Raw genomic sequence first — 57,025 nt, 5'->3', positions numbered from 1 at the left:
TGCCATCGAGACCGAATTCAACGGCGTGGCCGTAGATCCCTTCGGCAACACCCGCGCCGGCGTCTCCGGCGAAACCACCATCAGCCGCAAGGAATTCGGCCTTACGTGGAACGCCGTACTCGAAGCCGGTGGCGTGCTGGTCAGCGACAAGGTTGTCATCAACCTGGAACTCGCGTTCATCGCACCGGCCGCTGCATAGCCATAGCCACTCCTGGAGTGCCGAGCGGCGCCCGCACAGTTCACGCTGTGGGGGCGCCGTTTCGTATTCAGGGAAGTCACCCCGCAATTGTTCGGCAAACAGCCTGTATTTAGCTGCGAGTTGGCTCCGAATTTCCTATGCATCCTTCAACCTGCGGTCTAAAGTGATGCCATGAGTACCCCAGACGAAACACCACAGCCACAGCAGCCCGGCTCCCAGCCTCCGCAGCCAGGCAATGTTCCTCCTGCGGGCTACCAACCACCGCAGGGTTACCAGCCGCCCCAGGGTTACCAGCCGCCGTCGCAACAGGGCCAGTATTCGCAGCCCGCACCGCCGCCGCCCGGTACTGGGCAGCCAGCCCCCGGCCAGCCGGGACCGGGCCAACCCGGATTCCACTTCGAAATGCCCACCGACGGACCCCGGAACTTCAACGACGTCATGCCGCAAGGCGGTTTCTCGGGGATGTTCAAGACCCAGGGCCTGCCAACGGAACTGAAGGTGTCCTACTTCATCTGGGTGATCTCCGGACTCCTGGGCCTGTTGTTCGGGCTCATTGGATTCTTCGCAGTCATTGCTGCGTTCGCCTTCGCCCCGGCATTTGCTGCAATCGCCCTGGTACTGCTCCTCCTCGCCCTGGCCGTGGCCGCAGCGCAAGTGGTCCTGGCCATGAAAATGAAGGAAGGCAAGGAGTGGGCCCGCCTGGCGCTCACCATCGTGGCCGCCGTTTCCCTGCTGCTGGCCATCTTTGGCGCAGCCAACGGTGGCGGATCCGGCATGGGACTGGGCGGCAACTGGTTTGGTTTCCTTGTCAGCGCTGTCGCCGTAGTCCTGATGTGGCTGCCCAATTCGCAGCTGTGGTTCAAGGCAGTAAAGGGTCAGGCCTAGCGCTGACGCTACTGCCGCCGTCGTTCGGTGAACGACGGATTTGAAGGCAAAGGCCGCGGTGAATCCCTTTCGGATTCCCGCGGCCTTCATCATGAAGGCGTAAGCCAACATGATGATTTTTGCTGTGAGCCCGAAATACCTGCGTGTGATCGTCTACAGTGTCAGACCCGGGAGGTACGGTGGAAGCAGAACCACGCTGGGGGCAGGGTCATTTTGCTGATCCCGGCGGCCGCACCAGCAGTCGAACAAGCAAAGGAATGCCATGAGCAACCCTCCCTACCCGCCATCAAACCCGGGCGACTCCAACCAGCCCGAGCAGCCGGGCACCCAGCCCTCGGCGCCCCAGCCTCCTGCACCGCAATACGGCCAGCCCGCAGCACCGCAGTATGGCCAGCAGGCTCCCGCGGCACCGCAATACGGCCAGCAAGCTGCACCCCAGTATGGCCAGCAGGCTCCCTCCGCACCGCAATACGGCCAGCAGGCTGCACCCCAGTATGGCCAGAGCACCAATTGGCCGAGCCAGCAGCCCGGCCCCACTGGTCCTACGGCCGTTCCCCAGATGGTGAACTATGCCTTCTGGATGATCGTTGCCGCCGGCATCCTTTCTGCCATCAGCTCGCTGCTCTTGGCCACCACCGGCGCCGACGCCTTTATCAACGCCATGAATCAGCAAGCCGCCCAGCAGGGCACCGAGTTTCCTGCCGGGTCCATGGACGGCATGCGGGGCGCCATTGCAGTGGGTGCCGTGGTGGGTGCAATTGTTTCCTTGGGCCTTTACGCCCTGGTTGCTTTCCCCGTCCGCAAAGGTAAGAACTGGGCCAGGATCCTGGGAACGGTCTTCGCAGCGATCTCTGTCCTGGGCCTCACCGGCTTGTTCCAGTTCGGTGCCACGTACGGCATTATGCAGCTCGTGGTGATCTTGCTGGGCGTTGCCGCAATCGTCTTGCTGTACTTGCCGGCATCCGCTCCGTACTTCCGGAAGCCACAGCCGTTCGGCAACCCGTACCAGAACCCCTACGGTCGCTAAACACGCAATAAGAAGAATCACATGCGGGCGTGGACCCCGGCGAAGGCTAAATGGCCTGACCCGGAGTCTGCGCCCGTTGTGCGTGGTAAGCCAAAATCTGAAGCTCCGTGGCCATATCAACCTTGCGAAGGTTCACATGCGGCGGGACCTGCAAAAGCACAGGGGCAAAGCTCAGAATGCTCCGGATACCAGCTGCAATCACCCGGTCACATACCGCTTGGGCTACGGTGGCCGGCAGGGCGAGCACCACCATGTTCGTATGCGTGCGCTCCAGGACGCGCTCCAACTCCGCGGAGTCGCTGACGCGCAGCCACCCCACCTCGTTGCCGATCACCATGGGGTCGGCGTCAAAAATGGCGACAACGTCAAAGCCCCTGGATTCGAAACCGCCATAGCGCGCCAGGGCTTTTCCGAGGTTACCGGCACCTACAATCGCAACTTTCCAGTCGTGCGTCAGGCCCAGCGCGGCCGCGATATGCCGGCTAAGGTATTGGACCTCATAGCCCACCCCGCGCGTCCCGTAGGAACCAACGTAGGAAAGGTCCTTGCGGAGTGTGGACGAGCTAACGCCCGATGCCTCAGCCAGCGCTTCGGAAGAAACCCGTTCCACGCCTTCGGCCAAGAGAGAGTTGAGCGCGCGCAAATAGAGGGTCATCCGGGCCACAGCCGCGGGCGGGATCTGCTTGGCGGCAGGTTCATTGTCCTCGGTTGTCGCTTCCGGGGACGGTTCCAGCGCAGTCACGGTATTCTCCATTGCGTCGCTTTGTTGTTCCACTCTATGACCCCCGGCCGGACTCAACAAAAGCCATTACTTACGGGTAACCCCACCCTCAGCCTGCCAGGACTTTCTTCAGGGTGCGGGTCAACCGTTCCTCGTCGATCTTCCAAAAATCCCGTTGGATACCGTTCACCAGCACCACGGGAATCTCCTCGGCGAACCGCTCCTGCAGTTGCGGATCGTCGTCGATCCTTTGCTCTGTCCACTGCACACCCAGGCTTTTCGTGACACGCTCGACGGCGGCACGCGCCTCGGTGCAGAGGTGGCAGTCAGCTTTGGTGAGGAGAACGACGTCGGGAATAGCCATGGGATAACGGTAACCGGCCCCGTGCTCCCCCACATCCCACAGGATGACGCACAGAGTGCGCCCTCAGCGCGGGGCACCGGCAATTGACTAGACTCAAGGCATGCCCGAGGAGAAGAACGCCGCAGTTGCCGCATCTGCCCAAGCGCAGAAGCACACTGGCGAGGCTGCTTTCTTCGACGTCGACAACACGTTGATGAAGGGTGCCAGCCTCTTCCACGTGGCGCGAAAGATGTACGAACGCAAGGCCTTCACTTTGCCGCAGGCCGCTGGGTTCGCCTGGAAGCAGTTCAAGTTCGTGATGCGCGGCGAGAACATGGAGGACGTCCACGCAGTACGCGACTCCGCCCTCACCCTTGCTGCCGGGATCACTGTTGACGACATCAAGGCCTTGGGTGAAGAGGTCTATGACGAAATGATCGAGTCCCGGATCTGGCCCGGAACCAAGGCACTCGCCGAACAACACCTCAGAGTGGGACGCAAGGTGTGGCTGGTGACAGCAACCCCCATCGAGGTTGCCACCGTGATCTCCACCCGCTTGGGCTTGACCGGCGCACTGGGCACCGTGGGCGAGGTGGAGGATGGCATGTACACCGGGAAACTCGTGGGTGACATCCTGCACGGACCCGCCAAGGCGGTGGCAGTCCAACTCGTGGCCGATCGGGAAGGCCTGGACCTCGATCACTGCTGGGCCTACAGCGATTCCGCCAATGACATTCCCTTGCTCACCATGGTGGGACACCCCGTGGTGATCAACCCGGACGCAAAGCTCCGCAAGCACGCGCGCGAGAACAACTGGCCCGTGTACGACTTCCGGTCCGGCCGCCGTGCAGCAACGCTCGGCCTCAAGGCAGCCACAGTGGGCGGTGCGATCTACGGATTGTGGCGCGGCTTCTCACGATTCCGCGGCCCCCGCTACTGACCCTCTCTCACCAAACGCCCCGTTCCGGCCCACCCTCTCTCACCAAACGCCCCCACCCGGCCAACCCTCTCTCACCAAACACCCCGTTCCGGCCCACCCTCTCTCACCAAACACCCCGTTCCGGCCCACCCTCTCTCACCAAACGCCCCGTTCCGGCCAACCCTCTCTCACCAAAGGCGATAGGCTGCGGGCCTGTGGATAACTTCTGCACGCGAGGGCCGTCCTGGGCAACAATGCCCATATGCAAAAACCGTCGCCCCTTCCTGCCGTGCTGGCTTCTGCTCCCTTCACGATCGACGAGGCCAAGGCCGCTGGTTTCGAGCACGCGCAACTCAGGAATCAAGTCTCAATCGAAAGTGTCAGCCAAGGAATCTACCGCCCTGCCAGCTGGGATTTTGACTTGGCGGAAGCTGCGCGATCCCTCTCAGCTGCGAGTCCTGGCGCATGGATCTCGCACGTGACCGCCGCCAAATTACATGGCCTCTTCCTGCCTCCTTGGCTGGCCGACTCGAATGAACTCCACCTCAGCAAACCGAGGAACCTCCCGTCAGCGCGGCGACGAGGCATCATCGGACACACAGTGCTCGTGGACGAATCCGAAATCGAGTTCAATCAAGGCATCTGGATGAGCACTCGCCCCAGGACCTGGCTGGACTTGGCACGCCAGCTGCCGTTAAAAGAGCTGGTCTGTGTCGGCGACCAGATTATTCGCATGCCGCGGCAAGAATTCGAAGGACGCGAAACGCCATTCACTTCGCCGGAGGCACTTCGGAAGATGCTGGACCGGCACAAGAACCTGCAAGGCGTGGTCCGCGCACGCGAAGCACTTGAACTCATGAGGGTCGGTGCGGACTCGGCGCCGGAGACGATGCTTCGTCTGGCCATGCTCGACGCAGGCCTCGCCGCACCCGAGCTCCAGATTCGGCTCCGAGTTGACGACCCCTTCTCTCCGTCCGCGGACCTCGGCTTTCGCGTGCGGCGTTTGGCGATTCAGTACGACGGCGAACATCACCTTGGGGAGGAACAGTTCTTCAGCGATCGGCGCCGTGATAAAGCCTTCGCGGCGGCGGGCTGGACAGTTCTTATCTTCGGAAAGGACGATCTGGCAGACGGATTCACTAAGGCAATACTGAAAATCAAGAAGGCACTAAGGAACGGCTGGATTGACCCTGCCGTGGAGTCGGGTTTCGCACGCGAACAGTGAGAGAGCATCACCAAAAACCCAACGAACAGTGAGAGAGCATCACCAAAAACCCAACGAACAGTGAGAGAGCGTCGGAAGGATGCAAAAATGCCCGCCACCTCGAAAGGTAACGGGCATTCACGCTTGATGAAGTATCTCTACTTCTTATTGCGGCGCTGGTGGCGGGTCTTGCGAAGCAGCTTGCGGTGCTTCTTCTTGGCCATACGCTTGCGGCGCTTCTTAATAACTGAACCCACGAAAGTTCCTTACAAACTAGAAGTTCCTGTCTGTTGGAACACATCCGCGGAAGCAGACTGTACAACTGACAGATTCTTACATTGACGTAAAACGTTCCTTAACAGAGTACCGCTTCAAAGGGGCACCCCGTGACCACGGTCCGTCTGATGGGCCGCGGCAGTCTCAGGCAGTCTCGGATTGCCCGTCCACAACAGCACCCTTGAGGTACTGGGCGACGGCTTCTTCCGGAACCCGGAAGGAACGGCCGAACCTGACGGCGGGCATTTCCCCTGAGTGGACCAGGCGATACACGGTCATTTTGGAAACACGCAAGACGTCGGCCACTTCAGCCACCGTCATGAACCGCGCGTTCGAGAAGTTAGTCTCTGCGGACATTTCCCATATTCCTTTGCTCTCAGACAGTAGGACACCCCCAGAAGAACGGTGTGCCGATGCTGAGCCATCCAACAACCATGTGCTAGATACTCTAGAGGCTGATGGGGCCAATGTGAAAGCATTTCCGGAAAGTGGGATGCTACTCCCCGGTTGCCACGCGGCGCTTCCGGGCCGAGGCAGCGAGCTGTTCCAGCACCGAGGCCGTGACGTCCCATTCCATGCAGGCGTCAGTGACGCTCTGGCCGTAGACGAGCTCCTGCGTCCCCGCGAGCTGGGCTGCCACGTCCAGGTTCTGCGCGCCGCCCACCAGGAAGCTCTCCAGCATGACGCCGGCAATCGGTGAGGTCTCCCCCGCCTCAAGCTGTGCTCCGATTTCCAGCGCAACCTCTGCCTGGCGGTGGTGGCTCTTGCCGCTGTTGGCGTGGCTGGCGTCCACGATCAGGCGCGGGTTGAGCCCCTTGGCAGCGAGCTTGGCCGAGGCTGCGGCGACGTCCTCCTGGGAGTAATTGGGACCCTTGCGTCCGCCACGGAGAATGACGTGTGTGTCCGGGTTGCCGGAGGTCGCAACGAGAGCCGCCCGGCCGTCGTCGTCGATTCCCAGGAAGGCCTGCTCAGCGGCAGAGGCGCCGCAAGCATCGATGGCCACCTGGAGGTCGCCGTCGGTGCCGTTCTTGAAACCGATGGGCATGGACAGCCCGGAGGCGAGCTGGCGGTGGATCTGGCTTTCGGTGGTGCGGGCACCGATGGCGCCCCAGGAAACCAGGTCCGCCATGTACTGCGGGCTGATGGGCTCCAGGAATTCGGTGGCAGTAGGCAGACCCAGCGCGGTGACCTGCTTCAGGAAACCACGGGCAGCGCGGAGGCCGGCGGCAATGTCGTGGCTGCCGTCCAGGTGGGGATCGTTGATGAGGCCCTTCCAACCCACGGTGGTGCGGGGCTTCTCGAAGTAAGTCCGCATGACGATCAGCAGGTCTTCCTTGTGCTTCTCGGCCTGGCTGACCAAGCGGCGCGCGTATTCAAGGCCGGCCTTGGGGTCGTGGATGGAGCACGGCCCCACGATCACCAGCAGGCGATCGTCCACACCGTCCATGATGGCGCGGACCTGGTCGCGGCCGCGGTCGACGACGGCGGCGGACCGGGCGTCCAGCGGTAGCTCAGCGATGAGGTCCTGGGGCGCCGGAAGCGGCTCGAAGCGGGCCACCCGCAGGTTGGAGGTGGCGGGCTGCGCGGCTGCTGTGGTGTGAGCGGAGTTGAGAGATTCGGCGGGTTCTGCGGCGATGCTGGTCATTTCTGGGTCCTGTCCGGGATACGGAGCGGGCCCCTTTTCAGAACCCGCCGGATATGGCGAAGGGCAGAGAATAATCTCTGCCCTGTTGGCTCTGAAGGAAAGTTGGATGCGTGTCAGTTAGACGCGGGCCCCTCCAGAGCCAACGAAAAATACGCATACCAACGCTTAGTCATAGCCACACCATAACCGCGGTTCTTCACAGCGGGCAAATCCGGTCCATCAAGATGACAGCAGTTTGCGCAGGAACTGCAGTTGCTTGATCCAGTGGTGTTCCTGGCCGCCCTCGTGGTTGTTGAAGCGGTACACCTCGATGTCCTTCTCCGGCGCACCGCCGCCAACACCGTAATTGTTGTAACTGGCGAACACAGTGGACGGCGGGCAGATATCGTCCATCTGGGCTGCCGAGAACAGCGCCGGAACAGTTGCTGCGCGGCCCAGGTGGACACCATCGAAGTAGTTCATTACAGCCAGCATGGACTCGTATTTCTCACGGTGCCGGCCCAGGAATCCGGCGATCTCCGGGTAGGGGCCACGCGGGGTGATGTCGATGGCGCGCCGGAAGTCCTGCAGGAAGGGGACGTCGGGCAGCGCGGCGATGACGCCGTCGAGCCTCCCGGCCGTCAGCCCGGCTGCAGCAACGGTGATGCCGCCGCCCTGGCTCACGCCGGTGAGAACCACTGTGGAAGGGTGGACGGCGGGATGGCTCTGTGCCGCTTCCACCGCGCGGAAGGCGTCCACGTAGACCCGGCGGAAATAGTAGTTGTCCTGGTGGTCGGCGCCCCGGGTCATGAGGCCGGCGTAGTTGACGCCACCAGCCGAGGGATGCGGATCCGGGGTGTCGCCAGAGACGCCACCATAGCCCTGCCCACGGGTATCCATGATGAAGTGCGCGTAGCCGGCCTGCGCCCAGCGGGTGTTCTGGTTGACCAGGCCACGGCCACCGGAATAGCCGATGTACTCCACCACTACGGGGAGCTGCTGCCCGGCCTCAAGGTGCGCCGGCACGTGCAGCCAGCCTTTGATGCGGTCTCCCCCGAAGCCGGAAAAGGTGACGTCGAAGGTGTCGATCACTGACAGATAATTGTCCACCGGCTCGAAAACAGCGTTCAGCGGCAAGGCCCTGGCCTCGGTAATGGTGCGGTCCCAGAACGAGTCAAAGTCGGCCGGCGCAACAGCGCTGGAGGTGTAGTTGCGGAGCTGCACAAGAGGGAGGTCAAAGAGGGGCATGGGGACATCCTACGTCATGGTTTCGTGCGCCCCATCACAGGGCAGAGGTGGCTACAGCTGGCTGATGAAGAGGTTGCGGTATGCGGCTTTGAGTGGAGCCATCTGGCGGATTCCGAAGTACCCACCACCCAGAGGCCCGGCACTTGGGTCCGTCCAGTCAAACAGGGGCAATCCGTTGATGGAGAAGGCTACCAACGGGCCGTCCTTGAGCACCTCCATCCGGTAATAGCCATCCGCATCTTCGGCGGGAGGAAGCGGATCAGCCCCCTGCGCCACCAGCTCAAAGCCAGCGCTCTTACGCAGATTGCAGGTACGGAAAGCACGTTCTGAAGCGTATTTGTGCCGGAAGTAGGAGATATGGAGCGCATCGATATCTCCCGAGTGGTACTGCGGGTAGAAGCCGGTGCGGGGAGCCAAGGCAGACGAGAAAAGGTCCTCGCCTCCCCGCCCCCGGGCAGCGAAGAACACCATGGCCAGTCCGGGTTCCTCCAGCGGCATGAACTCCCAGGTGATCCGCACATGATCCGGGATTTCTTCCGGGCACCAGAGGGTCCAGTGTGCATGATCTCCGTGCTCCTCCGCGTCGAGGGAGCCCGACAGGACCAACGCACCGGTGCCCTCGCCACCCGAACCCGGACCGCCGTCGTCGTGCGTTCCATAGTGCACCGGCCCCTCGGCAATCCAGGAAGCGATATCCGACGGTCCCCGCAGGGGGTTGGAGTAGATCAAACGCGCACTCCCGCACTGATGGTGGCCGCCAGGCCATAACCAAGCGACTCGAGTTCCCCGGCCACGAAAGCGGCGATCCGCTGGGCGCCCCTTACATGGAAGTGCGTGTTGTCCTCGAGTCCCCCGGCCCAATGCGCGTGCTCGCCTGGAGCGAAGTGAAAGAAGAGTTCCTTGGAGCCCTCCTCCCCCATTTCCTGGTACAACGCACGGGTCCACTGGTTGAGGTCCAGGACGTCCAGTTCCAGTTCGGCGCCGAGTTCGCGCACGACGGCGGGATACTCGCCCAGCGTGGTGTCCAGCCGTCCGTTACTGAAGTGCCGGCGCTCCACCGACGTACACAGAACGGGAACACCACCCTTGGCACGGACCTCGGCCACCATACGGCGGAGGTTGCCGTCGTATCCCGTCCGCGCCGCGAGGTGTTCCCGCTTCTGGTCGTTGTGCCCAAACTGAATGAGGACGAGGTCTCCCTTCACCGTCTGGTTCAGCAGTTGATACCAGAGGCCCTCCTCGCGGAACGACTCCGTGGTGGCCCCGCCCTTGGCAAAATTGTGGACGGCGGCCCACCAGTACGTCTCGGGGGCCAGATGGGCGCCCCAGCCGCTCATCGGATGCTCGTAGCTGGGGCAGGCGGCAACTGTGGAGTCGCCCGCAAGGAGGATTTTCATGGTTGTCCTTTCATGGGAAAGCGGCGCCTAGCCCTTGACCGAGCCGATCAGCATTCCCTTGGCGAAGTGCTTCTGCAGGAAGGGGTAGAAGATCAGGATGGGCAGGGTTGCCACCACGATCACGGCGAACTTGATGCCTTGTTCCGGCGGGATGTACGTGGGGTCCACATTGCCGGTGCCGAGGAGGTCCGAGGCTGCCGTGACTTGGCGCAGGTACATCTGGAGGGTCCACATGTTGTTGTCGCTTAGGTAGAGCAGCGGGGACATGAAGTCGTTCCAGATACCTACCGCGTAGAAAAGGGCGAACGTGGCCAGCACCGGCTTGGACAGCGGAAGCAGGATCCGCCACAGGATCCCGATTTCCGTGGCGCCATCCATCTTGGCCGACTCTTCCAACTCGGCGGGAAGCTCCTGGAAGAAGTTCTTGATGATGATCAGGCTGAACGGATTGATGGCCGCCGGCAGAATCAAGGCCCAGTAGCTGTTCAGCAGCCCGAGGTCCTTGACCAGCAGGAACGTGGGAATCATGCCTCCGGAGAACACCATGGCAAAGACCACCAGGGACATGATGAGTTTCCGGCCGCGCAGGTTCTTCTTCGCCAACGGGTAGGCCATGGTGACGGTGAGGATGAGCTGCACCAGGGTGCCTACCAGTGTTACCAGCACAGTGGTGATCAGTGCCCGGGTAAAGGCAGGCGTGGAGAAGATGTACTCGTAGGCGCCCAGTGTGAATTGCTCGGGCCAAACGAAGAACGCGCGCCTGGTGATTTCAGCCTCGTTGGCAAAGGACCCGGCGATCACGTAGATGAACGGCAGCAGCGTAATGATGCCGATCAGGCTGAGGAAGACGTAGTTGGCGGCATCGAAGATGCGTCCGCCACGTGTGTTGTGGATCTTCATTTAGAACAGTCCGCTCTGGTTGAACCGCTTGGACAGCCAGTTGGTGCCGAAGATCAGCACGATGCCCACCAGAGACTTGAACAGTCCGACGGCGGTGCTGTAGCTGTAGGCGCCTTGCGTAATGCCCACGAAGTACACGTAGGTATCGAAGACGTCGGCCACACTGCGGTTAAGTGCGTTGGTCATGAGATAGATCTGCTCAAAGCCGGTGTTGAGCATCTGCCCGATGGCCAGGATGAGCATCACGATGATGGTGGACCGGATCCCGGGAAGGGTAATGTGCCAGACCCGGCGGAACCTGCCGGCGCCGTCGATGATCGCGGCCTCGTACTGGTCCTGGTCCACGGTGGCCAGGGCTGCGAGGAAGATGATGGTTCCCCAGCCGGTGTTCTTCCAGATTTCCTGGAGCACGATCAACGGCCGGAACCAGTTGGGATCGGACAGGATATCCACGTTGGTCCCAAAGAGCCCGTTGACGAACTGGAACAACGGTCCTATGTCCAAGGCGAAGAGCAGGAAACTCAACGACGCCACGATGGTCCAGGACAGGAAATGCGGGATGTAGACCAGCGTCTGGACGGTTCGTTTGAGCACTGAGAGGCGGACCTCGTTCAGCAGGAGCGCCAGGATGATGGTCAGCGGGAACGCGATCCCCAGGTTCAGGAAGGCCAGGATGAGCGTGTTGCCGAGCAGACGCGGGAAATCAGGGTTGGCGAAGAAGTCCGTGAAGTTGGTGACGCCCACCCAGGGACTGCCGTTGACGCCCAGGAACGGTACATAGTCCTTGAAGGCAATGGACACGCCGTACATTGGCCCGTACCGGAACACCGCGAAGTACAGGACTCCTGGCAACAACAGCAGATACAGCCACTTGTAGTGCGCGAAGTGGACAGCGAACCCGCGCCGCCGCGCCGGGGCGGGCGGCAGGGTGGCCGCCCGCTCCGAGGCTTTGGCTTCTACAACCGGGGCTGTCACTTCTTGTTGTCCTGCCAGAGGTTGTTGATTTCTTCCTTGACCTTGTCACCGCCGCTGGTGTTCCACAGCTTGATGGCGTCCTTCAGGCCCTGCTCGTCGGTCTGGCCGGCCAGGTACTTGATGCGGGCATCGGCCACGATGTTGTCCAGCTGCGCACCCTTGGCAACGTAGGTGGGCGAAACAAACGCGGCGGCCGGGTTGTACACGGCACTCTTGAGATCCTCCGCCATGACGGCGACGCGATCGTCAAACACCTTCTGTTCGTACTCGGAGGCCTGCTTGACGGGGTAATAGTTGTTGCCGGTGACGTTGGTTCCCAGCTGGGCGAAGCTCTTGATATCCGTGTTGACTACCTTGCCCTCAGGAGTCTCGGGCTTGATCGTGGCCGCGAGACCATCTTCCAGCGCGAAGTTCACGCCCTCGATGCCGTTGTTCAGGAGAACGGCCACGTCCTTACTGTTGAGCTTGTCCAGGAAGGTGAGCACGTTCTTCAGGTCGGCCTCAGTCTTGACGCTGGACTTGGGGATAGCCAGGAACCCGGAGTAGCCGTCCGTGGGGTGGGCGTGCAGCTCGCCATCTGGCCCCTTCAGGCTGCCTACGAAGCCCACTTTGTTCTCGAAGTCATTCGGGTTGGCTTGCTTGAAAAGGTTGATCAGCACGCTGACGCGGGAGTCGACGTCCACGATGATGCCGCCCTTGCCGTTGAAGAACGGCTCGTTCCACTTGGTTCCATCGAACGTCGCGAAGTCCGGGTTGATCAGTTTCTCGTCCACCATCTTCTTAACGAAGCGGTTGGCCTCAAGGAATTCTTCGGTCTCGAAGCTCGGAACCAGCTTGCCGTCCCGCTCGGTCCAGCGGTTTCCGGCGCCGAACCAGGTTTCGATCATGTCGTAAGGGCTGTTGGTGCCCAGTGCGCCCCATTTGGGGATGGTGATTCCGTACGTGTCGTTTTGCCCATTGCCGTCCGGGTCCTGCTCGGTGAAGGCCTTGGCTACTTTGTACAAGTCCTCAGTAGTCTCAGGTGCCTTCAGGCCGAGCTTGTCCAGCCAGTCCTGCCGGAACATCACAGCGGCACGGATCGGATTACGTCCGCGGTAAACGCCGTACACCTTGCCGTTGACGCTGGCGTTCTGCTGAACCTCGGGGAAGGTGGTGCTGAGGTTTGGGTAGTCCTTGAGCTTGTCCGTCAGGTCCCAGAAAGCACCGGCCTCGGCGTTCTTCACGAAGCCGGGCGTCTTACCCTGGACCACCAGGACGTGCGGGATCTCGGCGGACGCCAAGGTGATGTTCATCTTGTCTTCGTAGGAGGCATTGGGCGTCCAGGTGATGTTGATGTCTTTGCCCGTCAGCTCTTCGAGCTTCTTCTGCACTGCGCCATCGGCTGTTGGCGGCTGCGCCTCCAGGAACGGAGCCATGATCTTGACGGACGAAAGGTCCGACGCCGGCGCTTCGCCACCGCAGGCTGTGAGCGCCAGGGCAGCTGAAAGCACGACGGCGGCGGCCAGCGTTTGTTTTCTTCGGATCATTTTCTTACTACTCCACTTCTTCGGGGTTGATATCGCTGGACGGCTCAGCCGACGGGACCCCGGGGAACCTTTTCAGGGTCCAGAGGTGTTGTCCGCTGGCGTCTTGATACGTTTCATTAATGCTGACGACTGTGGTCTTGAGGACAGGTTCAGCGTGCCCCTGGACGTCAAGCGGGCGATGGAGCACTTGCCCTCCACCTGCGGCGGGACGAACGGGATTGACGTCAGACAAGGCTGGCCTCCTTGGCCAATGCGGGGGCGGGCTTGCTGGCAGCCGTCCCGGCGGCTTCCATGCCGGCCATGGCGTCATCGTTCGCAGTGAAGAAGCGATCACACAGCCATCCGGTGACATAAAGCCACGCCCCCACGCCGAAGAACGGGATCAGCCCCGGAATTGATCGACACACAAACAGCGCGGCCGCCGTGACGAAAAGAAGGATCACGGTTCCCGCCAGATGGCGCATGGCGAAGCGGGAGGACATCAGGAAGTACTGCACCAGGGAGAGCTCGTAGCGGGCAAACATCGGAAAGAGGTAGCAAAGGGTGCCCGCAACAAACAGGGCTGCCAGCAGGATTCCCGCCGAGGCGATCTGGGAGCCGAGGTCCCAGCCTGCCGAGAAGTAGCCCCAATTGAGCACCAGCGCCACTCCCACCGCCAGCAAGGGCAGCCCCAGGGCATTGCCCTTTCCGAAGTTCTTGAAGTACTCCCTGGCGAAGCGGCGCAGCAGGGGCGTGGCATTTCCCCGCACCTTGTCACGAACCAGGACGTGGGCCGCGACGGTGCTGGGACCAGCACCAAGGACCACTCCACCCAAGAGCGTGAAGACAAACCACAGCACGTTCAGGCAGGCAATCCACAGGAGCGTGTCAAAAAGCGTGTAGGCCCGGAAGCCGAATCCACCAGACGCCATGGAACCCCCTTTCTCCATCGTTGCAGAACAGGCCCAAGCAACCGCGGTGACGGGTTTGTTGTGATCTCTCAGAACAGCCTGCATCGCCAGTCACTTGGAGTTGGCCCGGGTGGGCCACGTCACAAAGTAAACGCTTTCCCGAAAACTTAGACGCTGGACGCATGTCGAGTCAAGACGGATCTTGAATCGTTACATTTGCCGGATGACCGCGCTACACTGGGCAGAGCCGGGATTGGGAAAGCGCTTGCTGGGTATAGCCTGAACCCGCCGGAACACTGACAGAGAACACCTCGACGACGGCGTCAACCGCCTTCGTTGCAGCGCCAGCAGAGGAGAGCCCATGGACACCCGCTCCACACGGTCCATCACCAATCCGACACCCCCCGGCGCTGCGCCCGCGCAGAGCGACCTGACGGCAGACTTGGCGGCGCCGGCCAGGATCGCCCTGGTGGGAGTCCACGGCTTCGGAGCCCACCATCTCCGCAACCTTGAACGACTTGGCGCAGAGGGCGCGGTGGAACTCGTCGCCGTCGCCGATCCCAATCCTCCGGCCGCCGGAGCCCTCCCGGACACCACGGCAGTTCACGCCAACCTCGACCAACTTCTGGCCGGCAACCACCACGTGGACGTCATCATCGTGGCCACCCCCATTCAGACCCACGCCCCGTTGGCGCTGTCCGTGCTTGCTGCCGAAGCCCATCTCTACCTGGAGAAGCCCCCGGTGGCGTCCATGAAGGACTTCCTCCGCCTCCAGGAAGCTGCGGGCGCCGCGGGACGCAGCGTCCAGGTCGGCTTCCAAAGCCTCGGCTCCCATGCCCTCGCCGCTTTGGCGAAATTGGCTAACGGAGAAGCCGCAGATGAGCTTCCCACCATCGGCACGCTCAAGGGCATCTCTGCCACAGGCCGCTGGGTCCGCGACCGCGCCTACTACAAACGCTCGCGCTGGGCCGGCAAGCGCAGCCTGGACGGAGTGGATGTGGTGGACGGTGTGGCAACCAACCCGCTGGCCCATGCGATCGCCACCGCACTTCGCATCGCCGGCGCCCGCCACGCTGAGGATCTTGCCTCGGTAGAGACGGACCTCTACCGTGCCAACGATATTGAGGCGGATGACACCTCCGTGATCCGCCTGCGCACCATCAACGGCCTGCCCATCACCTGTGCCCTCACGCTCTGCGCCACTGAGCCTGTGGAACCGTATGTCACCCTTCATGGCACGGAAGGGACGGCGGTGTTCCACTACACCGAAGACCGGGTCACCGTTGCCACCGAGGACGGGGAAACCACGCACACTTTCGGCCGTGACGACCTCACCGAGAACCTCCTCCAACACCTTTCCGGGGGCACGCCCCTGCTGAGCCCACTGAATCACAGCGGCGCTTTCATGCGCGTCCTCGAGGCAGTCCGCACTGCTGAAGCGCCGGCCCTGATTCCGACGGAATGTGTGGAATGGGTGGGAACGGGCGATCAAGCCCACGCTGTGATTCCCCACATCGAGGACATCCTGGAACGTGCCACCCGCGCCCACGCCACGTTCTCCGAGCTGGGACTCCCCTGGGCGCTGCCGAACACTACCGGTACCGAAGCACTCTTCTCCCCCGAGCCAGGTCTGGACTATCCCGCAACAACCCTGCGGAGCGGGAGCAAGCTGGAAACCAACCTGTCGCCGCGGCCCTATCTGCACCCCGTATCCACCCCGGCCGGAGTAGTGGTGACAGACCACCTGGCCTCGGACCACGTCTGGCATCTCGGCGCCGGGTTCGCCCTTCAGGACGTCAACGGCAGCAACTTCTGGGGCGGCCGCAGCTACCGCAGGACTGCCGGAAAGTACCTGGACCTGAAGGACCACGGACGAATCGAGGTTGCAGGCATCACCCGGGAAGAGGGCCGCACCACGCTTGACCTGGAGTGGTTCGGCGCCGACGGCAGCCTGGTCCTGCAGGAACGCCGCACCTTTACACGCACCGTCAGCAGTGCGCGCACGTGGCGTCTGGACATCCAGACCCGGCTCACCGCCGTCGTGGATGTCAGGCTGGGGAGCCCTGGTTCCCATGGTGCCGCCGGCAGCGGCTACGGCGGATTCTTCTGGCGGTTGCCTGTCAACGGCTCGCCCCGCGTCTTCTCCTCCACAGCCGAGGGTGAGCCTGCCGTGCACGGTTCCGTTTCGCCGTGGCTGGCCTGGACGGGAGAGTTCGACGGCGGTACCGCCACCTTGGTGTTCGGCTCACCGTCCGAGTCCGAAGATCCGTGGTTCGTGCGGTGCAGCGGCTACCCGGCAGTGGGATCCGCGTTGGCCTGGGATGCCGCGGTGGAGTTGGCCGCGGAGACGTCCCTCACCCGCAGCAACACGGTGTGGATCAGTGACGGAACGCTGGATCCGAAGGAGATCGAAGAGCTGGTGGCCGGGCGATGAGCACTGCGGCGGCGACGCCCCCCACCGCCAGGAACCCCACCGTCCAGGGCCTGCAGCAGTGCCTGACGGCACCGGCCAGGCCGTCTTTCGGCTGGTTGCTGGAGTCAGGTCCGGGCGCGAGCGCGGAGCACGCGTTCCAAAGCGCCTACCGCCTGAGCGTGCTGGACCGGGCTGGCAAGGTCCTGTGGGATTCGGGCCACGTTGTCACGGACCAGCAACACCACCTTCCCTACACAGGCCCGGAGTTATCCCCTGACAGCGATTATCAGTGGACAGTGCAGCTGACTGACGCCGCCGGAAACACCGGCGAACCCAGCGCACCGGCCCCCTTCAGCACGGGCCTGCCGGATCCGGGCGGGTGGAGTGCGGAGTGGATTCACCGGCAACAGGGTGGGCGCGCGCCGATAGCAGTGGTGGAGGGATGCCTGCGGGTGAGCGGTTCGCCGTACCTTCCGTGGCCGGTTTCATCCAGCGGCAGCACCGTCATCAGCGCCCGGTTCCGCCTGCGGCTTGGTACCGCCGGGATTCTCCTTCGCTGTGACGGCCCCGGAAGTGGCCTGCTCCTGGAGATCAAGCCGAACCGGTCTGCCCTCCTGCGTCCCGCTCCGGAGTGGGAGATCGGCACCATGTCGGCTCCGTTCACGGAACCCCTCGCCGGGACTCCGGCCTTTGAAGCAACCGCGGCGTCCCGCGCCGGAGCACTTCCCGACGACGGTTGGCAGGACCTGGTCATCGCCGACGACGGCCAACGCATCACGGTGAGCATCGACCACGACATCGCCCTGGACGCACTGGTCCCCGGCCACACCGCCAGGGGCATCGCGTTTCATCAAGGGCCACGCAGCCAGGCAGAGTACTCGTCCGTTCGGGTCCAGAGTGACGGGACAACCCTCCTGGACAGTGACTTCACCCAGCCCGGCGCCCTGACGGGCTGGACCACCACCACTCCCCTGCGCCAACCCGACGAGTGGACCCTGGCTAAAGCAACCATCAAGCTCACAGGCACCGTGGCACGGGCCCGGCTCTACGCCGCTGCGGGCCACCACGCGAGCTTCTCCATCAACGGCAATGCGTGCCTGGAGACCACCAACTTCGGCTACCCGGGAGAGCATTTCTACAACGCCGCCGACGTCACGGACGCCCTGCAGTCGAGCGAAACCGCCACCTTGACCGCCGTCGCGCATTGGTACGGTCCCGGTCAAGGCCGCGCCGCCGGCCGCCCAGGCCTGCTGGCCCAGCTGACAGTGGAGTACGACGACGGCACCCGGGACGTGTTCGGATCCGGACCCGGGTGGCTGGTGGCCGAAGGACCGTACCGGCAGGGCGGATACCGGAATGATGAGGGCGATCCGATCGAACATTTCGACGCGATGGCCTGGCCGGAACCACAGCAGTGGCATCCGGCACTCTCCCTCGGAGCCCACCCGGTCCCCGACTTCCCTGTCCTGCGGCCCAACGATGCGGGCGTCGCACGTCACTACGCGGCCGCCGTCGATCTCTTCACTGCGGATGACGGAACACCGGTAGCAGACTTCGGCGCAGTGCTCCCCGGGCGTCCCGTGGTGGAGTTCCTCCGTGGTGAGCGTGGGCGGACCGTGATGCTCCGGGCGGGCTACAACCTCCGTGCCGACGGCCGCGTGGATACTGGAAAGACGCCCAGCCAGAACACGGATATGTCGTTCCCCTACACCCAGGCAGACGGCCCGCAACGCTACGAGGCAGCCGTGCACCTTGGCTTCCGCTACCTGGAATTCCCGGGCATGGACTTGGCGGACCTCGGGGAGGTCGGCGCCACCGTGATCCACGCCGATCACCCGGAGGAGGGCAGTTTCCGCAGCTCGGACCAAACGCTGAACCGGGTGTTCACCCTCCTGCGGGACTCGGCCTTGTTGGGAGTCCAGGAACAGTTCGTGGACACCCCTACCCGCGAGAAGGGCCAGTTCCTGGGCGATGCCGTGAACATCTCCTACGCCACCATGGCGTTGTTCGGTGAGCGTCACTTCACGGCCAAGGCGCTGCGCGAGTTCGCAGGATCGGCGCGCCGCTACTGGGATTCACCACAAGAGCGTGGGCGCTACAACGCGGTCTATCCCAACGGCGATGGAAAGCGCGACATCCCTGATTTCTCGCTCATGATGCCCGAGTGGGTGGAGGAGTACCACCGGCTCAGTGGTGACGACGCCCTGGTGGCCGGGATCCTCCCCCAGCTCATGTACACGGCCGAATACGTCCTGCGCCACATCCCCGTGGATGGTCCCACGGCCGGTCTGGTCACGGACCTGGGCGGCGGTGGAGGCCCCTATCTTCACGGCATTGTGGACTGGCCTGCTCCGGGCCGCTTCGGGTATGACATGGACTGCGCGGCGCGGACCACAGTGAACGCCCAGTCATGGTCAGTGCTCGACGCCGTCGGCCGGTTGTGCGCGGCCACCGGCCTTGAGCGGGACGCGGCCAGGTTCGGTGAGGCCGCGGCATCGCTTGCCGCACAGATCAACGCCCGGCTGCGCGTGGACGGAGTCATGGTGGATGGTCTCTACACCGACGGCCGCCCGAGCCTCAATGCGTCCCAGCATGCCACCTCGTTCCCCCTGTCCATGGGTATCACGCCCGTTGAACACGCGGCGAAGGATGCCGAGCGGATCGCCGGGATGGGCATGCGCCAGGGTCCCATGACGGTGCATCGGCTGTTCCGGGCACTGCTGTCGCAGGGGCGGGTAGATGACGTCCTCACCTTGCTCACGGATTCCACCCAACCCGGGTGGGCCCGCCAGCTCGACGCCGGGGCTTCCTTCACGTGGGAAGCCTGGGAGCTCGATGAGGGCACGGACTACAGCCAGTCGCACGCATGGTCGGCATCGGTCATCCGGGAGATCCTTGAGTACCTCCTCGGCGTCCGCGTCACCGCAGTGGGTGCTTCCGCCGTCGTGATTCAACCGCCGGTGTGCCGGCTGGAACATGCCGAGGGCAGCGTGCCAACGCAGCGCGGAACTGTTTGGGTTTCCTGGCGCAACACCCCGGCGGGCATGGAACTGGAGTACACGGTGCCGGCAGGGGTCACAGCCCAAGTGATTCTCCCGCGAGATGACAGCTGACGCCACTGTTCCCCGGGGGAAGTGGCGTCAACTGTCATCTCGGTGGGAGTCAGCCCAGGGTGCTCTTGGCTTCGTCCATGGCTTTCTTGGCCGCGTCAGCCGGTGACATCCGGTTGAAATGGACTTCCATGGCGTAGCGCCCAAAAGCCTCTACTACCGAGCTTGAGCCTGCCGGCGGAACAGGAACAGCATCGCCCAGTTCCGAGGAGATCTCATCGATGAACTTGGCCGTGGCCGCGTCTTCGGGCGTCAGCTTGGGCAGGACTGCGGCCCGGACTTCGGAGTTGCCGGGAATGCCGCGGTCGGCCAGTGCAATCTCCCCTGCTTCAACACTGTTGGAGAGGAAGTCGATGAACTTCTGGACTTCGGCCGGGTGCTTGGTCCGGGAACTGGCAGACCAGAACTGGGAGGACTTGTAGAACTGCTCCGCGCCGGCCGCGGTGCCATCTGTGCTGGGCGGCCGGTGAATTTCCAAGGCCTGGCCCGAGGCCTTGGTGAGGGCGCCCAACTGATTGGACCAGTACCAGGCCAAGGCGAACCGGTTGGTGGCGAGCCCCTGCTGATCCACTGAGGCGGTGACGTCTTCAGTCATCACGGAGGCGGGCGGCACGGCCTTCGAATCGCGCAGCTCGGCCTGGTATTCGTACCAACCCTTCAAATCGCCCTCATCGAAGCCGAGTTTGCCATCGGACGTGAAGAGTACCTTGCCATGCTGGCGGAACCAGAGGTTCATGGGCGCATCGCCGCTGACGGCACCTGAGCCGTACACACCACTCTTACTCTTGTCCGTAATGGAGGCTGCGGTCTTGTTGTAGTCGTCCCAGGTCCAGGTCTTGTCGTCCGGAAGAGTGACGCCACTGGCCGCCACCAAAGCGGGGTTGGCCAGCACTACCTGCGCGTTCACGCCAGCGGTGACGGCGTATTGCTTGCCCTCCACCTTGCCGGCGTCGGCAACCGCTTGGTCAAATTTGCCCAGATCCACGTCCTTGAGCTCCAGCAGCGCACCGCGCCCGGCATATTCTCCCAAGTAAGCAGCGTCCATTTGGATGATGTCAGGGGCGTCTTGGGAGGCAACCTGGGTGGCCAGCTTGTCCCAATAACCGGACCAGTCGCCGTACTCGCCCTTAATCTTGATGTTCGGGTTTTTTGCTTCGAACGCATCAATAAGCTTTTGCGTCATTTTGTGGCGTACATCCGACCCCCACCAACTGAAGCGAAGGGTGACGGTTCCATCGGAGGCGGCTTGCTGGGATCCGCCGCCACAACCGGTCATGGTGATGGCGACGGCGGCCGCGGCTGCTGCGACTTTCGCCGCTAATTTTCTGCGTGCTCGAGGAGACATCAAACGTCCTTATCTGAGTCGTGCGCTACCGGGGAGAAAACGCTTTCTCAGAGTAAGTGTGCGCTACGTCACTCGTCAAGGGAGTTTTTGTTTGTTTGAGCTATCACTTTTAACAAAAGCGCTCATGACGCTTTGTGGACTCGATGGAGCGAAAACCTCCAGAGTCCCAATCCAATCACCACTGCAGACAACATTCCCAGGGCACCTGTGATCACCAAGCCAGCGCGCACCCCGAAGTCCTCCGTGAGCCACCCCGCCAGCAGGCCACCCACAGCGTGACCTCCCAGCAGCAACGGGAAGTACAGGGCCAGGACCCGCCCACGGACACTTGCACCGGCCTCGAGCTGTACAGCTGTTGCTGCACTGGTGAGGAACACCAAGGTCATGAATCCCACCACGATGAGCATCACCACAAACCACTCCTGCGTGGGCATCAGCGCCGCGAGCAGCTGCGTAAGGCCGAAGAGCCCTGCGCTGGCCACGATCCCCTTCCGGCCAAAACGCTTGATCCTGGTGGCCACCAACGCCCCGGCCAAAGCTCCCACCGCGCTGACCGTATTGAACAGGCCGAAACCGGCCGGCCCGCTATGCCACACCCCGTCCGCGAAGGCCGCCAGGACCACGGGGCCATTCATGCCAAAAGCACCCAACAAACCCGCAAGAAGCATGACCAACAGCAGAGGCGGCCGGGCACGGACAAAGCGGAATCCGGCCAGGATCTGGCCCCTTTTGGCTCCCGGTTCAGGCGCCGCCGGGGAATGATGCAACTCCCCCGGCCTCATGGACGCGATCATCACCAGGACCGCCACGCCTAAGCCAGCGTTGGCAGCGAAGGCTGCTGCAGGTCCGGCGTGGGCTATGACAACGCCGCCCAAGGCGGGGCCCGCCATGGCCCCCAACTGGCCGATTGCACTGTTCAAGCCAATAGCTGCCGGCAGACCGGCATCGCCCACCACCTCGTTGACGAATACTTGGCGTGCGGGCCCATCAATGGCGCTGGTGATGCCCAAAGCAATGCACGAGGCATAGACCACCCACACGTCAGTGCCGCCCATCGCATTCCAGACTGCCAGCCCGGCCGCCAGCAGCACAGCCACCGATTGGCACACCAGAAGGATGCGGCGCTTCGGGAAAAAATCCACCAGCACGCCACTGATGGGGCCCACCACCAACATGGGCAGGAACTGGAGTGCTACGGCGAGGCCTACAGCGGCCGGGCTGCCCGTCAGCTGGAGGACAAGCCAGTCCTGCGCCAACCTCTGCATCCACACCCCGCCGCTCCCCACCAAGGAGAGTGCGACGAAGATCCGGTAATTGTGGTGCCGCAGCGGATAATGCCAGGACTCGGTGGTGCGTGCACGGGGCGTTGTGGATTGTGGGCGCAGTGGGAACGGGCGCGGCGACACGGGGTGGTCTGCTCGATTCAGCGGGGTTTGGTTGGATTTTTATGGAGTTTTTTGTACACCAATGCCCTGAAGGAGGCTCCAGAAGGGCATGAGCTGTAGAAAAACTCTCAGCGGTGGGAGCGGATTTTGATGGCCGCAGCGGCCAGCACCAGGGTGCCGGGCACGATCACGAACAAGGCCTGCAACATCCAAACGAAAACAACTGCCATGAACACAGCCGCCAGCAACAGGAGCGAACCGCTCCAGTCGCGCAGCGAGTCAGCCTTGGCGCTGGCATATGCGGCAGCCCATTGTTGCGGGCCGGAAACGACGCCGGGTTGCTGGCCGGCGTCGCCGGTCCAGGTAACGTTCCCGCTCCAGTTGGCGGCGATCCGCAGGAACAGCACCGCGCCTGCCGCGGCTAGAACCAGCGTGGCGGGCAGGATCGCTGCCCGGCCGGGCAGTTGCCCCACCAGAGCGAGCAGCAGGTTAAGGACAATCACGACGGCGGCCGCCGCCGTCGTGATTCCAATCTTCCAGCTGCCGGGCAGCGCACGACGGAAATTCCCCCACAAGCTCCGTAGTGAATCATCCCTGCCGCTGAGGTGCCGTTCCAGGTGCGCGACGCCGGCCGCGTAGGCAGCCGGCGCCGTCACCAAGGGAAGGGAAAGGAGGAGCACGATGACTCCCGCCAGGATGGTCTCGGCGAAGAGGGCGAAGCGGTTGACCGGAATTCCGGGTTTCCCCGACGACTTGCCTGTGGCGTCCATAGTGCTCATTTCCGCTGTTCCCTAGCCCTTGAGGCCCTGCGTCGAAACACCTTCGACGATGTAGCGCTGGAAGACCAGGAAGAACACCAGTACGGGCAGGAGTGCCAGGACGGACATGGCGATCATGGCTCCGTAGTCCGAGGACTGGGTCTGGTCCACGAAAAGCCGCAGCGCCAGCGGCAGCGGGTATTTTTCCGGGGTGTTCAGGTAAAGAAGCGGGCCCAGGAAGTCGTTCCAGCTCCAAATGAAGGAGAAGATCGAGGTGGAGATCAGGGCCGGCTTCATGAGGGGCAGCATGATGGATCCGAAGATGCGAACGTGTCCTGCGCCGTCGATGCGGGCGGCTTCGTCCAGTTCGGCCGGAAGGCCTCGCATGAACTGGACCATCAGGAACACGAAGAACGCGTCAGCGGCCAGGAACTTGCCGATCAGCAACGGCACGTAGGTGTCCACGAGGCCCAGCTGCTGGAACACGATGTACTGCGGGATGATCACCACGTGGAAGGGCAGGAGCAAGGTGGCGATCATCATGCCGAAGAACAGTCCACGGCCCGGGAAGTTGATCCGGGCGAAGGCATAGGCCGAGATACTGGCTGAGAGGACGGTGCCCACCACGGCACCGACGGCCAGGATCAAGGAGTTGGTGAAGAACGTCAGCGTGGAGACCCCGCCAATCCCCTCCATGGCCGTGGCGAAGTTATCGAAGCTGAAGTTGTTGGACCACAGCGCGTTGTTGGCGCCGCCGATCTCGGAGTTGGGCTTGAAGGACGACGTGATCATCCATAGGGCCGGGTAGAGGACCATTGCCACCAGTGCCAAAGCGACAATGTGGAAGATGGTGCTCTTGATCCGCCTGGCCATAACGGATTCGGATTTCGGGTTGTACACCGGTGCCGGCGTTGTAGGCGTTGTTGGTTGGTTCTGGGTGGGGGTTGCCATGGTTGTCACTTTGCATCACCGCTGTAGTGGACCCAGGACTTGGAGGTCTTGAAGAAGATCAGCGTGATGATGCCGACCACGATCACCAGGAGCCAAGCCATTGCCGAGGCGTAACCCATCCGGAAATCGGAGAAACCGCGCAAGTACAGGTAGAGGGTGTAGAAGAGGGTGGATCCTGCCGGGCCGCCTTCACCGTTGGAGATGATGTAGGCCGAGGCGAAGATCTGGAAGGCGTGGATGGTTTCCATCAGCAGGTTGAAGAAGATCACCGGGGAGAGCATGGGCCAGGTGATGTTCATGAACTTCCGCACCGGGCCGGCACCGTCCATCGACGCCGCCTCATATAGGTCGGCCGGGATCTGCTTGAGGCCGGCCAGGAAAATAACCATCGGGGCACCGAACTGCCACACGGTCAACAGGATCATCATGCCCATGGTCATGTTCGGGTTGCCCACCCAGCCGCCAAGGTTGATCCCGAAGAAGGACAAGCCCTGGTCCACCGGGCCGGAATCGCCGAACATGGCCTTCCAGACGATCGCGATGGACACGGACGCGCCAATCAACGAGGGGGCGTAAAACGCGGACCGGTAGAAACCCTGGCCCTTGCGCTTGCTGTTGAGCAGCATCGCGATCGCCAACGCCGCCGCGAGCTTCAACGGGGTACCGAAGACCACGTACTGCATGGTCACCCCTACCGACTGCAGGAACCGTTCGTCCTGGAACAGCGAGACGTAGTTATCGAAACCGATCCATTTGGGGGCATCGAACAAGTTGTAGTTGGTGAAGGAGAGGTACAGCGAGGAAATCATCGGACCCACGGTCAGGGCGATGAATCCCAGCAGCCAGGGCAACAGGAACGTGTAGCCGGCGCGGGCATCCGCCCCCCGCCGCCGCGACTTACGCGGCTGCGAGGGAGCGGACGACGCTGCGCGCCTGCTCAAGGTTGGGCTTTGAGTCACAAGATCAGTCCGTCAGTCGGGAAGCGCGGATCAGACACAGACGGTCTGCTTAGGCGTTCTGCTTGATAAGGTCTTCGGCTTCCTTGAACCACACATCAACTGCGCCGTCCACGGTCAGCTTTCCGTAGTTCAGGTCCTGCGTGACCCGCTTGAACGTGGACTCCAGCGTGCCGAACCCAACGATGGGCGGCTCCGGGGCGTCCTTGAGGTACTTCTCAATGGACTTCTCATAATCGACCACGAGCTTGTCCGTGCCTTCGAACGTGGTGCCATCGCGCTGGGTCTTCGACGCCGGGACACCGCGGGAGGTCTTGAAGATCTGACCCACCTCGGGATCATTGACCATGAAGTCGATGAAGCGGGCAGCAGCATCCTTGTACTTGGTCTTGGCGCTGGCCACCATGAGCATGGAGGGCTTGAGGAACAGGCCCAGGTTGTCAGGATCGTCCGAGGGAACCGGGACGAGCTTGAGTTCCTTGGCGCCGGAGTCCGCAAGGTAGCCTGCCATGAAGTTGTCCCAGGTGACTTCCGTGGCCGTGACGTTGGAGCCGAACGGGGACTTGGGCAGCAACTGGGTGGCCTTGTCTTCGCCCACAATCGCGCCGGTGCCGCGCAGGTCCGCGGTGAGGTTCCACCACTTCTTCAGGTCATCCTTGGAGAAGCCAAGCTTGCCTTCATCGGTGAAGGCCTGGATGTTGTTCTGGCGCAGCCAAATGTTGAAGTTCCACCAAATACCGGTGTAGTCGGTGCCGCCGAACAGGGTGCCGTTACCCTTCTGGCCAACCTCGGTCAGGAAAGCGTTGAACTCTTTGTAGTTCCAGCTGCCGTCCGGCTCGGCGATGCCCAGGGCCGCGAGCTTGGCGGGGTCGTAATAGACAGCGAACGCGTTGGTGCTGGTGGGGATGCCGTAGGTCTTGCCGCGGATCTGGCCCGAGGGAAGGAGGGATTTCTCGAAGGCGTCAGTGTTGACCTTCACGGTGCCAAGATCCAGGAGCTGGTTCCGCTGGCCGTAATCGCGGAGGTAGGACAGGTCCCACTGCATGACATCCGGCAGGCCGCCGCCTGCAGCTTCGGTAGCGCGCTTCTGCCAGTACCCAGCGAAGTCGGAGAAGTTGCCGTTGACCTTGATGTCCGGGTTCTTGGACTCAAACAGGGCAATGGCTTTACGGGTGCGCTCGGCGCGGTCGTCGTTGCCCCACCAGGTGTAGGTAATGGTGACGGGATTGTCCGCGGAACCGGTCTGGGCCGGCGACGAGGATTGGCCACAAGCGGAGAGGAACGCGGCGGATGCAGTGCCGAGAGCCACCGTGGTGAGGAATTTCCTTCTATCGATCATGAGAGCCTCCTTGCTCAGTTGGTGCAAGCTTGGTGAGTTCTCTACAACGTGGCAGTGATCTCGCTTACACTCGTTCTGAATCGATACAATATCCCTAAACCGGAATCTGGGCAAGCGTTTTCCAAAGAACTGCTTCCCGATGGTTTTTCATCGATACGCTGCACTCATGCCTTCAGTACCATCCGCACCAGTCCGGCCAACCTGACGAAGGAGTCCCCTTGACCTCCACCGAAATCCCACGCAGTCGATCTGTCTGGAACAGCATCGACGGCCTCGCTTACGGCGGCGACTACAACCCTGAACAATGGCCCGAAGACATCCGGCTCGAGGACATCGAACTCATGAAGGAAGCCGGGGTCAACTTCCTGAGCGTCGGCATCTTCTCCTGGGGCCTCCTGGAACCCACTGAGGGAAACTACGATTTCGGCTGGCTGGACGATGTCATGGACAACCTGCACGAGGCCGGGATCAAGGTGGCGCTGGCGACCGCCACGGCCTCTCCCCCTGCCTGGCTGGCCCGCAAATACCCGGAAATCCTACCCGTCACAGCGGAAGGAACCAGACTTGAGCGGGGCTCACGACGCCACTACACGCCGTCGTCCTCTGTCTACCGCCGTTACGCCACCACCATGACGCGCGTCATCGCCGAACGGTACAAGGACCACCCGGCCCTGGCTCTTTGGCACGTGGACAACGAACTCGGCTGCCACGTTGGCGAGTTCCACGGAGAAGAAGACGCCGCCGCGTTCCGCGCATGGCTTGAACGCCGATACGGCTCCATCGAGGCACTCAATGAGTCCTGGGGAACGGCGTTCTGGTCCCAGCACTACGCATCGTTTGACGAGATCATCCCGCCAGGGGCGGCGCCCACCACCCTCAACCCCGGGCAACAACTGGACTTCGCCCGGTTCAACTCCTGGGCCTTCATCGACTACTACCGCGAGCTGCTGGCCGTGATCCGCGAAGTCACCCCTGGCATCCCGGCGACCACCAACTTCATGGTCTCCAGCGCCACCAAGACCCTGGACTACTTTGACTGGTCCAAGGACATGGACGTCATCGCCAACGACCATTACCTGGTGGCGGCGGACCCTGAACGCGGGATCGAGCTCGCCTTCAGCGCCGACCTCACCCGTGGCGTGGCGGGCGGAGAACCCTGGATCCTCATGGAACATTCGACGTCGGCGGTCAACTGGCAGCCGCACAACCAGCCCAAGATGCCCGGCGAAATGCTCCGCAACTCACTGACGCACGTGGCCCGCGGCGCCGATGCTGTGATGTTCTTCCAGTGGCGGCAAAGCAAGGCCGGCTCGGAGAAGTTCCACTCGGCCATGGTTCCCCACGGCGGCCGCGACACCCAGGTGTGGCGCAATGTGGTGGACCTCGGCGAGGCCTTGTCCGCGCTGGAAACCGTCAAGGGATCGAAGGTGGAATCCCGCGTTGCGATCGTGTTCGACTACGAGGCCTGGTGGGCCTCGGAACTGGATTCGCACCCGCATAATTCGCTGAAATACCTCGACACCATGCGGGCCTTCCACCGTTCACTGTACAAGCGCGGGATCACCGCGGACTTCGTCCACCCGTCCTCGGATTTGTCCGGTTATGACCTCATCCTGGTCTGCACCCTTTACGCCGTCACAGACGCGGCCGCCGCGTCAATCGCATCGGCCGCCCAAGGTGGCGCAACGGTTCTGATCAGCTACTTCAGCGGCATTGTTGACGAGCAGGACCACGTTCGCTTGGGCGGATATCCCGGCGCCTTCCGCGATTTGCTGGGTGTTCGCAGCGAGGAATTCCACCCGCTGTTCCCCGGCACCTCGGTAACGTTGAGCGATGGAACCGTGGGATCGGTGTGGAGCGAACACGTTTCCGCGGCAGAATCCACCGAAGTCCTGGCACGCTTTACCGATTACCCCCTGGACGGCGTCCCGGCACTGACCCGGCGCAGCGTCGGCGCGGGTTCGGCCTGGTACCTGGCCACCCTTCCGGATGCGGCCGGCATCGAGGCCCTGACCGCGCGGCTGGTGGAAGAAGCGCAGCTGATGGCCGTGACTGAGGCGAGTGACGGCGTCGAACTCACGCGGCGGCGCGCGGAGGACGGACGCACCTTCCTGTTCGCCATCAACCACAGCCGGGAGGACGCCGCGGTGAAGGCCGACGGCGCCGAGCTTCTGAGCGGTGCACGTTTCACCGGGGTGGTACCCGCCGGAGCCGTGGCCGTCATCGCCGAAGACTGACCCAAGCCACGGAGAGCACACGCAAAAAAACCGCGCCCCGGGTGATCCTGAAGGACCAACCCGGGGCGCGGTTCCCGTTACTGAAAAACTAACTGATCGCGGACTTCATTTCGTCTACGGCCTTCTTGCCCGCTTCCTCCGTGGAGAGCCTGTTGAACAGGACCTCGGAGGTGTAGCGCTTCACGATTTCCTGGATGGCACCGGCGCCCTTCGGCGGGGCTGCCGGGGCGTCGCCAAGCTCGCTCTTGATCTGGTCAATGAAGTCCACCACCTTCACGTCAGCCTTGGCGAGCTTGGGAGCGATGGCTTCACGGACCTCGGAGTTCGGGTAGACGCCGCGGTCTGCCAGGAGTGCCTCGCCGGCCTTGACGTTGTTGGTGAGGAAGTTGATGAACTTGGCAGTCTCTTCAGGGTGCTTGGTGCGCGAAGAAGCAGACCAGAACTGGGAGGCCTTGTACCAAAGCTTCGCGTCAGCAGCCTTGCCCGTCTTGGAGGGGAAGCGGAGGATCTGAAGTTCGCCGCCGGCAGCCTTTTCCAGGGCAGGGAGCTGGTTGGACCACCAGAAGGCCAGGCCGTTCTTGCCCGTAGCCAAGCCACTCTGGTCCAGCGGTGCTGCCTCGGCTTCAACAACCTCGGATGCGGACGGGACTGCCTTCTTCTCGCTCAGTTCCTTCAGGAAGCTCCACCACTCGGCGATGTCCGATGGCTCGAAGCCCAGCTTGCCGTCCTCGGTGTAGAGGGACTTGCCATTCTGGCGCAGCCACACTCCGAGGGATGCCTCATCGGTTCCGTAGGCGGCGGCGCCGTACGTACCCTTGGGCGACTTGGCAGTGACCTCGGCGGAGATGCGCTCAAAGTCTTCCCAGGTCCAGGTCTTGTCGTCGGGCAGGGCCACGCCAGCTGCCTGGAAGACGGCCGGGTTGGCCAGGATAGTGGCGGCGTTGATGCCTGCCGCGATGCCCGTCAGGCCCTTCTCGCCCTTGCCTGCGTCGAGGGCTGCCTCATCCAATTTGGAGGTATCAACGTCGTACTTGGAGAGGTCCAGGAGAGCGCCGCGCGTGGAGTACTCGGTGATGTACTTTTCGTCCATCTGGATGATGTCCGGGGCATCGTTGGCGGCAACCTGGGTGGCCAGCTTGTCCCAGTAGCCGCTCCAGTCGCCATACTCGGGCTTGATCTTGATGTTGGGGTTCTCGGCTTCGAACGCCGCGATGGCCGCTTGGGTTACCTGGGCCCGCTTGTCGCCACCCCACCAGGCGAAGCGAAGCTCCACCTTGCCATCGGCGCTCTTTGCGTCGGATCCTCCGCCGCCACCGCAGGCGGTGAGTGCGAGGACTGCGGCAGCTGTAGCTGCGACGAGGGCTGACGCCCGGAGCTTGCGCGTGGAGCGCTTGGCCTTGGAGCCCGGGGCGCCTGCCGTTGTTGGTGCGGGGGCGACTGCTTCACCCTTTGGATTTACCGGCACTGATGTCTCCGATCTTCATTGATCTTGATGCGATATGAGAAAGCGTTTTCTTGCTGATCATTATGGTACAAGTCACATTCTTGTATGACAAGATGCCAACTTGTACTACTTCTTGGACATGCCCGACGGCGGCGCTCACCGAAAAGGGGGCGGCAGGCGCCGCCCCCTTCTGGCGGAACGGCCGGCTTACTTGATGCCGGTGGTGGCGATGCCCTTGATGAGGAATCGCTGGCCGAACAGGAACACCAGGAAGACGGGGAGCAAGGACACGATGGACATGGCGAAGAGCGATCCCCAGCTCGTGGCGGACTGCGAGTCAACAAAGGCCCGCAGGGCTACCGGCACCGTGAACATGTCCGGATCCGTCAGGTAGATGAGAGCACCGAAGAAGTCGTTCCATGTCCAGATGAACGTGAAGATGGTGGTGGTGGCCAAGGCCGGGACCATCAGGGGCAGGATGACGCGGAGGAAGATCCTGGGGTGGCCGGCGCCGTCGATGCGGGCTGCTTCGTCGAGGTCCTTGGGGATACCGCGGATGAATTGGACCATGAGGAACACGAAGAACGCATCCGTGGCCAGGAGCTTGGGCACGATGAGCGGCCAGAAGGTGTTCACCCAGCCGATCTGCGAGAACAGGATGTACTGCGGCACGATCACCACATGGAAGGGGAGCATGATGGTCAACAGCATGATGCCGAAGAACAGCTTCTTGCCGCTGAACTGCAGGCGGGCGAAGGCGTACGCGGCCATGGAGCAGGAAACCAGGTTGCCGACAATGGAGCCCAGGACCACAATCGCTGAGTTGATCATGTAGTGCCCGAACGGGTGCGTCAGCGCTGACCAGCCATCGGTGTAGTTGCTCATTTCCAGGTTCTCCAGCCAGAGGCCGGGTTCGCGGAAGATGAGGTCGTTGGGGCGGAGTGAGGAAACCACCATCCACAGCAGCGGGTAGATCATCACGCCACCAACAAGGATCAATATGGCGTGCTTGATCAGGCCTTTGATGCGGGCGCTGCGGCTGAAGGCCAGGTTTCCCCGGGACTCACGGCGGCGCGGGCTCTTGCCGGACTTGGCGTCGGACGAGGTAGCGGCGGGGAGGGTCTGGAGTTTAGTCATCGTAGAACACCCAATACTTTGAAGCGATGAAGTTGATTGCAGTGAAGACACCGATGATGACCAGCAGCAACCAGGCCATCGCCGAGGCGTAGCCCATGTCGAACTGGCCGAAGCCCTTTTGGTACAGGTACAGGGTGAAGAACATGGTGGAGTCGGACGGGCCGCCATTGCCGCCGGAGACGATGAACGCCTGGGTGAACGACTGGAACGAGCCAATGATCTGCAGCACCAGGTTGAAGAAGATGATGGGGCTCAGCATCGGCAGCGTGATCCGCCAGAACTGCTGAAGGGTGGTTGCACCATCCACCTTGGCCGCCTCGTAGTACATCACCGGGATTTGGCGCAGGCCTGCCAGGAAGATGATCATGGGGCTGCCGAAAGTCCAGACGTGCAGCAGGATGATGGAGCCCAGGGCAGTGTTGGGGTCAGAAATCCATCCCGGTCCCTCGATGCCCACCATCGCCAGGACCTGGTTCACCAGGCCTGTGGTGCCGAAGATCTGCTTCCACAGGATGGCAACAGCAACGGAGCCACCCAGCAGGGAGGGCAAGTAGAAGATGGAGCGGTAGAACGGAAGGCCCCGAAGACCCTTATCCAGGACCAGCGCAATCACCAGGGCCACGGCCAACTGGAGCGGAACACCCACCAGAACGTACGTGAACGTGACGCGCAGGGAGTTGTGGAGGCGGGCATCGCCGAACATCCGGACAAAGTTGTCCAGGCCAACCCATTCCGGCGGCTGAAGGAGGTTGTAGTCCGTGAAGGACAGGTACAAGGACATCAGCATGGGGCCCACGGTGATGACGGCCAGGCCCAGCAGCCAGGGAAGAAGGAAGACGTAGGCGGCCTTGTTGTCGCGGCCGTTGGCCTTCTTCTCTTCCTTGGTCATGGGGCCCTTGCGGCGGGTCATCGTAGAGAGTTCGCCAATTGCGCTCATTGCTTCCCCCTCGCCGGAGCGCGAACGCCTTGCGGCGTCCCCGTGTGTGTAACAGCGGCCATGTGGTCTCCTTTGGTCATCGTGGCCATCCACGGAGTTCGAGTCTGATTGGTGCTTGCCGTCCGGGGCGCCGCCGTTCTTCTGGCGCTTCCCCGTGAAAGGCCGGGATTCGGGTCCCGGCTTTCAGCGGCTCCGTACCAAAGTAAACGTTTTCTTGACCCATGTACAGCCTTTTGCTAATTTTTGAGAAAGCGTTTTCTTGCGAAGCCGCCCACATCGATTTCCCCACGCTGAAGAAGCCCGGCGTGAGCTAACGCACACCCTCCCGCATCGATAAGGCAGGACACTATTGTTTCCCACCCACCCCACCTGCCATGACCGCGGCTGACGTGGCAGAAAGCCCCGCCCGCCCCAGTGCGCTGGGCGGCTATGAAGACTGGCCCGGCTACGCGGCACACCGCCACGTCGCTGATTCCCCGGGCGCCCAGCAGCTGGCCGACACACTGGGGGTTCCGTCCGTAACAACAGACCTTGGATACACAGTCCATTCAGAATCAAGGCACGACGACGTCATCACCTCCCGCCTTTCATGGCAGGTGGGATTCGGCCCAAGGACGTCCGCATGGTTCGTGCGGCCGGCCGGCGCCACGGGACCTCTCCCCGGGCTGCTCGCATTGCACTGCCACGGCGGCATCAAGGCTTACGGCGCGGAGCGGCTCGTCGCGGTGCCGCCCGGGGTGGATAACCACGATGACGGCTCCCGTCCGGATGGATTGAGCCTCACGGACGGCTTGGGCACTGTGCCGCTTGAAATGCGCGCCAAGCTCTACGGCGGCCGGGCACTGGCTACCTGGTTGGCCCAACAGGGATTCGCCGTCCTGGCGCATGACACCTTCATGTGGGGCAGCCGCCGCTTCCAGCTCGATCCCCTGCCCTTGCGTACGGCCACATCCGTCAATGGCCAGCGGGCAATCTGGCGGGAGGCCGGCGTCGAACCTTCCCCGGCGGAACTGTACGACGCAGCGGCCGGCGCCCACGAGGATACTGTGGCGAAAGCAGCAGCGTTGCTGGGAACCACCGTTGCGGGGACTGTTGCACACGACGATCTCGCCGCGCTGCACGTCCTCGGATCGCTGCCAGGGCTGGACCCGGAACGGATCGGTTGTCTCGGATTCTCCGGCGGTGGCGGCAGGGCCATGGTGCTCGCTGCCCTGAGTCCCATGATCCGGGGCTACGTGGTGACCTGCATGATGACTACCTTCGCATCGTTGCTGCCCGCGTATGTGGACGCGCATTCCTGGTTGCTGCACTCCCCCGGCCTGGCACGGCTGGGGGATTGGCCGGATCTGGCCGTCCGGTCCAGTGCGCAAGTACTGGTCCAGTACGCCCTTAACGATCAGCTTTTCCCGGAACAGGGAATGCGCGATGCCCACGCCTATCTGTCGAGGCAGCTGCCACGCGAGCGCTATACCGGCAGCTTCTGGCAGCAACCACACGTTTTCACCCCGGCCATGCAGGAACAGGCTGCCACCTTCCTGACCGCAGCCCTGCAACCCCGGCACCCCAGTTCGCCTACACCTGAGCCAGCTAGGACAGACTCATGACTCAACCCCTCACCTCCACGGCAGTGGAACACCCCGTACGCCTCACCCGCATCGCGCTGGTGGGCGTGCACGGCTTCGGCGAACGGCATCTGGAGAACCTGGATCGGCTCTCGGCCGAGGGTGCCCTGGAGCTGGTGGCCGTCGCCGATCCGCGGCCTCCTGCCGAGGGCACACTTGGGCCCCAGGTCCAGGTGTTTGCTTCCCTCTATGAGCTGCTGGATGCCGGGACCGCACCAGACGTCGTTATCGTCTCCACACCCATCCAAACCCATGCTCCCCTTGCCCTCGCAGCCCTCAAAGCCGGCGCCAACGTGTATCTGGAAAAGCCACCGGTGGCATCGATGGCGCAGTATGAGGCGGTCATGGCGGCCGCAGAAAGCGCTGGCCGCCTGGTGCAAATTGGGTTTCAGAGCCTTGGTTCCGATGCTCTCCCCGCCATCGAAGCACTGGTGGCGTCCGGCGGGATCGGCGAGGTCCGGGGCATCAGTGCCACAGGTCTGTGGCTTCGCACCAAAGGGTATTTCAAGCGGTCCCGGTGGGCCGGAAAACGGAACCTGAACGGCACCGATGTGGTGGACGGGGTGGCAACCAACGCGCTGGCGCACGCGGTTGCTACCGGGCTTCGGCTGGCCGGTGCAAGGACCGTGGCGGACGTCGAATCCGTGGACACCGACCTTTACCGGGCCAACGATACCGAGAGTGACGACACCTCCGTGGTACGGGTGCGGACCACGGACGGCACAGTCCTGACCTGCGCCCTGACGCTCTGCGCACCCGTGCAGTCCGCACCGGCAGTCACTATCTACGGCACGCTTGGCCAGCTCACCCTCTCCTACACGGAGGACCGTGTGGAGATCACCACTCCGGAGGGTGTCCGTACCCAGGCATTTGGGCGGAAAGACCTCCTGGAGAACCTCTTGGCAGCGCGCGGCGAGGAGGATCTCCTCAGTCCGCTCAGCGGCGCCGGCGCCTACGTGGCCGTCCTTGAAGCCATCCGGACAGCGGACGCGCCACAGCCCATCCACCCGGATTTCATCACGTGGGAGGGAGTCGGCGACGACGCCCACCCCGTGGTCCACGGCATCCAAACCCTCATCCAACGGGCAGCCCTGGGCCAAGCGACGTTCGCGGAACTGGGAGCCCCATGGACTGCGTCCAGCGGGCCAACCTTTGAGGTCAACGGCACCACCGTCGCTACCCTCCAGGATGGGTCCGGCGTCCGCGCAACGTCGTCCCCGCGCCCTTACCTCCACCCCATACGAACCCTGGCCGGCACGGTGGTCACTGACCACGTCCCGGAGGACCACGTGTGGCACCTCGGAGCAGGCGTGGCCCTCCAGGACGTGGACGGCATCAACTTTTGGGGTGGCCGGACCTACACCCGCGACGCCGGGGCCTACGTTTGGCGTCAAGACCACGGCCATATTGCCATCGAATCCGCAGAGCACTCGTCCGGGCGCAGGCGCGAACAGCTGAGCTGGATCGGTCCTGACGGATCACCCGTGCTCCGCGAACAACGCGAGTGGCGCTGGGCCGGCGTCGGAAATTCAGCGTGGAAGCTGACGCTGGACTTCACGTTGGAGTCCGCCACCGGGCGCACCGTGCTGTTGGGCAGCCCCGGCTCCAACGGACGGCCTCAGGGTGGTTACGGCGGCTTCTTCTGGCGGCTGCCAAGAGTAGCAGATGCCACCATCTGGACTCCGGACGCGCGTGGCGAGGACGCCGTGCACGGCAGCGTGGCGCCCTGGCTGGCGTGGTCGGGAACGTTCGACGCCGGTACTTCCGGCGCAGCGCACGTCACCGGCGACGGTGGGCTGGGCCACCCGGCAACACTCGTCTTCCTTGCTTCACCGCAGGCCCCGGACCCTTGGTTCGTGCGGCATGCGGGCTATCCCGGCGTCGGATGGTCGTTGGCCTGGGATGCCCCGGTGCCCGCCGAACCCGGACGCCCTGTCCACAGGTCGGTCACTGTGCTCGTCACGGATGGCTTCCTGGCAACACAAGACATTGAACAGCTCATCACTACTTTGGGGGACCAGGCATGACCACACCCACTCAATCCACTCCGGCCCTGGCGGCAAACAGTGCAGTCACCGCACGCACTGCACTCACCGCCATCACTGCACTCACGGCACCGGGCAACGCCGCCGACCGTGCAGTGAAGCGCCGCCGGGTCCTGGACATCCTCGACGAGGCTGGACGCGATTCGCTTCTCCTCACGTCCAACACGGCGCTCACGTGGTACCTGGATGGCAGCCGTGTCCACATCAGCCTGGCCGGCGACCCCATCGCTGCCCTCTTGGTGGACCGCACGGGGGACCACCTGGTCACGTTCAACAACGAGGCCGGGCGGATTGCCGCCGAGGAACTGCCGGAAGGCGTCAGCCTGGACACCGTGCCGTGGCATAGCCAGCTGCATGCTGCGGCGGCTGGTCTGGCGATCGACGGTGACCCGATGGTGGAAGCCGCAGTGAGCTCGGAACTGCGGGCCGCCCGCCAGCAACTCCTGCCCGCGGAAGCAGCCCGCTATGCCGCACTCTCCGCCGACGCAGCCGCCGCCATGACGGATGTCCTCACGGCTGTGACGCCGGAGACCACCGAGTTCCAGTTGGTATCGGACCTGGCCGCCAGGATTGTTGCTGTGGGTGCCGAACCGCTCGTCCTGCTCTGCAATGGTGCTGACCGCAGCGACTTCCGGCATCCTTTGGCCACCCACTCCCCCATCGGCCGGCGCGCCATGGCGGTTGTGTGCGCGCGCCGGAACGGTCTGGTCGCCAATGTGACCCGTTGGGTGGCTTTCGACGCCGGCTCTCCCCAGGAGCTCGACGCCGAGGCCCGCATCGCTGCGGTTGAGGCCGACATCTTCCGGGCCACGGTCCCGGGCGCCAAGCTGAACGAGGTCTTCACGGCGATCAAGTCGGCCTACGCGAGGCACGGATTCGGGGACGATCAGTGGACGCTCCACCACCAAGGCGGACCTGCAGGTTACGCAGGCCGCGATCCCCGGGTGACGGCCGAGGTCACGGACACCATTGTCCTCAACCAGCCCTTCACCTGGAACCCGTCCGGTCCCGGCGTAAAGATCGAGGACACGGTTCTGCTCACGGATTCCGGTGTGCGCGTCCTGACCGTGGACGAACGCTGGCCCACCACGGACGTTGACGGCCGCCGTCGTCCGCTGACACTGCGCCCGTAACCGCGGCAAGCAAACACGAAAGGGGCGGGGTCACCATCACGGTGACCCCGCCCCTTTCGTCTGCGACAGCCGGCGTTAGCCGAGCGTCAGCACGCCGTCCACACGCCGCGGGACGCCCAGCGGGTTGGCGTCGTGCAATGCCGGATGCAGCACACTTTCCGGGGCATCCTGGTAGGCCACCGGGCGTTGGAAGCGGCGTACCGCAGTGGCGCCAACGGAGGTGAACAGCGAGGTGGTGGCCGGGTAGGGGCCACCGTGCTGCTGGGCCCAGTTCACGGCAACACCCGTGGGCCAGCCATCGAACAGGACCCGGCCGGCCAAGGTGCTGAGCTGCTCCACCAACGCCGCAACATCTTCCCCGGGCTGCGCGTGGACAGTGCCAGTGAGGCTGCCTGGAACCTTTGCGAGGGCAGCGGACAGTTCCTCCTGGTTGGCGTACTCAATGAGCAGCGTGGTGGGGCCGAAGCACTCCTCCAACAGCTCATCGGGACGTTCCAGCACGTTGGCCGCACTGGTGGAGAACACCACGGGAGCGGCACCATCTGCCAGGCTGTCCTGCTGCACAGTGCCGCTGATGACGGCGACGCCCGGCTGGTCCGCGACGTGACGGAGTCCGTCCGGGTAGGCCTCAGCGATTCGCTCGGTGAGCATGGCGGCCGTGGGCTTGTCCTTGCTCGCCTCAGCGAGGTGCGACGCGAAGTCCGTCCCCTCCGGGATGAAGACCAACCCGGGCTTGGTGCAGAACTGGCCCGCACCCTGCGTGAAGGACCCTGCCAGGCCGGCAGCGAGCTGCTGTCCACGCTCGGCCAAGGCATCTGCCGTGATGACCACCGGGTTGAGGCTTCCCAGCTCGCCGTAGAACGGAATCGGTTCCGGGCGGGAGGACGCCAGATCGAACAGTGCGCGGCCGCCCGGGATGGAGCCAGTGAAACCCACGGCCTTGATGGCAGGATCCTGGACCAGTGCCGTGCCGGCCTCGCGTCCGCTGACCAACGCAAAGATCCCGTCAGGGGCTCCTGCCTTGGCCAGAGCTTCGATGACGATCTCAGCGGTCCGCTCGGAGAGGCGGAGGTGACCCGAGTGCGCCTTGACGATCACCGGGCAGCCGACGGCCAACGCGGACGCGGTGTCGCCGCCGGCCACGGAGAAAGCGAACGGGAAGTTCGACGCCGAGAACACGGCTACCGGGCCGATTGGACGCAGGATGCGGCGAAGGTCGGGCTTGGGCGGAGTAGCCGAGGGGTCAGCGTGATCAATCACGGCTTCGAGGTAGGAGCCCTCAGTGATGACATTGGCGAAAAGCCGCAGCTGCCCACTGGTCCTCGCAACCTCGCCGGTGAGCCGGGCAGTGCCAAGGCTGGTTTCCGAGTCCGCGATTGCCACCAGCTCAGTGACGTTGGCGTCCAGGGCATCGGCGACGGCGGTCAGCCACGCGGCGCGCTCGGCGTCGGAAGCTGCTGCGGCTGCTTTCGCCGCTGCAGTAGCTGCCGCTGTGACGGCGGTCAGGTCAAGAGTTGCTGTACTCAATGCGGTTTCCTTTACTCTCATGGGCGGAGTTCCCTGGGGCAGCCGTCTCTGGTGTGTGCGGCTGCCCGTTGAAGCCGAAGCCAAGCCCGGGAAGGCCTGACGAGGTGAGCCTGCTGTTGTGGATACGTACCGGGGAAGGTCCGGCCAGAATGCCGAGCTGCTGGAACGATGCATCCTCAACGTCTTCAACACTCACGGCTTCGGCCAGGGTGAGGGCCAGCTGTCCGGAGAGCTCCGGAAGCAGGTGCGGCGCCACCCTGGTGCTGTTGGCGCGGGCCAGCTCAACAATCCTGCGGAACGGGGTGATGCCGCCTACCCGGACGATGTTGGGCTGGATGATGTCCACGGCTTCAGCTTCGATGAAGTCGCGGAAGCGGTAGATCGTGTGGACGTTCTCGCCCAGTGCGATAGGGATGGGCGAGTGCTTGCGCAGGCGCCGGTAGGCCCAGAGGTCGTCGGCGCGGATCGGTTCTTCCAACCACTCCAGTCCGTACTCTCCCAACACATCCACGGCACGGAACGTATGGGCAATGTCCCATCGCTGGTTGGCGTCGATCATGAGCAGCCGGTCCGGGCCGATCACCTGGCGCACGGCGGCAACGCGTTCGGCGTCCTCCCGCAGCTCAGGTTTACCCACCTTGATCTTCACAGCGTTGTGCCCTGCGGCAACCCATCGCTGGGCTTGCTCCACCAACTGCTCCAGGGTGTAGTGCAGGTTGACGCCGGAGCCGTACACTTCCACGGATTCCTGGCGTTGACCCAGGAGTCCCGTGACGGACGTGCCCGCCTGGCTCGCCTTCAAGTCCCAAAGCGCAAGGTCAACACCAGCCATGGCGATGGTGGTCAGTCCTCCCCCGCCGGCCTCGTGCAGCCGCTTCCAGAGCTGGTCCCACACGATCTCCGGATTCGCCTCGAGTCCCAGGATGAACGGTGCGATGTCGTGGTCCAGCAAGGCTTTGACGGCTTGGGGGCCAATGGTGGGCGTCCACGAGAAACCGTGGCCGGTGCCGCCGTCGTCCGTGGTCAGTTCCGTGACGATCACATGGTTCTCAGGCGCCTCCGCACCCCAGCTGCGCAACAGCGGCACCGTGATCAGCCGGGTGGTGAGGCCCGTAATGCGGGCGGGCATCAGCTGCCGGCCAGCTCGTGGCCCTTGGCCAGGATGGACTTGAGCTCCAGCAGTTGTTCCTCGTTGGGGTCAACCAGCGGCGGACGGACCGGGCCCACAGGCAATCCGGCGAGCCGAAGACCTGCCTTGATGAGGGAGACACCGAAACCAGGAGTCTGGTCACGGAGACGAACCAGCGGCGCGTAGAAACCTTCAAGCAGGGCGTGGCGGCGCTCTTCGTCGCCGGACATGTACGCGTCGTAGTACGCCTTGGCGATTTCCGGAGCCATGGCGAACGCGGCAGAGGAGTACAGCGGGATGCCCAGGCCACGGTATGCACCCTGGGTCAGTTCGGCCGTCAGCAGGCCGTTGAACAGGGCGAAGTCGGTGCGTCCGCTGGCGTTGATGGCCGACACGATTTCCTGGGCCAGGCCGACGTCTCCGATTCCGTCCTTGAAGCCCACCACCTTCGGGTTGGCCGTGAGGCGGGTGATGGCGTCGGCCGTGAACTTGGCGGTACCGCGGTGGTACACGATCACGGGCAGGCTGCTCGCAGCAGCAATGGCCTCGACGTAGGCCACTACGCCGTCAGTTGGACCGGTAACCAGGTAGGGCGGGAGCACCAGGAGGGCATCCGCACCGGCTTCCTCGGCTACCTTGGCAGCGGCAATGGCGTGACCAAGCGGTCCGCCTGCACCGGAGACCACCGGAACAGCTCCGGCAACAGCCTCGACGGCGGCGGTCACCACAGTGCGGATCTCCTCCAGGGAGAGCGCATGGAACTCACCGGTGCCGCAGGCGGGGAACACGCCACCCGGGCCAAACGGCAGTCGGGAGGTGATGTGCTCCTTCAAGAGCGCCACATCTACGCTGCCGTCTTCGGCGAAGGGCGTGACGGGGAAGAACAGTACGCCGTCAAAGTTCATGGTGTCTCCTTGGTTGCTCCCGCCGGGACCAGGCCGGCGTGGATCTCGTCATTGAGTGCTGCTTGGGTGTTTGCTGCTTGTTCCGAGGCCGTGTCAGGCCCTTCGTAAGCGGGGGTAAGCTCGGTGCGCCACGTGCGCTTCGGCTCCCAGCCGAGGAGCTCACGGGCTTTGTCGATGGAGAATGCCGGGCTGGTGCCGGTCAGATGTTCGGTCAACGGACCGCTGCCTGGCAGGAAGCGCGGGAAGAGTTCTGCCAGCGGTGCCGTGGCCAAAGCATCCTTCGCTCCAACGAAGAACACCTCGCCATTGGGGATCGAGTCCATCTTGTTCAGGAGCACGTCCAGGAAATCGGCCACGTCCCGGGCGTCCACATAATTGAACTGGGCCGGAGCGGACAGGGCGGGATCATCCAGGCGTTCGCGGACCGTATGTCCCTGCTGCGTCAGTGCACCTTCCCATTCTTCCGGGGAGATGACGTAACACGGGCGGAATGCCGCGTACCTGATCTTCTCGCCCTGCGCGGCTGCGAACATCTGCACCGTCTGTTCGGCGATCAACTTGGACAGCGCATAGGCGTTCCACGGCTTGGGCGGCGTCTGCTCATCCAAAGGGAACGACGGCGGCAGCCACCCGGCCGGTGAGCCATAGCCCAGGGCGGTGGGGCTGCTTGCCGTCACGATCTTGAGTACGCCTGCGTCGGTGGCCGCACTGACCACTGCGTAGGCGAGCCGGGTGTTCGTGCTGAAGATGACGTCCTCGGGTGCGCTGAAAGGTACGGCAATAGCAGCGAGGTGGATGACGGCGTCGGGCGCTGTTTCCCGGATGAGCCGCTCCGCTTCCCCCGGCGCCAGCAGATCTGCGGTGTATTGCTCGGCTCCGGCCGGCAATTGCTCTGCCGGGATGGCATCCCGGTCAACCGAAATCACCGCGTGGCCGGCCTCCGCGAGGCCCGCCACGACGCTGCGGCCCAGTCGGCCGGAACCGCCGGTGACGAATATCCTGCTCATGGTCTTTTCCTTGCGTGGTTGGTGAACCGGTCAGGCCTGGCCGCGGCTGAGATCAGCGCCGAGGCCAAGTTCACTGATGCGGACGGGCAGGTCTGAGTCGAGGGATTGGTTGCCGGCGATGCCCACAGACACAGACCGGAGTCCATCGATGTAGCCGGACGGGCGGCCCAGCGGGTCGATGCCGGGGCCATTGAAGAGGTCCGAGAGCAGCAGGTTGTCGCCGCCACCGTGGCCACCTTCGCCGTTGATGATCGGGACCTCGTAGGCAGCTTCCCAGTGACGCTGGACAACAAGGCGTTCCCCGTTGCGGCGCACTGCGTCTTCTTCCTCGATGGGCGTCGCGCTCGGGTCAACCACTGTCTTCTTGTCGGTGCTGGATTCGACGGCGGCGCGCTCCACCACTTCGAGTTCAGCCCGGCCTTCGGTGCCGTTGACGGTGACGCGGTAGCCTTCCCACGGGCTGTGGGCGTTCAGGGAGTAGCTCAGAGTCGGTCCACCCTGGTAGTCCACCACCAGAGCGAGGTTGTCCTCGATGGTGATGCCCTCGGTGAAAACGTCCTGATCACGGATGTAACCGTCGAACTTCTCGTTGTCGTAGTACAGGGCCTTCAAACGCTCGTCCTCACGCATGTCCAGGCGGAACGGATCGTGTTCGAGGCCATCCACGGTGCCGCGCTCCGGACGGGCACCCAAGCCGCGCTCTGCAGCGTTCTTATCGCCGTAGAAGCGAAGGCCACCGGAGGCAAACACGCGCTCCGGAACATCGTTGATCCACCAGTTGACCAGGTCGAAGTGGTGCGAAGCCTTGTGGATGAGCAGGCCACCGGAGTTCTTCTTTTCGCGGTGCCAGCGGCGGAAGTAGTCGGCGCCGTGCACGGTATCCAGCACCCAGCTGAAGTCGATGGACGTGACCTTTCCGATCACGCCATTCTGGATGACTTCCTTGAGCGCGCTGTTGCGCGGCGAGTAGCGGTAGTTGAACGTCACCACCACGTTCCGGCCGGTTGTGGCTACGGCTTCGGTGATGCGGCGGCAGCCCTCAACGTCGATGGTGAGAGGCTTTTCAACCACGACGTCGGCACCCGCCTCAAGCGCCTCTACGATGTAGTCCGCGTGGGTGTAGTCGGGCGTCGTGACGATGACCCGCTCGATCCCATTGGACTGGATGAAGCTGGTGAGTTGGTCCGGCTCGAAGGATGCCACGGGCTCCGTTCCGCCCAGTTCCTTGATGAGTTCCTGGTAAAAATCCACACGTCCCTGATTGACGTCGGACAGGGCGATCAGTTCAGCGACGTCCGCGTGCTGCCCGTAAATTGCCCGGATGTACATCTCTGAGCGGCCGCCGGTTCCAATGAGGGCTATTCGGGTCCGCTGGGGGCCTTCGGTCCGGGCTGCGTGTGCGGCAGATGCGGTCTGGGTCTCGGCTGAGTCGACGTTGACCATGTTGGCCATGGGAGATGCCCCTTTCAAAAGGCAGGAGTGACCGCTTGACGGCCCGGCTTCGTGTGGGAAGAATCATGAGAAAGCGTTTTCTCAGAGCGTTATAAGCTTTGTATCAAGACTCTGGTGGTCACGTCAACCACTGCTCCAACGACGGAGCATCCGGGAGGCGAGCAATGGGAAGGGGCCGCATGGCACGCAGGAACACCAACAGGCGCGTTGGGATAGCCGACGTCGCGGAGAAAGCAGGCGTCTCGCACGCCACCGTATCCCGCGTCATGAACGGTAACGCCGCCGTGGATCCCGGGATCGCCGCACGCGTCCGGGCAGCCGCACTGGAACTTAAGTACCAACCCAACCCCGTGGGCCGTAGCCTTGCCCTGGGCAAGACAGACACCATTGGAATCGTGGTACCGGACCTGGCCAACCCCACCTTCCAGGCGATCCTCCGCGGGCTGAGCATCGCCGCCGCCCAGGACGGGTACCGCGTCCTCATTGCCGACTCCTCCGAAGTCACCAGCGAAGAAGCAATCCTGGCCGGCGAGGCCAGGAGGCGCTGCGACGGCGTGGTCCTTTGTGCGCCCCGCATGGGCGACGCCGAGCTCGAGGAACTGGCACCAACCCTGCATCCGCTGGTGCTCATCAACCGCACCACCATCGCCACCAACACTCCCAGCCTGAGCGTGGATTACGGGCAGGGCATCCAGGAGCTGGCCCACCATCTGGTATCGCTGGGGCACCGCCGCCTGGCTTTCCTCTCCGGCCCCGAGCACAGTGCCTCCAACCGCCAGCGCCTTGTCGGATTGGACCAGTTCCGGGCGGAACACCCTGAGATAGAGCTGCAGATGCTCCACGGCGGCTCCAACTTCGACTCCGGCCACGAATCCACCGAGGCCATCATCGCCAGTGGGGCTACAGGAATCCTGGCGTTCAACGACCTCGTTGCCATGGGCCTGCTCAGCGGCCTGCACGAGCGCGGGGTACGCGTGCCGGAGGACATCTCAGTGACCGGGTTCGACGACATCCCGTTCGCCAAATACACAACTCCCCCACTGACCACCGCGGCCGTGCCCATCAACGAGTTGGGAAGCCTGGCATGGCGGAGGATGCGCGAACAGATTCAGCAGGCCGGGGAGGCCACCACCCAGGCACAGGACGAATTCTCTCCCCGCGTGGAGATCCGCAAGAGCACGGCAGCCCCTGCCCTCTCCCCCGTGTAAACCAGCGATGCGGGGTGGTGACTGAGGGCCCATCCTGAAGATCATCTTGGGACCTCAGGACCCCGCGTTGCTCTACGGCAGGGGTGGCTGGGAGCCCACTCCGGCCTCTTTGTAGAAGCCTTGAATGTGGGCAGCAACAAGCTCAGCCGCCTTGCCGCCGTCGTTGTTGTTCACAGCGGTGAGAATGGCGCGGTGCTCGGCCCGGAGCCGGGCACAGGTTGCTTCCCAGTCGGGCAGATTCCCCGTCAGCTCGCCTGCGTAATTCTCGATTGCGCCCCTGAGCGAGGCCATCATGGCGCTGACCACCGAGTTGCCCGCGGCCTGCGCGAGCGCCACATGGAACCGGGCATCGAGGGCCAGGAAAGTGTCGATGTCCAGGGCCGCGTCCATCTGATCCAGCAACGCGGCAGCCTCCTCCAGCTCCGGCACACCCACGCGGGCCCGCTCGGCCGCCCACGATTCGAGCAGGACGCGGGTCTCCACAATGTCCGCCACCGGAAGATGCCGGGTGGCCACATGCAGCCGGAGGGTTGAACCCAGCGCAGACCCCGGCTCGGCGATGACCACTGTCCCCGCATCCTTCCCCGAGCCCACCCCGGCGCGGACTACTCCCATTGCCTCAAGAATCCTGACGGCTTCGCGCACGGATGTCCGGGAGACCTGCAATTGCTCAGCCATGGCACGCTCCCCCGGCAAGCGGCCACCCAGTGCGAGGTCTCCGTCAGACAACTGCTTCTCGATCCACTGCAGGACCAACTCGTGCGTACGCATACCGGAATACTAGTTGATGTGGTCCAACCACATGGATTACAGTGTGGTTAGACCACAGAGGCAGGACCACAGATTTCAAGGGAGAACCGCATGACCGACACCCTCGACCCCAAACTCACGGCCGCGCCCGCCAATGCCGGCAACGACCACAACGTGACGCGCCCCGAACAGCCGGCTCCCGCCGTCGGGCAGCGATCTGCCCTCCAGCCCCCGGCCCTCAAGCGCCGCGTTCCCAAGGTTTCCGATCTGGCGCCCCTGATGCAGTTCAAGAAGCCCGAATTCAGCAAGGCCGCCCGCCTGAAGCGGGCCAGCACCATCTGGGAACTGCGCGATATCGCCAAGCGCCGCACCCCGCAGGCACCCTTCGATTACACCGACGGCGCGGCCGAAGAAGAGATCACGCTGCGCCGGGCACGCCAGGCCTTCCAGGACATCGAATTCCGCCCGGGCATCCTGCGCGATGTTTCCACGATCGATCTCCGCACGGACATCCTCGGCAAGGAATCACGCCTGCCGTTTGGGATAGCACCCACTGGCTTCACCCGCATGATGCAGTCTGAAGGCGAGTACGCCGGCTCCCAGGCCGCAGAAGCCGCAGGCATTCCGTACACCCTTTCCACCATGGGCACAGCATCCATCGAGGACGTGGCAACCGCTGCTCCGAACGGCCGCAACTGGTTCCAGCTGTACCTGTGGACGGACCGCGACCGCTCGCTGGAACTCATCGAACGCGCCGCAAAAGCCGGCAACGATACCCTCATGGTCACCGTGGACACGGCAGTAGCCGGTGCGCGCCTGCGCGATGTGCGCAACGGCATGACCATCCCGCCGGCACTGACCCTGAAGACTGTGCTGGACGCGTCATACCGCCCGGCCTGGTGGTTCAACTTCCTCACGCACGAGCCCCTCACGTTCGCGTCGCTCTCGCGCTACACCGGCACCGTGGCGGACCTCATCAACTCGATGTTCGACCCCACCCTGACCTATCAGGACCTCGATTGGCTGCGGGAAACCTGGAAGGGCAAGCTGGTGGTCAAGGGCATCCAGACCGTCGAGGACGCCCGCAAGGTGGTGGATCACGGCGCCGACGGCATCATCCTGTCCAACCATGGCGGCCGCCAACTGGACCGCGCACCCATTCCGTTCCACCTGCTGCCGGAAGTTACTACGGCACTCAAGGCGGACAACAGCGACGCCGCCGTCATGCTGGACACGGGCATCATGAGCGGCGCCGACATTGTGGCAGCCCTTGCCCTGGGCGCCGACTTCGCACTGATCGGCCGCGCCTACCTCTACGGCCTGATGGCCGGCGGACGCGAGGGTGTGGACCGCACCATCCAGATCCTGGAGAAGGACATGACCCGGACCATGGCACTCCTCGGTGTGAGCAAGGTGGCGGACCTCAACCCGGATCACGTGCGGCTGCTCCAGCGCTAAAACAACCATGCAGGTAGCAGCAGAGGCCGTTGTGAAAGCTCGCAACGGCCTCTGCTGCTACCTCGCTGGTTTAAGGGTGCTAGATGAGGCCCTGGGCCAGCATCGCATCAGCTACCTTGACGAAGCCGCCAATGTTGGCGCCCACCACGTAGTTTCCGGGTGCGCCGTATTCCTCAGCCGTGGCTGCACAGCGATCGTGAATGCCCACCATGATCTCGGTGAGGCGCTGTTCGGTGTGCTCGAAGGACCATGAGTCCCGGCTGGCGTTCTGCTGCATCTCCAACGCGGAAGTAGCAACACCGCCCGCGTTCGCAGCCTTTCCCGGACCGAACAAAATCCCGGCTTCCTGGAACACGGACACGGCTGATCTCGTGGAGGGCATGTTGGCGCCTTCGGCCACGGCAATGAGGCCGTTGCTGACCAACTTGGCAGCGGCATCGCCGTCGAGTTCGTTCTGCGTGGCGCAGGGCAGCGCGACGGTGCCATTGACATCCCACACAGAACCTCCGGAGACGTGGCTGGCTCCGGAACGGCGGGCCGCATATTCAGTCAGGCGTGCGCGTTCCACTTCCTTGACTTGGCTCAACAGCCCGACGTCGATTCCCGCCTCATCCACGACGTAACCGGCGGAGTCGGAACAAGCCACCACGGTGGCGCCGAGGGACTGCGCCTTGGCGATGGCATGGATCGCAACATTGCCCGAGCCGGACACCACCACGCGCTGGCCATCGAACGACTGGCCCCGGGTCTTGAGCATCTCCTGGGCGAAGATCACCGTGCCGTAGCCGGTGGCCTCCGGCCGCACCAACGAGCCGCCCCACGAGATTCCCTTGCCCGTGAGGACCCCGGATTCGTAGCGGTTGGTGATGCGCTTGTACTGGCCGAAGAGGTAGCCGATTTCGCGGCCGCCAACGCCGATGTCTCCTGCGGGGACGTCCGTGTACTCGCCGATGTGGCGGTACAGCTCGGTCATGAAGGACTGGCAGAAACGCATGATTTCCGCGTCGGAACGTCCACGGGGGTCAAAGTCCGAGCCACCTTTGCCGCCACCGATCGGCATGCCGGTGAGGGCGTTCTTGAAGATCTGCTCAAAGCCCAGGAACTTGACGATGCCCAGGTACACGGACGGATGGAAGCGGAGCCCGCCCTTGTAGGGGCCCAACGCGGAGTTGAACTCCACCCGGAAGCCACGGTTGACGTGGACTCGTCCGGCGTCGTCGGTCCACGGGACGCGGAAGATGATCTGGCGCTCGGGTTCGCAGAGGCGCTCCAGGACTGCGCCCTCAAGGAACTCAGGGTGACGGTCATGAACGGGACCAAGGCTTTCGAAGACCTCAGTGACGGCCTGGTGGAATTCCTTCTCCCCCGGGTTACGCGCCAACACGGTGTCGCGGACAGCTTCGAGCCTTGAATCCATGCGTGTTCCTATCCTCAGTGCGCCGACCCGCGGCGAGACGATTAGTCCCGCTCATGGTTGCACCGAGGGACATAGGATCTCCATCCGGAGCCAATGTGACCCTTCCAGCGGAGTTAACACAACTGTAGAAAATCGTTGAAAACTCAAGGAAAGGCAAGGTTAACAAAAACTCACAATGTGAGGAGGATCACGTTAGCTTGGGGCTCGCTACCGTTTACGCCCGAACTTGGGGAGGTTTGGCAGGTTGGGAAGGTTCGCCAGGAGATCAGCAGCCTTGGTTGCGGCCCTGCCCACAGTGCGGCCAATCTGCTGCGGAACGGTGTCGTCCGACGAGAGGTCCACGGATACGGGCGTTTCGCTTGCGTGGACCTTGACGGCCTGGCTGATGGCGTCGGCGCGGGTAGGCACCTCGGGCGCACGGTCAGCGGCAACCGGCGCAACGGCAGGTACCTCAGCAGATGGCACACCAGCGGAAGGCGCGACGACGGTTGGCGCCGCGGGTCCGACGTCGAACGTTTCCAGCCAACTCGCGACGCCGGCGAGAGGCTTGGGATTGAGCGCGTAGAAGCGCTTTTGGCCCTGTGCGCGCATGCTGACCAGATCAGCCTCGCGGAGCACCTTAAGATGCTTGGAGATTGTGGGCTGGCTTGCAGCCAGTTCTTCCACCAATTCGCCTACTGCTTTATCCCCAGAGCGGAGGGAAACCAGGATGTCGCGCCTGGTTGCCTCAGCTATGACGGCAAATACGTCGTCAGTCACCATGCCTCCCACCCTAGCGACATATACGCCAAATGGCATCCCTGTTTCCTGCCGCGACAGCGTGCACTCGTTGACCCTGCAGGGGGCCGGTGCTACAACGGAGTCACGGTCCGTCCGGGCTCCCAGGCCCCGGCCGCCAAAAGCACGGGGTGCAGGGCTATGACTGACTTCTTCCGTCGGCATATTTTCAACATCATTGCCGCAGTCTTCCTGGCATTGTTCGTCCTGGTGTGGACCACCGTTCTGCTGCGCGTCGGGACGTGGGTGCCCACCGGCGTCGCGGTGGCACCTGAACTCAACGGCGCGTTGGTGACCGCAGCGGGAGTTCTCGCCACCTCGTTGAGTTCACTCACGGCGTCGGCCCTGGGCTTCACCATTGCCGAAGTCAAACGGGACAATGCCGAAGCCGGGAACGGCGGCCCCCTGGTGAACCCGGCAGCTGTTGCCAACCGGTTATCCGGCCGGGTGATCTTCGCCATCATGGTCTACATGACCATGGGCATGCTGGTCCTGGTGTTGTGGCTGTTCAAGGGCCAGGCGTCCACGGACCTCATTGGGGCGTTCGCATTGTCGCTGCTGGGTTGGCTGGTAGGGGCGGCGGGCGTCGTCTTCCAAACGGAGCGGACCACGCCCTGAGCAACCGGGGACTGCCGTCAGTCGAACCAGGGATCCAGTCCGTACAGCGGGAAGATCTCCTTGCGCGTTGCAATAACGGTACGGTCCACCTCGTCCGCAGGATCGTAGCCGACCTCCCACGAACGCCACCACACGTCTACGTCGTCGCCCATCGACTCCGGTGCCCACACGCCATACGTTTCCTTCACGTACGTCCGCCACGCTTCCGGAACAGGCGTGCGCAGCGGCACCGGGCGTTGAGTCACCATTCCGATCAAGTGGCTCCACGCCCGGGGAACCACGCCAGTGACGTCGTAACCACCACCCCCGGTGGCGATCCAGCGGTTGTCGCAGTAGCGGGCGGCCAGGCTTGCGACGGCGGAAGCTGCCTCACGCTGTCCGTCAACGCTGAGGTTGAGGTGCGTCAGGGGATCATCACGATGGGAATCGCAACCGTGCTGGCTGACAATCACTTCGGGCTGGAAAGCGCCCACGAGTTGCGGGACCACGGCGTGGAAGGCCCGCAGCCACGCCGCGTCACCTGTAAAGGCGGGAAGCGCAACGTTGACGGCAGTGCCCGGAGCGTCGGGGCCACCGGTTTCGTTGGCGAAGCCCGTCCCGGGGAACAGCGTGAGTCCTGTCTCGTGCAGGCTGATGGTCATGACCCTGGGATCGTTCCAGAAGATGCTCTGCGTCCCGTCGCCGTGATGCGCATCCACGTCGATGCTGACGATCCGCTGCACACCGCCGTCGAGCAGTCTTTGGATGGCCATGGCGACGTCGTTGTACACGCAAAAGCCGCTGGCACGCTCCCGAGCAGCGTGGTGCATGCCGCCGCTGAAGTTCACGGCGCGGACTGCCCGGCCGGACAGGATGGTGTCGGCCGCCAGCAGCGAACCACCGGCAAGGCGGGCACTGGCCTCATGCATGCCGGCAAACGCAGGATCGTCCTCAGTGCCCAGCCCACGGTCTTCTTCCGGATTGCCGGGGTCCTGGCTGACGCGGCGGACGGCCTCTACGTACCCGGCGCTGTGCACCGAAAGAAGTTCGACGTCGGTTGCCAGCCTGGGTGCCTCCACGGCCACATGCTGGTGCCCGAACAGCCCCAGGGACTCCGCCAGGCGCGCCGTCAGTTCCAGCCGTTGCGGGGCCATAGGGTGGCCCGGACCAAAGTTATAGGCAGTCATGGCTGGATCCCACACCACCGTCGTTGGCAGTGCGGACCGCGTAATGCTGGAAGCTGTTGTCCCAAGCCTGGAGTTCATCCAGAACAGGCTACCTGAGGCTGGACGGCGCTACCGCCCGGTTACGCCGCAGGAATAGTGGTTTACTACTCAGGAAAGCTTGTTTCAACCGAGGAAGAGCGCCATGTCTCAAAGCCAGTCGCGGTCCACCAGCCCGGCCAACTGGCAACCCAACCAGCAGGAGCGGGAAGGTCTCTGGATCTTCACCCGGGTGCGCGACTTCATTGACAACATTGCCAACACCTCACCTGCCCGCTTGGCGTTGACCGTGTTCGCAGTGGTGATCCTTGTATTTACGGGGTTACTGTCCTTGCCGGCCGCATCCTCGGAAGGTACCGTCACTCCACTCCACCAGGCCATGTTCACCGCTGTCTCCAGCGTCTGCGTCACGGGTCTGACAGTGGTATCCACGGCCACCCACTGGACCTTTTTTGGCCAGCTGGTCATCCTGGTGGGTATCTTCGTTGGCGGCCTCGGCACCCTGACACTCGCCTCGTTGCTGGCCCTCATGGTCAGCAAGCGGCTGGGTGTTCGTGGCAAACTCATCGCCCAGGAAGCCATGAACAACGCCGGACGCCTCGGCGAGGTGGGTACCCTGCTCCGGATCGTCATCGTCACATCAGTGGTCATTGAGGCGGCGTTGGCGTTGGCACTGATTCCGCGCTTCATGGTGCTCGGTGAGGACTTCTGGCAGTCCGTGTGGCACGGCGTTTTCTACTCGATTTCCGCTTTCAACAACGCTGGTTTCACGCCCCACTCCGATGGCATCGTCCCCTACGAAACCGACCTGTGGATCCTGATCCCGCTGATGCTGGGAGTGTTCCTGGGGAGTCTGGGCTTCCCGGTTGTGATGGTCCTCCAACAAAACGGGCTGAACTGGAAAAAGTGGAATCTCCACACCAAGCTCACCATCCAGGTCTCCTTCATCCTCCTCGCAGCAGGCACGGTGTTGTGGGCACTGATGGAGTGGGACAACGTGCGGACCATCGCGCATATGGACCTGGGCGACAAAATCACCCATTCGCTGTTTGCCTCCGTGATGACACGCTCGGGCGGCTTCAACCTGGTGGACCAGAACCATATGGAATCCACCACCATGCTCCTCACGGACGCCCTCATGTTCGCCGGCGGCGGCTCAGCTTCCACCGCCGGCGGCATCAAGGTAACCACCATCGCGGTCATGTTCCTGGCCATCATGGCCGAGGCCCGTGGTGACGCCGACGTGAAGGTCTATGGCCGCACCATCCCCCAAGGCACCATGCGCGTAGCCATCTCGGTGATCGTCGCAGGAGCCACTCTCGTGTCAGTGGCAGCGTTCCTGCTGCTGTCCATCAGCGGCGCCTCATTGGACCGGGTGCTTTTCGAATCCATCTCCGCCTTCGCCACCGTGGGACTGAGCACCAACCTCAGTGCCGAGCTGCCGCCGTCGGGCGTTTATGTTCTCACTGTCCTGATGTTCGCCGGCCGCGTCGGCACTGTCACCCTTGCTGCAGGCTTGGCCCTGCGCCAACGCAGCCAGCTGTACCACTACCCGGAAGAGAGGCCAATCATTGGCTAGTACCACGGGGGCCGCCAACCGCCCCGCCCACAACGCACCAGTGCTGGTTATTGGCCTTGGCCGGTTCGGTTCCGCGACCGCCGAGCAGTTGGTCAAGCAGGGCCGTGAAGTCCTGGCGATCGAACGCGACCGGACCCTCGTCCAGAAATGGGCGCCAGTGCTCACGCACGTGGTAGAGGCAGACGCCACCAACATCGACGCCTTGCGCCAGCTCGGTGCCCAGGAGTTCAGCTCCGCAGTAGTTGGCGTGGGAACGTCCATCGAATCCTCGGTGCTCATTACCGTAAACCTGGTGGACCTCGGCATCCAGCACCTGTGGGTCAAGGCCATCACGCCCTCGCACGGCAAAATCCTCACGCGGATCGGTGCCAACCACGTGATCTACCCCGAGGCCGATGCCGGCGTCCGTGCGGCCCACCTGGTGTCCGGCCGGATGCTGGACTTCATTGAATTCGACGACGACTACGCGATCGTCAAGATGTACCCGCCCAAGGAAACGGTGGGGTTCACGCTGGAAGAATCCAAGGTCCGCTCCAAGTACGGCGTGACGATCGTTGGCGTGAAAACCCCTGGCGAGGACTTCACCTATGCCAGGCCGGAAACCAAAGTGTCCGGACACGATATGTTGATCGTCTCCGGACACGTGGACTTGCTGGAGCGCTTCGCAGCGCGGCCGTAATCCCGCTGGGGTTTTTGTAAACTAACGCCCCTAAGAGCGGCTCTTAGGGGCGTTAGCTGTACGAAAACTCAGCCGAGCTGCTTGGTGATCTCCGCTGCGCGGGCGGCAGCTGCGCGGGCACCGTCCGCGATGATCTTGGGGATGCCACCATCGTCAAACGCGGCAATGGCGCGTTCAGTGGTGCCGTTGGGGCTTGTCACGGCGACGCGGAGGGCGGTGGGATCTGCTCCCGGTTCGGCCAACATGAAGCCGGCGCCCGCCACGGTTTCGCGGGCCAGCATCACGGACAGTTCAGCATCCAGGCCAAGCTCGACGCCGGCGGCGGCCATCGCTTCGGCCAGATAGAAGGCGTAAGCAGGGCCGGAGCCGCTGATCGCGGACAAGGCATCCACCTGTTCTTCAGGAATCTCCACCACCGTACCGGCGCCGGCCAGGGCCTTTTTGGCTTTTTCGAGCTGTTCAGGAGAGCAATGTGTTCCCGGGGAAACAGACACTACGCCGCGTCCCAGCCTGGCTGGGGTGTTCGGCATGGTGCGGATGACCGGCTGGCCTTCCGGGAGGGCTGCTTCAAGCTGGGCGATGGAAACCGCTGCGGCAACGCTGACAACAATGGTGTCCTTCGCAAGCGCCGGGCTGATCTCGCGGGCAAGATCCGTAATGCCCACCGGCTTGACGCCCAGGATGACTATGCCGGAGCCCTTGGTGGCCAGCTTGTTATTGTCCGGCTCCTCCTCGCCCGCGATCGCCATGACGTGGTGGCGTTGGGCCAGTTCGTCGGCGCGCTCTGCCCGGCGGACCGTGGCCACAATGTCGGACGGGTCTGTCCCGGCGGCAATCAGGCCACCCAGAATTGCTTCGTTCATGGATCCACAGCCAAGGAATGCGATTCGGTTGCTCATTGCTCCATCATTGCAGTTGGCCTCCGGCGGGGTCTAACGGATTCCGGATTCCCAGCTTGTTCCCAAGGTTATTGCAGGCAGCACCCATTCTTGGTCCGTAACTTAGTAGTTACCTCATTGAGGGTGCGAGTGATGAGGCGGGCATGGGGATGTCCGCCAGCAGCACCGGTGGCCGGGCGGGTTTTCCCCCATTTCCCGATTCGGCCGCCGGTGCTTTCGCTCTTAAGCCACAAAGCATTGCGGCCTTTAAAGCACAGCGGCCGCCACCCCTTTCAGGACGGCAGCCGCTGGATGAGGTTCGACGCCGCTAGTTCTCCACGCTTCGCACCAACGGAACGCTGAGGTGCTGGCGTGCAAACCGCAGGGTTTCGGCGAGCATCTCCTCGCGCTCCCCCGCTACCTTGGCTTTGCGGGTGGAAATCTCGGCCACAACAACACCATCGAAGCCGCTGGACGCCAAGTGCTGCAAGGCCTCCGCGCACTGCTGCGTCCCTGTGCCCGGCACCAGGTGCTCGTCCTTGCCCGATCCCGAGCCGTCGGTGAGGTGGACGTGCCGGAGCTTGTTCCCCAACGCCTTGATGGCTTCCAAACTGTTGGCACCTGCAGTGGCGGCGTGCGAGAAGTCCCACGTGACGTCGTCGTAATCCTGCCCCAAGGGATCCCAGTGCGGCAGGTAGGCCACTGCTTCCCGGCCACGGACCCGCCACGGGTACATGTTCTCCACGGCGATGCGTACTTGGTACGTCGATGCGATCTCGCGGACACCCTCCACAAAGTTCTCGGCATAGTTGGACTGCCAGCGGAACGGCGGATGCACCACCACGGTGTCACATCCCACGTCCACGGCCATCTGGCAGGATTTCTCGATCTTGTTCCACGCCGTACCCCATACCTGTTGCGTCAGCAGCAGTGTGGGCGCATGGATGGAGACGATCTCCTGGTGGTAGCGGTGGCTGAGCTGGATCAGCGCGTCCGGGTTCTGGCTCACCGCATTGTTGGTGACCATCACCTCCACGCCCTCATACCCCAGGTCCTGGGCCACAGCAAAGGCATCGTGGACACTCAGGGGGTAGACGGACGCGCTGGACAGCGCCACTGGAATCTGGCGGTCATTCACTTCAGGATCGACGTCGTTGCTCATCTCAGGAGGCCAGCCCGCCTGCCACGGGGGCTGGGATGGGTGTGGGGGACGGGGTGTTTACAGGGACCGGAAATTTATCAATCATGCCTTGCGCCTCGTGGCTGTCTTTCGAGTGGCTATCTTCCTTCGCAGCCTTCTTCTTCGACTTGTCCTTCTTGCGCTTGCCTACGTGGGGAGCAGGATCGAGGGCTTCTTCGAAGACCAGCTGGTCAAGTCGCCGCAGGATCAAGCCTTCACGGAGCGCCCACGGGCAGATCTCCATTTTGGGGAATTCAAAGAGCTCCAACGCAGCCTCGGCAACCAGTGCCCCGGCCAACAACTGGCGCGCCCGGGCATCTGAGACGCCAGGGAGGTACAGCCGGTCTTCCACCGTCATGGCCGAAATTCGCTGGGCCCACAAGCCCAGGTCAGCCGCGTGGAGCTCGCGTTTAACGTACGGTCCTGCACCGCTCGGCGCTGCCCCGGCAATCCGGGCCAAAGAACGGAAAGTCTTGGACGTGCCAGCCACCAGGTTGGCACGGCCCAGCTCGTGGAAGTTCCGAACCACTGGCTTCAGCGTGGAGCGGATGTAACGCCGCAACTCCTTGACGCTTTTGGCAGTGGGAGGGTCGTCATGGAGCCAGTCCCTGGTCAGGCGGCTGGCACCCAAAGGAACCGACGTCGCAAATTCCGGCAGTTCATCGGTACCGTAAGCCATTTCGAAGGAACCGCCGCCGATGTCCAGGTCCAGGATCGGTCCCGCTCCCCAGCCATACCAACGGCGGACGGCAAAGAAGGTCATGGAGGCTTCTTCGCTGCCCGTCAGTTCCTGGAGGGTCACCGTGGTTTCGTGCTTGACCCTGGCCAGGACTTCCGGACCGTTGGTCGCTTCGCGGATGGCCGAGGTACAAAATGCCAGGAGGTCCTCGGCCTTGTGACTTGCCGCAAACTCCCACGCTTCCAGGACAAACTCAATGAGTTCGTGCTGCCCGGCGTCGTTGATATTCCCGTCACCGTCAAGGTACTGCACCAGCGAGAGAGGCCGTTTGTGGGAAGCGAACGCCACCGGACGCGCGCCCGGATGAGCATCCACAAGCAGCAGATGGACGGTGTTGGAACCGATGTCTAGAACGCCAAGACGCATTCTGCCATTATTCACCGATTCGAAGCCCGTGAAGCAACTTGGCGGCGACGTTTCGCTGACTGGACGGTGGCTGGTGGCTTGCGTGAACCCTATTCGGCGGAATCCCCGGCTTCGTCAGCCCGCTTGAAGTCGCGGCGGATGTTGGCAATGCCTTCGGGATCGATTTCGAAGCCGAATTCACTCCCAGGGTTGATCACCATGCCCAGTTCGTCCCCGATGTTGCCCAGGATCGCAGACCCCATGGTGCCCAGGACGTGCGGGGCAGCGTCGAGGAAACGCTCGTCCACGCGGCTCGGGTGGCTGAAAACGGCAAGGACCGGCTGGCCATCGGCGTTTGACAGCACCAGCGGCTCAACAGAGGAATCCGGGCCGTCCACGGCTTCTGAGCTGACCAGGTAGACCTCGTTGTTCAGGAAAGCAAGGATGACATCCACCGGGTTCGCGTCCGGCTGTTCGGCCGAGGCAAGCTTTGCCTCGAGGTCGTTCAAGGGTTCGTTGTCCGGAGAAACGGTCTGTTCAGTCATGCTTCTACTCGACCACGATGAAGGCCGGGACGCAATTCGCCATTGCTGTCCCGGCCTTCACTGAAGCTACTTCCTGGCTGCGGCCTTCCTGGCCGGTGCCTTACGGGTGGTGGTCCGCTTGACCGGCCCCTTGGCCCGTTTCTCGGCCAAAAGCTCCACGGCCTGTTCCCGGGTCAGTTCCTCCAACGAGGTGGAACGGGGAACCGTGATGTTGGTGATGCCGTCCGTGATGTAGGGGCCGAAGCGGCCTTCCTTCACCACGATGTTCTTCTCCGAGACAGGGTCCGGACCGAACTCGGCCAACGGCGGAACCGCTGCCCGGGCTCCACGCTGCTTGGGCTGGGAGTAGATCTCCAGAGCCTGTTCCAGGGTGATGGTGAAAATTTCCTCTTCAGACCCAATGGAACGGGAGTCGGTGCCTTTCTTCAGGTACGGACCAAAGCGGCCGTTCTGCACCGTAATGGGATTGCCCTCGGCGTCCTCGCCCAGAACGCGCGGCAAGCTCATCAGCTGGAGTGCTTCATCCAAGGTGACCGAATCCACGGTCATGGACTTGAACAGGGAACCGGTGCGCGGCTTGGCCTTCACCGGCTTCTTGGGGGGCTTGGGCTTGCCGTTCTTGTAATACTCCACCGGCTGGTTGGCCAGCTGTTCCTCGGTCAACTCCGGAATGATCTCCGTGAC

General features: G+C 63.3%; 52 protein-coding genes (2 of these 52 only partly in view). 16 read left to right on the top strand and 36 right to left on the bottom strand.

All coding sequences use genetic code 11. The features are described from left to right. The 3 genes from BLW08_RS20150 to BLW08_RS20135 form a co-directional block, all read left to right on the top strand. Positions 1–199: the final stretch of a YceI family protein gene (locus BLW08_RS20150; protein WP_091327652.1), read on the top strand. Its footprint begins 353 nt before the window's first position; the window shows 199 of its 552 coding nt (coding positions 354–552); its start codon lies off the left edge, out of view; its stop codon occupies positions 197–199. A 171-nt stretch (positions 200–370) separates the two neighbouring features. Then, positions 371–1,084, top strand: a complete 714-nt coding sequence (locus BLW08_RS23975) for a hypothetical protein (RefSeq protein ID WP_175538778.1) — start codon at positions 371–373, stop codon at positions 1,082–1,084. 262 nt (positions 1,085–1,346) lie between these two features. After that, positions 1,347–2,111 carry a hypothetical protein gene (locus BLW08_RS20135; RefSeq protein WP_091327575.1) on the top strand — a complete coding sequence of 255 codons (765 nt, stop codon included), beginning with the start codon at positions 1,347–1,349 and terminating at the stop codon, positions 2,109–2,111. A 46-nt stretch (positions 2,112–2,157) separates the two neighbouring features. Here BLW08_RS20135 and BLW08_RS20130 read toward each other — a convergent pair whose 3' ends face one another. Beyond that, positions 2,158–2,853, bottom strand: coding sequence for a redox-sensing transcriptional repressor Rex (locus BLW08_RS20130; protein WP_175538777.1), 696 nt, complete (start codon positions 2,851–2,853; stop codon positions 2,158–2,160). 88 nt (positions 2,854–2,941) lie between these two features. Continuing rightward, on the bottom strand, positions 2,942–3,196 hold the full coding sequence (locus BLW08_RS20125) for a glutaredoxin family protein (protein ID WP_090816825.1): 255 nt from the start codon (positions 3,194–3,196) through the stop codon (positions 2,942–2,944). A gap of 100 nt (positions 3,197–3,296) precedes the next feature. Between BLW08_RS20125 and BLW08_RS20120 the strand changes: the two genes are divergently transcribed. Next, positions 3,297–4,115, top strand: coding sequence for an HAD family hydrolase (locus BLW08_RS20120; protein WP_090816822.1), 819 nt, complete (start codon positions 3,297–3,299; stop codon positions 4,113–4,115). A gap of 241 nt (positions 4,116–4,356) precedes the next feature. Then, complete coding sequence (locus BLW08_RS20115) at positions 4,357–5,319, top strand: DUF559 domain-containing protein (RefSeq protein WP_091327570.1); 963 nt, start codon at positions 4,357–4,359, stop codon at positions 5,317–5,319. A gap of 137 nt (positions 5,320–5,456) precedes the next feature. Here the strand turns inward: BLW08_RS20115 and BLW08_RS20110 are convergent, their stop codons facing one another. From BLW08_RS20110 to BLW08_RS20060, 11 genes are all read right to left on the bottom strand, one after another. Further along, the gene (locus BLW08_RS20110; RefSeq protein WP_003792170.1) at positions 5,457–5,555 is read right to left on the bottom strand and encodes a 30S ribosomal protein bS22; all 99 of its coding nucleotides are present in this window, start codon (positions 5,553–5,555) and stop codon (positions 5,457–5,459) included. Between the two features lie 163 nt (positions 5,556–5,718). Continuing rightward, on the bottom strand, positions 5,719–5,931 hold the full coding sequence (locus BLW08_RS20105) for a helix-turn-helix domain-containing protein (RefSeq protein WP_017199160.1): 213 nt from the start codon (positions 5,929–5,931) through the stop codon (positions 5,719–5,721). 139 nt (positions 5,932–6,070) lie between these two features. Then, complete coding sequence (locus BLW08_RS20100; protein WP_090816818.1) at positions 6,071–7,219, bottom strand: 3-deoxy-7-phosphoheptulonate synthase; 1,149 nt, start codon at positions 7,217–7,219, stop codon at positions 6,071–6,073. A gap of 219 nt (positions 7,220–7,438) precedes the next feature. After that, positions 7,439–8,446 (bottom strand): acetylxylan esterase, encoded by a 1,008-nt coding sequence (locus BLW08_RS20095; protein WP_091327567.1) that lies wholly within the window; start codon positions 8,444–8,446, stop codon positions 7,439–7,441. Between the two features lie 51 nt (positions 8,447–8,497). Next, positions 8,498–9,175: a DUF1961 family protein gene (locus tag BLW08_RS20090; RefSeq protein ID WP_090816813.1), complete on the bottom strand. Its 678-nt coding sequence runs from the start codon at positions 9,173–9,175 to the stop codon at positions 8,498–8,500. Beyond that, a complete protein-coding gene (locus BLW08_RS20085) occupies positions 9,172–9,843 on the bottom strand; it encodes a rhamnogalacturonan acetylesterase (RefSeq protein ID WP_091327564.1) in 672 nt (223 codons plus the stop codon). The genes BLW08_RS20090 and BLW08_RS20085 overlap by 4 nt, the downstream gene beginning before the upstream one ends. A gap of 27 nt (positions 9,844–9,870) precedes the next feature. Next, positions 9,871–10,743 (bottom strand): carbohydrate ABC transporter permease, encoded by an 873-nt coding sequence (locus tag BLW08_RS20080; protein WP_090816807.1) that lies wholly within the window; start codon positions 10,741–10,743, stop codon positions 9,871–9,873. After that, positions 10,744–11,718: an ABC transporter permease gene (locus tag BLW08_RS20075; RefSeq protein ID WP_090816805.1), complete on the bottom strand. Its 975-nt coding sequence runs from the start codon at positions 11,716–11,718 to the stop codon at positions 10,744–10,746. Next, the gene (locus BLW08_RS20070) at positions 11,715–13,244 is read right to left on the bottom strand and encodes an extracellular solute-binding protein (protein ID WP_091327559.1); all 1,530 of its coding nucleotides are present in this window, start codon (positions 13,242–13,244) and stop codon (positions 11,715–11,717) included. Before BLW08_RS20070 ends, BLW08_RS20075 begins: the two co-directional genes overlap by 4 nt. Before the next feature lie 7 nt (positions 13,245–13,251). Further along, the gene (locus BLW08_RS20065) at positions 13,252–13,476 is read right to left on the bottom strand and encodes a hypothetical protein (protein WP_091327556.1); all 225 of its coding nucleotides are present in this window, start codon (positions 13,474–13,476) and stop codon (positions 13,252–13,254) included. Beyond that, positions 13,469–14,155, bottom strand: coding sequence for a YesL family protein (locus tag BLW08_RS20060; protein WP_091327553.1), 687 nt, complete (start codon positions 14,153–14,155; stop codon positions 13,469–13,471). The genes BLW08_RS20065 and BLW08_RS20060 overlap by 8 nt, the downstream gene beginning before the upstream one ends. Positions 14,156–14,495: 340 nt before the next feature. On the opposite strand from BLW08_RS20060, the gene BLW08_RS20055 reads away from it, so the two are divergent. Further along, positions 14,496–16,568 (top strand): DUF6807 family protein, encoded by a 2,073-nt coding sequence (locus tag BLW08_RS20055; RefSeq protein WP_091327551.1) that lies wholly within the window; start codon positions 14,496–14,498, stop codon positions 16,566–16,568. After that, positions 16,565–19,660, top strand: a complete 3,096-nt coding sequence (locus tag BLW08_RS20050) for a family 78 glycoside hydrolase catalytic domain (RefSeq protein ID WP_091327547.1) — start codon at positions 16,565–16,567, stop codon at positions 19,658–19,660. The genes BLW08_RS20055 and BLW08_RS20050 overlap by 4 nt, the downstream gene beginning before the upstream one ends. A gap of 49 nt (positions 19,661–19,709) precedes the next feature. Here the strand turns inward: BLW08_RS20050 and BLW08_RS20045 are convergent, their stop codons facing one another. The 6 genes from BLW08_RS20045 to BLW08_RS20020 all read right to left on the bottom strand — a co-directional run bounded on the left by BLW08_RS20045 (position 19,710) and on the right by BLW08_RS20020 (position 26,391). After that, a complete protein-coding gene (locus BLW08_RS20045) occupies positions 19,710–21,002 on the bottom strand; it encodes an ABC transporter substrate-binding protein (protein WP_091327545.1) in 1,293 nt (430 codons plus the stop codon). Positions 21,003–21,124: 122 nt separating this feature from the next. Further along, positions 21,125–22,408 carry an MFS transporter gene (locus BLW08_RS20040; protein WP_091327542.1) on the bottom strand — a complete coding sequence of 428 codons (1,284 nt, stop codon included), beginning with the start codon at positions 22,406–22,408 and terminating at the stop codon, positions 21,125–21,127. A 107-nt stretch (positions 22,409–22,515) separates the two neighbouring features. Continuing rightward, positions 22,516–23,157 (bottom strand): Poxvirus protein I5, encoded by a 642-nt coding sequence (locus BLW08_RS20035; RefSeq protein WP_091327538.1) that lies wholly within the window; start codon positions 23,155–23,157, stop codon positions 22,516–22,518. A 21-nt stretch (positions 23,158–23,178) separates the two neighbouring features. Then, positions 23,179–24,096 carry a carbohydrate ABC transporter permease gene (locus tag BLW08_RS20030; RefSeq protein ID WP_091327649.1) on the bottom strand — a complete coding sequence of 306 codons (918 nt, stop codon included), beginning with the start codon at positions 24,094–24,096 and terminating at the stop codon, positions 23,179–23,181. Between the two features lie 5 nt (positions 24,097–24,101). Beyond that, entirely contained in the window at positions 24,102–25,055 is a 954-nt protein-coding gene (locus BLW08_RS20025; protein ID WP_091327536.1) for a carbohydrate ABC transporter permease, read from the bottom strand. 49 nt (positions 25,056–25,104) lie between these two features. Further along, on the bottom strand, positions 25,105–26,391 hold the full coding sequence (locus BLW08_RS20020; RefSeq protein ID WP_091327534.1) for an ABC transporter substrate-binding protein: 1,287 nt from the start codon (positions 26,389–26,391) through the stop codon (positions 25,105–25,107). A 218-nt stretch (positions 26,392–26,609) separates the two neighbouring features. Here BLW08_RS20020 and BLW08_RS20015 point away from each other — a divergent pair, with 218 nt between their 5' ends. Continuing rightward, positions 26,610–28,628: a beta-galactosidase gene (locus BLW08_RS20015; RefSeq protein WP_091327531.1), complete on the top strand. Its 2,019-nt coding sequence runs from the start codon at positions 26,610–26,612 to the stop codon at positions 28,626–28,628. 88 nt (positions 28,629–28,716) lie between these two features. Here BLW08_RS20015 and BLW08_RS20010 read toward each other — a convergent pair whose 3' ends face one another. From BLW08_RS20010 to BLW08_RS20000, 3 genes are all read right to left on the bottom strand, one after another. Further along, complete coding sequence (locus tag BLW08_RS20010) at positions 28,717–30,093, bottom strand: ABC transporter substrate-binding protein (protein ID WP_091327528.1); 1,377 nt, start codon at positions 30,091–30,093, stop codon at positions 28,717–28,719. A 186-nt stretch (positions 30,094–30,279) separates the two neighbouring features. Then, a complete protein-coding gene (locus BLW08_RS20005; RefSeq protein WP_090816765.1) occupies positions 30,280–31,209 on the bottom strand; it encodes a carbohydrate ABC transporter permease in 930 nt (309 codons plus the stop codon). After that, positions 31,202–32,146, bottom strand: a complete 945-nt coding sequence (locus tag BLW08_RS20000; RefSeq protein ID WP_091327525.1) for a carbohydrate ABC transporter permease — start codon at positions 32,144–32,146, stop codon at positions 31,202–31,204. Before BLW08_RS20000 ends, BLW08_RS20005 begins: the two co-directional genes overlap by 8 nt. A gap of 374 nt (positions 32,147–32,520) precedes the next feature. On the opposite strand from BLW08_RS20000, the gene BLW08_RS19995 reads away from it, so the two are divergent. The 3 genes from BLW08_RS19995 to BLW08_RS19985 are packed head-to-tail and all read left to right on the top strand — an operon-like array spanning position 32,521 to position 36,946. Continuing rightward, positions 32,521–33,750, top strand: coding sequence for a dienelactone hydrolase family protein (locus BLW08_RS19995; protein WP_175538776.1), 1,230 nt, complete (start codon positions 32,521–32,523; stop codon positions 33,748–33,750). Further along, positions 33,747–35,795, top strand: a complete 2,049-nt coding sequence (locus BLW08_RS19990) for a DUF6807 family protein (protein WP_091327523.1) — start codon at positions 33,747–33,749, stop codon at positions 35,793–35,795. Before BLW08_RS19995 ends, BLW08_RS19990 begins: the two co-directional genes overlap by 4 nt. Continuing rightward, positions 35,792–36,946 carry a M24 family metallopeptidase gene (locus tag BLW08_RS19985; protein WP_254779985.1) on the top strand — a complete coding sequence of 385 codons (1,155 nt, stop codon included), beginning with the start codon at positions 35,792–35,794 and terminating at the stop codon, positions 36,944–36,946. The genes BLW08_RS19990 and BLW08_RS19985 overlap by 4 nt, the downstream gene beginning before the upstream one ends. 75 nt (positions 36,947–37,021) lie before the next feature. Here the strand turns inward: BLW08_RS19985 and BLW08_RS19980 are convergent, their stop codons facing one another. Genes BLW08_RS19980 through BLW08_RS19960 form a run of 5 tightly spaced genes read right to left on the bottom strand, consistent with a single transcriptional unit; the run spans position 37,022 to position 42,957 of the window. Next, positions 37,022–38,473 carry an aldehyde dehydrogenase (NADP(+)) gene (locus BLW08_RS19980; protein ID WP_091327520.1) on the bottom strand — a complete coding sequence of 484 codons (1,452 nt, stop codon included), beginning with the start codon at positions 38,471–38,473 and terminating at the stop codon, positions 37,022–37,024. Further along, positions 38,454–39,602: a mandelate racemase/muconate lactonizing enzyme family protein gene (locus BLW08_RS19975; protein ID WP_091327519.1), complete on the bottom strand. Its 1,149-nt coding sequence runs from the start codon at positions 39,600–39,602 to the stop codon at positions 38,454–38,456. The genes BLW08_RS19980 and BLW08_RS19975 overlap by 20 nt, the downstream gene beginning before the upstream one ends. Beyond that, positions 39,602–40,507: a 5-dehydro-4-deoxyglucarate dehydratase gene (locus tag BLW08_RS19970; protein WP_090816751.1), complete on the bottom strand. Its 906-nt coding sequence runs from the start codon at positions 40,505–40,507 to the stop codon at positions 39,602–39,604. The genes BLW08_RS19975 and BLW08_RS19970 overlap by 1 nt, the downstream gene beginning before the upstream one ends. Beyond that, positions 40,504–41,514, bottom strand: a complete 1,011-nt coding sequence (locus BLW08_RS19965; protein WP_090816749.1) for an NAD-dependent epimerase/dehydratase family protein — start codon at positions 41,512–41,514, stop codon at positions 40,504–40,506. Before BLW08_RS19965 ends, BLW08_RS19970 begins: the two co-directional genes overlap by 4 nt. Positions 41,515–41,544: 30 nt before the next feature. Beyond that, positions 41,545–42,957 (bottom strand): Gfo/Idh/MocA family protein, encoded by a 1,413-nt coding sequence (locus BLW08_RS19960; protein ID WP_090819000.1) that lies wholly within the window; start codon positions 42,955–42,957, stop codon positions 41,545–41,547. Positions 42,958–43,145: 188 nt separating this feature from the next. Between BLW08_RS19960 and BLW08_RS19955 the strand changes: the two genes are divergently transcribed. Continuing rightward, positions 43,146–44,174 carry a LacI family DNA-binding transcriptional regulator gene (locus BLW08_RS19955; protein ID WP_090816747.1) on the top strand — a complete coding sequence of 343 codons (1,029 nt, stop codon included), beginning with the start codon at positions 43,146–43,148 and terminating at the stop codon, positions 44,172–44,174. 72 nt (positions 44,175–44,246) lie between these two features. On the opposite strand, the gene BLW08_RS19950 is transcribed toward BLW08_RS19955, so the two are convergent. After that, positions 44,247–44,945 (bottom strand): FadR/GntR family transcriptional regulator, encoded by a 699-nt coding sequence (locus BLW08_RS19950; RefSeq protein WP_090816744.1) that lies wholly within the window; start codon positions 44,943–44,945, stop codon positions 44,247–44,249. 90 nt (positions 44,946–45,035) lie between these two features. On the opposite strand from BLW08_RS19950, the gene BLW08_RS19945 reads away from it, so the two are divergent. Then, positions 45,036–46,382: an alpha-hydroxy acid oxidase gene (locus BLW08_RS19945; RefSeq protein WP_090816741.1), complete on the top strand. Its 1,347-nt coding sequence runs from the start codon at positions 45,036–45,038 to the stop codon at positions 46,380–46,382. Between the two features lie 79 nt (positions 46,383–46,461). Here the strand turns inward: BLW08_RS19945 and gdhA are convergent, their stop codons facing one another. Next, on the bottom strand, positions 46,462–47,799 hold the full coding sequence (gdhA, locus tag BLW08_RS19940) for an NADP-specific glutamate dehydrogenase (protein ID WP_090816738.1): 1,338 nt from the start codon (positions 47,797–47,799) through the stop codon (positions 46,462–46,464). A 207-nt stretch (positions 47,800–48,006) separates the two neighbouring features. Next, positions 48,007–48,561, bottom strand: coding sequence for an ArsR/SmtB family transcription factor (locus BLW08_RS19935; RefSeq protein WP_090818996.1), 555 nt, complete (start codon positions 48,559–48,561; stop codon positions 48,007–48,009). A 156-nt stretch (positions 48,562–48,717) separates the two neighbouring features. On the opposite strand from BLW08_RS19935, the gene BLW08_RS19930 reads away from it, so the two are divergent. Next, positions 48,718–49,194, top strand: a complete 477-nt coding sequence (locus BLW08_RS19930; RefSeq protein WP_090816735.1) for a hypothetical protein — start codon at positions 48,718–48,720, stop codon at positions 49,192–49,194. A gap of 17 nt (positions 49,195–49,211) precedes the next feature. Here BLW08_RS19930 and BLW08_RS19925 read toward each other — a convergent pair whose 3' ends face one another. Continuing rightward, complete coding sequence (locus BLW08_RS19925; RefSeq protein ID WP_090816732.1) at positions 49,212–50,438, bottom strand: acetoin utilization protein AcuC; 1,227 nt, start codon at positions 50,436–50,438, stop codon at positions 49,212–49,214. A 103-nt stretch (positions 50,439–50,541) separates the two neighbouring features. On the opposite strand from BLW08_RS19925, the gene BLW08_RS19920 reads away from it, so the two are divergent. Both BLW08_RS19920 and BLW08_RS19915 read left to right on the top strand, forming a co-directional pair. Then, positions 50,542–51,975 carry a TrkH family potassium uptake protein gene (locus tag BLW08_RS19920; RefSeq protein WP_091327514.1) on the top strand — a complete coding sequence of 478 codons (1,434 nt, stop codon included), beginning with the start codon at positions 50,542–50,544 and terminating at the stop codon, positions 51,973–51,975. Beyond that, complete coding sequence (locus BLW08_RS19915) at positions 51,968–52,654, top strand: potassium channel family protein (RefSeq protein ID WP_026541351.1); 687 nt, start codon at positions 51,968–51,970, stop codon at positions 52,652–52,654. The genes BLW08_RS19920 and BLW08_RS19915 overlap by 8 nt, the downstream gene beginning before the upstream one ends. Before the next feature lie 68 nt (positions 52,655–52,722). On the opposite strand, the gene proC is transcribed toward BLW08_RS19915, so the two are convergent. From proC to topA, 5 genes are all read right to left on the bottom strand, one after another. Next, positions 52,723–53,553 (bottom strand): pyrroline-5-carboxylate reductase, encoded by an 831-nt coding sequence (proC, locus tag BLW08_RS19910; protein WP_090816726.1) that lies wholly within the window; start codon positions 53,551–53,553, stop codon positions 52,723–52,725. Positions 53,554–53,860: 307 nt separating this feature from the next. Then, complete coding sequence (locus BLW08_RS19905; RefSeq protein WP_090816723.1) at positions 53,861–54,694, bottom strand: sugar phosphate isomerase/epimerase family protein; 834 nt, start codon at positions 54,692–54,694, stop codon at positions 53,861–53,863. Position 54,695: 1 nt separating this feature from the next. Then, a complete protein-coding gene (locus BLW08_RS19900) occupies positions 54,696–55,817 on the bottom strand; it encodes a Ppx/GppA phosphatase family protein (protein ID WP_091327511.1) in 1,122 nt (373 codons plus the stop codon). Positions 55,818–55,906: 89 nt separating this feature from the next. Then, positions 55,907–56,341: an SseB family protein gene (locus tag BLW08_RS19895; RefSeq protein ID WP_091327509.1), complete on the bottom strand. Its 435-nt coding sequence runs from the start codon at positions 56,339–56,341 to the stop codon at positions 55,907–55,909. 66 nt (positions 56,342–56,407) lie between these two features. Next, on the bottom strand, positions 56,408–57,025 hold the end of the coding sequence (gene topA / locus BLW08_RS19890) for a type I DNA topoisomerase (RefSeq protein WP_090816717.1). It continues 2,106 nt past the right edge of the window; the window shows 618 of its 2,724 coding nt (coding positions 2,107–2,724); its start codon lies off the right edge, out of view — the gene reads right to left on this strand; its stop codon occupies positions 56,408–56,410.

Source organism: Arthrobacter sp. cf158 (assembly GCF_900106835.1).
Lineage (GTDB): Bacteria > Actinomycetota > Actinomycetes > Actinomycetales > Micrococcaceae > Arthrobacter.
This window is presented reverse-complemented; position numbering and strand designations above follow the sequence as displayed.

Excerpts from the sequence above, each read along its gene's own strand:
- proC (WP_090816726.1), bottom strand. The coding sequence starts at position 53,553 with ATGAGCAACCGAATCGCATTCCTTGGCTGTGGATCCATGAACGAAGCA.
- BLW08_RS19965 (WP_090816749.1), bottom strand. The coding sequence starts at position 41,514 with ATGAGCAGGATATTCGTCACCGGCGGTTCCGGCCGACTGGGCCGCAGC.
- BLW08_RS20050 (WP_091327547.1), top strand. The coding sequence starts at position 16,565 with ATGAGCACTGCGGCGGCGACGCCCCCCACCGCCAGGAACCCCACCGTC.
- BLW08_RS20020 (WP_091327534.1), bottom strand. The coding sequence starts at position 26,391 with ATGATCGATAGAAGGAAATTCCTCACCACGGTGGCTCTCGGCACTGCA.
- BLW08_RS19960 (WP_090819000.1), bottom strand. The coding sequence starts at position 42,957 with ATGGTCAACGTCGACTCAGCCGAGACCCAGACCGCATCTGCCGCACAC.
- BLW08_RS19995 (WP_175538776.1), top strand. The coding sequence starts at position 32,521 with ATGACCGCGGCTGACGTGGCAGAAAGCCCCGCCCGCCCCAGTGCGCTG.
- BLW08_RS20045 (WP_091327545.1), bottom strand. The coding sequence starts at position 21,002 with ATGTCTCCTCGAGCACGCAGAAAATTAGCGGCGAAAGTCGCAGCAGCC.
- BLW08_RS20055 (WP_091327551.1), top strand. The coding sequence starts at position 14,496 with ATGGACACCCGCTCCACACGGTCCATCACCAATCCGACACCCCCCGGC.
- BLW08_RS20035 (WP_091327538.1), bottom strand. The coding sequence starts at position 23,157 with ATGGACGCCACAGGCAAGTCGTCGGGGAAACCCGGAATTCCGGTCAAC.
- BLW08_RS20105 (WP_017199160.1), bottom strand. The coding sequence starts at position 5,931 with ATGTCCGCAGAGACTAACTTCTCGAACGCGCGGTTCATGACGGTGGCT.
- BLW08_RS20005 (WP_090816765.1), bottom strand. The coding sequence starts at position 31,209 with ATGACTAAACTCCAGACCCTCCCCGCCGCTACCTCGTCCGACGCCAAG.
- BLW08_RS20120 (WP_090816822.1), top strand. The coding sequence starts at position 3,297 with ATGCCCGAGGAGAAGAACGCCGCAGTTGCCGCATCTGCCCAAGCGCAG.
- BLW08_RS20070 (WP_091327559.1), bottom strand. The coding sequence starts at position 13,244 with ATGATCCGAAGAAAACAAACGCTGGCCGCCGCCGTCGTGCTTTCAGCT.
- BLW08_RS19950 (WP_090816744.1), bottom strand. The coding sequence starts at position 44,945 with ATGCGTACGCACGAGTTGGTCCTGCAGTGGATCGAGAAGCAGTTGTCT.
- BLW08_RS19970 (WP_090816751.1), bottom strand. The coding sequence starts at position 40,507 with ATGAACTTTGACGGCGTACTGTTCTTCCCCGTCACGCCCTTCGCCGAA.
- BLW08_RS19895 (WP_091327509.1), bottom strand. The coding sequence starts at position 56,341 with ATGACTGAACAGACCGTTTCTCCGGACAACGAACCCTTGAACGACCTC.
- BLW08_RS20030 (WP_091327649.1), bottom strand. The coding sequence starts at position 24,096 with ATGGCAACCCCCACCCAGAACCAACCAACAACGCCTACAACGCCGGCA.
- BLW08_RS20085 (WP_091327564.1), bottom strand. The coding sequence starts at position 9,843 with ATGAAAATCCTCCTTGCGGGCGACTCCACAGTTGCCGCCTGCCCCAGC.
- BLW08_RS19900 (WP_091327511.1), bottom strand. The coding sequence starts at position 55,817 with ATGCGTCTTGGCGTTCTAGACATCGGTTCCAACACCGTCCATCTGCTG.
- BLW08_RS20100 (WP_090816818.1), bottom strand. The coding sequence starts at position 7,219 with ATGACCAGCATCGCCGCAGAACCCGCCGAATCTCTCAACTCCGCTCAC.
- BLW08_RS19975 (WP_091327519.1), bottom strand. The coding sequence starts at position 39,602 with ATGCCCGCCCGCATTACGGGCCTCACCACCCGGCTGATCACGGTGCCG.
- BLW08_RS20115 (WP_091327570.1), top strand. The coding sequence starts at position 4,357 with ATGCAAAAACCGTCGCCCCTTCCTGCCGTGCTGGCTTCTGCTCCCTTC.
- BLW08_RS19985 (WP_254779985.1), top strand. The coding sequence starts at position 35,792 with ATGACCACACCCACTCAATCCACTCCGGCCCTGGCGGCAAACAGTGCA.
- BLW08_RS19955 (WP_090816747.1), top strand. The coding sequence starts at position 43,146 with ATGGCACGCAGGAACACCAACAGGCGCGTTGGGATAGCCGACGTCGCG.
- BLW08_RS20080 (WP_090816807.1), bottom strand. The coding sequence starts at position 10,743 with ATGAAGATCCACAACACACGTGGCGGACGCATCTTCGATGCCGCCAAC.
- BLW08_RS20060 (WP_091327553.1), bottom strand. The coding sequence starts at position 14,155 with ATGGCGTCTGGTGGATTCGGCTTCCGGGCCTACACGCTTTTTGACACG.
- BLW08_RS20135 (WP_091327575.1), top strand. The coding sequence starts at position 1,347 with ATGAGCAACCCTCCCTACCCGCCATCAAACCCGGGCGACTCCAACCAG.
- BLW08_RS23975 (WP_175538778.1), top strand. The coding sequence starts at position 371 with ATGAGTACCCCAGACGAAACACCACAGCCACAGCAGCCCGGCTCCCAG.
- BLW08_RS20095 (WP_091327567.1), bottom strand. The coding sequence starts at position 8,446 with ATGCCCCTCTTTGACCTCCCTCTTGTGCAGCTCCGCAACTACACCTCC.
- BLW08_RS20125 (WP_090816825.1), bottom strand. The coding sequence starts at position 3,196 with ATGGCTATTCCCGACGTCGTTCTCCTCACCAAAGCTGACTGCCACCTC.
- BLW08_RS19930 (WP_090816735.1), top strand. The coding sequence starts at position 48,718 with ATGACTGACTTCTTCCGTCGGCATATTTTCAACATCATTGCCGCAGTC.
- gdhA (WP_090816738.1), bottom strand. The coding sequence starts at position 47,799 with ATGGATTCAAGGCTCGAAGCTGTCCGCGACACCGTGTTGGCGCGTAAC.
- BLW08_RS19905 (WP_090816723.1), bottom strand. The coding sequence starts at position 54,694 with ATGAGCAACGACGTCGATCCTGAAGTGAATGACCGCCAGATTCCAGTG.
- BLW08_RS19935 (WP_090818996.1), bottom strand. The coding sequence starts at position 48,561 with ATGGTGACTGACGACGTATTTGCCGTCATAGCTGAGGCAACCAGGCGC.
- BLW08_RS19925 (WP_090816732.1), bottom strand. The coding sequence starts at position 50,438 with ATGAACTCCAGGCTTGGGACAACAGCTTCCAGCATTACGCGGTCCGCA.
- BLW08_RS19945 (WP_090816741.1), top strand. The coding sequence starts at position 45,036 with ATGACCGACACCCTCGACCCCAAACTCACGGCCGCGCCCGCCAATGCC.
- BLW08_RS19990 (WP_091327523.1), top strand. The coding sequence starts at position 33,747 with ATGACTCAACCCCTCACCTCCACGGCAGTGGAACACCCCGTACGCCTC.
- BLW08_RS19920 (WP_091327514.1), top strand. The coding sequence starts at position 50,542 with ATGTCTCAAAGCCAGTCGCGGTCCACCAGCCCGGCCAACTGGCAACCC.
- BLW08_RS20000 (WP_091327525.1), bottom strand. The coding sequence starts at position 32,146 with ATGAGCGCAATTGGCGAACTCTCTACGATGACCCGCCGCAAGGGCCCC.